The 52,109-nt window shown below is 74.7% G+C and carries 27 protein-coding genes and 2 pseudogenes; 22 read left to right on the top strand and 7 right to left on the bottom strand.

All coding sequences use genetic code 11. The features are described from left to right. From IEZ12_RS38200 to IEZ12_RS11210, 7 genes and pseudogenes are all read left to right on the top strand, one after another. Positions 1–475: pseudogene (locus IEZ12_RS38200) on the top strand (GNAT family N-acetyltransferase); the annotation flags it as partial. Continuing rightward, on the top strand, positions 462–917 hold the full coding sequence (locus IEZ12_RS11235; RefSeq protein WP_189271904.1) for a type II toxin-antitoxin system RatA family toxin: 456 nt from the start codon (positions 462–464) through the stop codon (positions 915–917). The pseudogene IEZ12_RS38200 and the gene IEZ12_RS11235, both read left to right, overlap by 14 nt. Further along, complete coding sequence (locus tag IEZ12_RS11230; RefSeq protein ID WP_189271903.1) at positions 914–2,164, top strand: aspartate aminotransferase family protein; 1,251 nt, start codon at positions 914–916, stop codon at positions 2,162–2,164. The genes IEZ12_RS11235 and IEZ12_RS11230 overlap by 4 nt, the downstream gene beginning before the upstream one ends. Before the next feature lie 51 nt (positions 2,165–2,215). Next, positions 2,216–2,470, top strand: coding sequence for an acyl carrier protein (locus IEZ12_RS11225; RefSeq protein ID WP_083462020.1), 255 nt, complete (start codon positions 2,216–2,218; stop codon positions 2,468–2,470). Continuing rightward, the gene (locus tag IEZ12_RS11220) at positions 2,467–3,714 is read left to right on the top strand and encodes a beta-ketoacyl-[acyl-carrier-protein] synthase family protein (protein ID WP_189271902.1); all 1,248 of its coding nucleotides are present in this window, start codon (positions 2,467–2,469) and stop codon (positions 3,712–3,714) included. The genes IEZ12_RS11225 and IEZ12_RS11220 overlap by 4 nt, the downstream gene beginning before the upstream one ends. 34 nt (positions 3,715–3,748) lie before the next feature. Further along, a complete protein-coding gene (locus IEZ12_RS11215) occupies positions 3,749–4,780 on the top strand; it encodes an SDR family oxidoreductase (RefSeq protein WP_189271901.1) in 1,032 nt (343 codons plus the stop codon). Between the two features lie 85 nt (positions 4,781–4,865). After that, complete coding sequence (locus IEZ12_RS11210; RefSeq protein ID WP_189271900.1) at positions 4,866–6,062, top strand: GyrI-like domain-containing protein; 1,197 nt, start codon at positions 4,866–4,868, stop codon at positions 6,060–6,062. Positions 6,063–6,065: 3 nt separating this feature from the next. Here the strand turns inward: IEZ12_RS11210 and IEZ12_RS11205 are convergent, their stop codons facing one another. Then, on the bottom strand, positions 6,066–6,632 hold the full coding sequence (locus IEZ12_RS11205) for a hypothetical protein (protein WP_189271899.1): 567 nt from the start codon (positions 6,630–6,632) through the stop codon (positions 6,066–6,068). Positions 6,633–6,743: 111 nt separating this feature from the next. Here IEZ12_RS11205 and IEZ12_RS11200 point away from each other — a divergent pair, with 111 nt between their 5' ends. From IEZ12_RS11200 to IEZ12_RS38190, 5 genes and pseudogenes are all read left to right on the top strand, one after another. Next, positions 6,744–7,895 carry a hypothetical protein gene (locus IEZ12_RS11200; protein ID WP_189271898.1) on the top strand — a complete coding sequence of 384 codons (1,152 nt, stop codon included), beginning with the start codon at positions 6,744–6,746 and terminating at the stop codon, positions 7,893–7,895. Positions 7,896–8,208: 313 nt separating this feature from the next. After that, entirely contained in the window at positions 8,209–8,868 is a 660-nt protein-coding gene (locus IEZ12_RS11195; RefSeq protein WP_189271897.1) for an SDR family NAD(P)-dependent oxidoreductase, read from the top strand. Between the two features lie 206 nt (positions 8,869–9,074). Then, the gene (locus tag IEZ12_RS11190) at positions 9,075–10,604 is read left to right on the top strand and encodes a M1 family metallopeptidase (RefSeq protein ID WP_189271896.1); all 1,530 of its coding nucleotides are present in this window, start codon (positions 9,075–9,077) and stop codon (positions 10,602–10,604) included. A 189-nt stretch (positions 10,605–10,793) separates the two neighbouring features. After that, positions 10,794–11,060 (top strand): hypothetical protein, encoded by a 267-nt coding sequence (locus tag IEZ12_RS38195; protein ID WP_229847437.1) that lies wholly within the window; start codon positions 10,794–10,796, stop codon positions 11,058–11,060. A 15-nt stretch (positions 11,061–11,075) separates the two neighbouring features. Next, positions 11,076–11,456, top strand: a pseudogene (locus IEZ12_RS38190) (Type 1 glutamine amidotransferase-like domain-containing protein); the annotation flags it as partial. A gap of 84 nt (positions 11,457–11,540) precedes the next feature. Here the strand turns inward: IEZ12_RS38190 and IEZ12_RS11180 are convergent. Then, complete coding sequence (locus IEZ12_RS11180; protein ID WP_189271895.1) at positions 11,541–12,455, bottom strand: DUF6039 family protein; 915 nt, start codon at positions 12,453–12,455, stop codon at positions 11,541–11,543. Between the two features lie 316 nt (positions 12,456–12,771). Between IEZ12_RS11180 and IEZ12_RS11175 the strand changes: the two genes are divergently transcribed. The 4 genes from IEZ12_RS11175 to IEZ12_RS11160 are packed head-to-tail and all read left to right on the top strand — an operon-like array spanning position 12,772 to position 17,721. Beyond that, positions 12,772–14,265, top strand: a complete 1,494-nt coding sequence (locus IEZ12_RS11175; RefSeq protein WP_229847435.1) for an ABC transporter substrate-binding protein — start codon at positions 12,772–12,774, stop codon at positions 14,263–14,265. Further along, entirely contained in the window at positions 14,262–15,236 is a 975-nt protein-coding gene (locus tag IEZ12_RS11170) for an ABC transporter permease (RefSeq protein ID WP_229847434.1), read from the top strand. Before IEZ12_RS11175 ends, IEZ12_RS11170 begins: the two co-directional genes overlap by 4 nt. Beyond that, a complete protein-coding gene (locus IEZ12_RS11165) occupies positions 15,233–16,093 on the top strand; it encodes an ABC transporter permease (protein WP_189271893.1) in 861 nt (286 codons plus the stop codon). Before IEZ12_RS11170 ends, IEZ12_RS11165 begins: the two co-directional genes overlap by 4 nt. Continuing rightward, positions 16,090–17,721, top strand: coding sequence for an ABC transporter ATP-binding protein (locus tag IEZ12_RS11160; RefSeq protein WP_189271892.1), 1,632 nt, complete (start codon positions 16,090–16,092; stop codon positions 17,719–17,721). Before IEZ12_RS11165 ends, IEZ12_RS11160 begins: the two co-directional genes overlap by 4 nt. A 103-nt stretch (positions 17,722–17,824) precedes the next feature. On the opposite strand, the gene IEZ12_RS11155 is transcribed toward IEZ12_RS11160, so the two are convergent. The 5 genes from IEZ12_RS11155 to IEZ12_RS11135 form a co-directional block, all read right to left on the bottom strand. Continuing rightward, positions 17,825–19,411, bottom strand: a complete 1,587-nt coding sequence (locus IEZ12_RS11155) for an AMP-binding protein (RefSeq protein WP_229847433.1) — start codon at positions 19,409–19,411, stop codon at positions 17,825–17,827. Then, positions 19,408–19,683, bottom strand: a complete 276-nt coding sequence (locus IEZ12_RS11150; RefSeq protein ID WP_189271891.1) for a phosphopantetheine-binding protein — start codon at positions 19,681–19,683, stop codon at positions 19,408–19,410. The genes IEZ12_RS11155 and IEZ12_RS11150 overlap by 4 nt, the downstream gene beginning before the upstream one ends. Before the next feature lie 95 nt (positions 19,684–19,778). Next, a complete protein-coding gene (locus IEZ12_RS11145) occupies positions 19,779–20,459 on the bottom strand; it encodes a Crp/Fnr family transcriptional regulator (protein ID WP_189271890.1) in 681 nt (226 codons plus the stop codon). A gap of 415 nt (positions 20,460–20,874) precedes the next feature. Continuing rightward, the gene (locus IEZ12_RS11140; RefSeq protein ID WP_189271889.1) at positions 20,875–21,105 is read right to left on the bottom strand and encodes a ferredoxin; all 231 of its coding nucleotides are present in this window, start codon (positions 21,103–21,105) and stop codon (positions 20,875–20,877) included. Positions 21,106–21,112: 7 nt separating this feature from the next. Continuing rightward, positions 21,113–22,312, bottom strand: a complete 1,200-nt coding sequence (locus IEZ12_RS11135) for a cytochrome P450 (protein WP_189271888.1) — start codon at positions 22,310–22,312, stop codon at positions 21,113–21,115. Between the two features lie 189 nt (positions 22,313–22,501). Here IEZ12_RS11135 and IEZ12_RS11130 point away from each other — a divergent pair, with 189 nt between their 5' ends. The 6 genes from IEZ12_RS11130 to IEZ12_RS11105 all read left to right on the top strand — a co-directional run. Next, positions 22,502–23,851, top strand: a complete 1,350-nt coding sequence (locus IEZ12_RS11130; RefSeq protein WP_189271887.1) for an alpha/beta fold hydrolase — start codon at positions 22,502–22,504, stop codon at positions 23,849–23,851. A gap of 193 nt (positions 23,852–24,044) precedes the next feature. Further along, positions 24,045–24,878 (top strand): enoyl-CoA hydratase-related protein, encoded by an 834-nt coding sequence (locus IEZ12_RS11125; protein ID WP_229847432.1) that lies wholly within the window; start codon positions 24,045–24,047, stop codon positions 24,876–24,878. Next, positions 24,875–27,172 carry an ACP S-malonyltransferase gene (fabD, locus tag IEZ12_RS11120; protein ID WP_189271886.1) on the top strand — a complete coding sequence of 766 codons (2,298 nt, stop codon included), beginning with the start codon at positions 24,875–24,877 and terminating at the stop codon, positions 27,170–27,172. Before IEZ12_RS11125 ends, fabD begins: the two co-directional genes overlap by 4 nt. A gap of 60 nt (positions 27,173–27,232) precedes the next feature. Further along, entirely contained in the window at positions 27,233–28,105 is an 873-nt protein-coding gene (locus IEZ12_RS11115) for a DUF6039 family protein (protein ID WP_189271885.1), read from the top strand. Positions 28,106–28,351: 246 nt separating this feature from the next. After that, positions 28,352–41,491, top strand: a complete 13,140-nt coding sequence (locus IEZ12_RS11110; protein WP_189271884.1) for a non-ribosomal peptide synthetase — start codon at positions 28,352–28,354, stop codon at positions 41,489–41,491. Beyond that, positions 41,488–52,109, top strand: a 10,622-nt coding sequence (locus IEZ12_RS11105; RefSeq protein WP_189271883.1) for an SDR family NAD(P)-dependent oxidoreductase, incomplete at its 3' end; no start/stop codon positions are given. The genes IEZ12_RS11110 and IEZ12_RS11105, both read left to right, overlap by 4 nt.

The following is a 52,109-nucleotide window of genomic DNA, read 5'->3' as shown; positions in this document are numbered from 1 at the left end:
GGACCGCGCCGACCAGACCCTCGACGTGCTCGACCACGCCTTCCTCACCGCCCTCGCCGGCGCCGACGACCCGAGCAGCCGCCTGGTGGTCTGCCTCGAAGGCGAACGCGCCGTCGGCTTCCTGCTCTGCCTGTTCGCCGGCACCGGCGCCACCGGCGCCCGGATCGGCCTCGACTACCGCCTCAACCACGACGCCGCGATCTACCACAACCTGCACTACGCGGCCGTCCGGCTGGCGATGGCCGCCGGCTGCCGGCACATCCGCTTCGCCCAGACCGCCTACGAACCCAAGGTGGAGATGGGCTGCGCACTCGTCGAGCAGTGGCACGCCATGACACACCTGCGCACCCTGCCCCGCGCCGTGCTCCGCCGTCTCCTCCCGGCCGCCCTGGCCGCCGCCCGCGCCGACGCGCTCGGCCCGCACCACCGCGCACCGAACCACCGCGAAAAGAGGTCGTCACATGCCGCGCGTTGACGTGGAGTTGCCCATCGCCGTGGCGCCCGAGGACGCCTGGCCGGTGGTGGTGGACGTGCTCGGCTACCCCGACTGCATGGAGAGCGTCGACTCCGTCGAGATCCTCGACCAGCCCGACGAGCGGCACCGCACCACCGCCTGGTCCGTCCGGCTCAAGGGCTCCGTCCTGCGCTGGACCGAGACCGAAGTCATCGACCACGCCGCCCGCCGCTTCGACTTCGAGCAACTCGACGGCGACCTCGGCGCGTTCGTCGGCCACTGGGCGGTCACCGCCGCACCCGGCGGCGGCAGCACCGTCGCCCTGCACGTCGACTTCGACATCGGCATCCCGCTGCTCGCCGACATGCTCAACCCCGTCGCCGCGGACGCCCTGCGGGAGAGCGCCGCCCAGATGCTCGCCGCCCTCGAACAGCGGCTGCTGCTCCGAGGAGCCGCCCGATGACCGCCGTCACCACCCCGGTCTTCGACCTGCTGCGCCGCCACTTCTCCCCGAAACTCGCGCTGTCCGGCGGCTTCGCCGGGCGCGGCGCCGTCGAAGTGGCCGCCGAGGGCTGCCGGGTGACGCTCTCCGACGGCCGCACCGCGCTCGACTTCGGCTCCTACGCCGTCACCCTGCTCGGTCACCGCCACCCCGCCGTGACCGCCGCCGTCCGGGCACAGCTCGACGCCATGCCGACCGCCACCCGCAGCCTCGCCAACCCCGTCGCCGCCGAGGCCGCCGCCGCCCTGAGCGGCTACCTCGGCGACGCGCTCCCGAAGGTCTACTTCGGCCTGAACGGCGCGGACGTGGTCGAGGTCGCCGTCAAACTCGCCCGGCTCGCCACCGGTCGCGGCCGGGTCCTGGCGGTGCGCGGCGGCTTCCACGGCAAGTCGCTCGGCGCCCTCGCCCTCACCCACAGCCCGCTCTACCGCACCGGCCTGCTCGGCTGCGCCGTGGACGTCCTGCACGTCGACCCCGACGACCCGCACGCCGTCGGACGCGAGGTGGCCGGCGGCGAGGTCGCCGCCCTCGTCCTCGAACCCGTGCAGGGCGAGAACGGCGCACTGCCGCTGCCCACCGAGACCCTGCGCCAGTGGTGCGAGGACGCCGCCCGGCACGGAACCCTGGTGATCGCCGACGAGATCCAGTGCGGACTGCGCCGCTGCGGCGAACGCTCCGTCGCCCTCGCCGACCGCCTGCCCGTCGACGCCGTCCTGCTCGGCAAACCGCTCGGCGGCGGCGTCGTCCCGCTCTCCGCGCTGCTGTGCACCGAGCGGATGTACCACCCGCTGGCCGCCGACCCGTTCCTGCACTCGGCGACCTTCGGCGGCCACCCGCTGAGCTGCGCCGCCGTCCCCGCCGCCCTCGCCGCCGTCGAACAACTCGCCGACCACGGACGCGAGTTGTCCGTGCAGCTGGACGCCGTGCTGGACGGGCTGCGGGCCCGGCACCCCGACGTGGTGCAGGCCGTCCGCGGCCGCGGACTGCTGCGCGGCATCGACTGCGTCTCGCCGTACGCCGCCGGCGCCACCCTGGTCGAACTGGCCGGCACCGGACTGCTGGTGTCCCCGTGCCTGAGCCGCCCCACCACCGTCCGGCTGCTGCCGCCGCTGATCAGCACGGCCGCCGACCTCGCCGAGGCCGCCGCCCTGCTCGACGCCGCGCTCACGACGACCGGACGAACCCTGCGGGGGACCACCGCCGGCTGACCACGGCCGGCGCCGAGGCCGCACACCGCGGCGGAAGGAACGGGAGCAGTTTTGCCCACACGCGAAGAACTGGCCGTCACGGTCAGGACGGTCATCTCCGACGTCCTCGGCACCGACCCGGCCGAACTGCAGGACCGCACCAGCCTGTTGGAGGAGTACGGCATCGACAGCCTGGAACTCATGGAGATCGGCGCCCGGCTGGAACGCGCCCTGCAGCTGCGCATCGACCCCGACGACCTGATCGCCGCCCGCGACGTCGGCCACGCCATCGACCTGCTGCGCACCCGGATGGACAGCCCCGTATGAGCACCCGGCACCCCTCGGGCGGACACCGGGTCGCCGTCACCGGAATCGGCGTCAAGTCCCCGGCCGGCAACACCCTCGAAGAGGTGTACACCGCCCTGCTGGCCGGCCGCTCCGCCGCCACCCGGCTCGACCGCCTGGTCGAGGCCGACCTGCCCGTCCACTTCGCCTGCCTGGCGCCGCCGTTCGACGTCACGGCCTACCTCAGCCCCCGCGAGGCCCGGCAGATCGACCGCCCCGCCCAACTGCTGCTCTGCGCCGCCGCCGACGCGCTCGCCGACGCCCGGCTGCCCGCCGACCGGTCGCCCGACCGGATCGGCGTGCAGATCGGCACCGGCATCGGCGGCCTCACCAGCATGGAGGACGCCACCACCGGCTACGCCACCCGGCCCCGCGACCTGCCCGTGCACACCGTCCCCCGCACCATGAGCAACTCGCCCGCCTGCCGGATCGCGCTGCGCCACGGCTTCCAGGGCGTCTGCACCACCTACTCCAGCGCCTGCGCCAGCGGCAGCACCGCGCTCGCCGAGGCCGCCCGCCGGATCCGGCACGGCGAACTGGACGTCGCGGTGGCCGGCGGCGTCGACTCCGCGGTCAGCACCGTGGTGATGGGCGCCTTCGCCCGGATGCGGGCGCTGTCCACCCGCAACGACGCCCCGGCGCTGGCCAGCCGCCCGTTCGACGCCGACCGGGACGGCTTCGTGATGGGGGAGGGGGCCGCCGTCCTGGTGCTCGAACGCCTGGACGAGGCCCGCGCCCGCGGCGCCGTCGTCCACGGCGAGATCGCCGGCTGGGCCGAGACCTGCGACGCCTTCCACATCGCCGCCCCGCACGAGTCCGGCGAAGTGGCCGGCCGGTGCATGCGGCAAGCCGTCGCCGACGCCGGACTGTCCGTCGCCGACATCGGCCACATCAGCGCCCACGGCACCTCCACGGTGCCCGGCGACCGCGCCGAGGCCCGGGCCGTCGACCGCTGCTTCGACGGCCAGTCGCCCCCCGTCACCGCCGTCAAGGGCGTCACCGGCCACCTGATCGGCGCCGCCGGCGCGCTGGAGGCCGCACTCGCCCTGGTCTGCGCGGCCCGCGGCACCGTCCCGCCGATCGCCAACCTGCACAGCAGCCCCGAGGCCAACTGGGTGGACCTGGTGCACGGCGCGCCGCGCAGGGTCGCCCCCGCCCCCGTGCTCTCCAACTCCTTCGGATTCGGCGGCCAGAACGCCTGCCTGGTGCTCGCGCCCCCGCCCTGACCCCCCATCGACAGCCCGATCAGCGGAGCCAAACATGCGAGTCCTTCTCACCGGGGCGACCGGAGTGGTCGGCACCGAGTTCGCGCACCGGCTGCGCGCCGCCGCCACCGCGCACGGCCGGCCCCTCGACCTGGTCCCGGTGGCACGGCGTGACGAGGCGGTGGTGCGCTGGCGGATGGGAGCCGAGCCGCCGCCCGCCGAATTGGCCGGCCACTGGGACGTCATCGTGCACGCCGCGGCCAGCACCCGCTGGACCCTCGGACGCGACGAGGCCGTCACCGCCAACCTCGAACCGCTGCGGGCCGTCCTCGCCCTCGCCGACCGCGACACCCACCTCGTCCAGGTCTCCACCGCGTACGTCGGCGGCGTCCGCAACCCCGAGGACCTGCGTGGCACCGAGTTCGAGGGCTACCGCAACGGCTACGAGTGGTCCAAGGCCACCTGCGAGGCGATCGCCCGGCAGGCCCACCCAGGCCCGCTGACCCTGATCCGCCCGCCGCTGGTGGTCGGCCGCCGCGGCACCGGCGAGATCGCCCGGTTCTCCGGCCCCTACACCCTCCTCCAGGCGCTGGTCTCCGGCACCGCCGCCGTGGTGGTCGGCGACCCCGCCGGCCACGCCGAGATCAGCCCCGTCGACGAAGTCGCCGCCGCGATGGTCGCCGCCGTCCTCGCCGACCCGCCCGACCGGCCCCGCACCGAGGTGATCGCCGCCGGCCCCGACAGCCTCTCCCTCGACCAACTCCTCGACGTCGTCTGCGGAACGCTCAACCGCTTCCGCACCGCGCACGGCGTCGCCCCGATCGAACGGCCCCCGCTGGTGTCCGTGGACAGCTGGAACCGCTTCTTCCTGCCGCTGGCCGACCAGTGGCTCTCGCCGATCCAGAGCCAGGCGGTGAAACTCCTCGCGATGTTCCAGAGCTACACCGGCATGCGCCGCCCCTTCGACCCGACCTGGAAGGTCGCCGACCCTGCCGCGGCCATGGCCGCCTCCGTCCACCACTGGGCCGAACGCCGCCCCCGGCTGGCCCTCGCCCGACCCGAGCCCTGGACGCTGCTCCAGCGCTGACGCTCCGTCATGTCCGTTGCCTGGAACGCGTGGTCGTGATCCCCGCGTGCTGTCGCGCCGATATTCTAGCGCTAGGATATGCGGCATGAGAGGCACAGACCCAGGCCTGACCGCCGCCGAACTGACCCTGCTCGGCCTCCTGGTCGAGCAGCCCCGGCACGGCTACGAGCTGGAAGCGGTGATCGCCGACCGCGGAATGCGCGAGTGGACGGAGGTCGGATTCAGCTCCATCTACTATCTGCTGACGAAGCTCCGGGAACGCGGCCTGATCGAACAGCTCGCCGGATCGGCCGCCGCGGGTGACAAGCGCCGCAAGGTGTTCGGCGCGACCGCCGAAGGGCGACTGGCCTGCGCGACCGGCGCCGAGCAGGCCGTCGCCGAGCTCCACCCGCTCTACCCACGCGTCCTGGTCGGCCTCGCCAACCAGCCCGCCGTCGACCATGACCGGCTGCTCGATGCCCTGGAACGGCGCGCCCGGGCACTCGCCGAACGGATCGAACAGGTGGCCCGGGCCGAGGCCGCCGGGCCGCCCGCGCCCGGTTTCGTGCACGCGATCTTCGACTACTCACTCGGTCAACTGCGCGCCGAACAGGCCTGGTTGGACCGCTACCGGGCATCGCTGAGCGGCGCCCGCCGACCCGGAGGAGAACCGACCATGGCGCCGTACGACATCAAGAAGGCCCTGAAGGAGTTCTACGCGCCCCGGAACACCGACTGGGCCGTCGTGGACGTCCCCCCGCAGCAGTTCCTCGCCGTCGACGGCACCGGCAACCCGAACACCGCACCCGCCCACAAGGCCGCGGTCGAGGCGCTCTACTCGGTCGCGTACACCCTCAAGTTCGCGACCAAGCACACCGAGGACGGGGACTTCGTGGTCGGCCCCCTGGAAGGCCTGTGGTGGGCCGACGACCCCGAGGCCTTCAGCAGCCGCGCCAAGGACACCTGGAACTGGACCATGCTGATCAGCCTCCCCCCGTGGATCACCGAGGAGATGATCGAGCAGGCCCGGCGGACCGCCCTGGCCAAGAAGAAGCACCCCACCATCGCCCAGGTCCGCCGCCTCGCCCTGCACGAGGGCCCCAGCGCCCAACTGCTGCACATCGGCTCCTACGACGACGAAGCACCCGCCCTGCACCGGCTCCACCACGAGTACCTCCCCGCCAACGGCCTGCGGCCCGCCGCCAAGCACCACGAGATCTACGTCGGCGACCCCCGCAGGACCGCCCCCGAGAAGCTCAGGACCGTCGTCCGCCAGCCGGTCGAGCCCGAACCGGCGAGCTGACGGTCAGCCGAACCGGCCGGCGGGCCGGACGTCGTGAGGGGCGGCGGCGTCCACGACGGCGGCCAGTTCGTCGGCGGACCCGGGGGTCAGGCGGTAGAAGCCCTGGAGGCTGATGGAGTGTTCGAGGCGGCCGTCCACCAGGTACTTCAGGCCGCGGGTCCGGCCCCGGCGGTTGCGCCAGGTGAGTCGGTGGAGCACGTCGCCGGGTATGCGGGTGTCGAAGGTGACGGGCGTGGCGTCGACGTGGACCGGCGTTGCGCCGCAGCCGCCCGCGCCGAGCATCCACCAGTCCTGGTGGCCGGGGAAGGCGGGGTCCCGCCACGTCGCGGGGGCGGCGCCGCAGCAGTCGCCCCGTTCGGTGTCGAGCACCCGCAGCCGGCTCACCACGAAGACCTCGCACCGGTTCACGTGCACCGCGTACACCTCGTCGCCGGGGCGGGCCCCCGACCAGGCCGGCAGCGAGGTGTGCACGCCGCCGAAGGCGACCGGGGGCCGCTCGCCGACCCGGCCCTCCTTGCGCAGCGCGCGGCAGGTGTCGTGGGTCCAGAGAACGGTGAAGGCATCGGGCATGCGGCGATCGTAGGAACCCGGACCGACAACGGGCCGGGACGCCGCGCGGGCCGGTCCGGTCGTCGGAATCGGCGTTGCCATCCGCCCGGCCAGCCGAGATGATCTCGACCCGTGACACATCTCCTGGTCCTGACGATCCCCATTCTGATCATCGTTCTGATACGCAACTTCCAGAGCAACCGCACCGCCGTCTCCTCGGCCAAGCGCAAGTCCACGCCCGCCTTCCGGGTGCCGGAGTCGTTCGACGCCGCGGCGTACGGGCTCGTCCCGCTCGCGTCGCTCGACCCGAGCCGGTTGGGCCCGCCGTCCTCGGAGCGGGACTGCCGGCAGTCGCAGGCCGTCGCGGACGCCGCGTGGGAGGGCGACTGGCGCGTCGCCGCGACGCACGTCGCGGCGCCCGGGAACGACTGGGACGAGCGCTGGTCCCGCTTCGAGCTGCTGCGCGAGATCGCCCGCCGGGACGACGGGTGGCTGAAGGCCTGGCGCGAGGCCGACCCGGACAACTGCGACGCAGCGGCCCTGGAGGCCGACCTGATGGTGCACCAGGCCTGGGCGATCCGGGGCGGCGGGTTCGCCAACGAGGTGCCGGCCGAGAACATGGCCCGCTTCCGCGCCCTGCTGCCCGCGGCGATCGAGGCCGCCCAGCGGGCCGCGCTGCTGGACCCGGAGAACCCGGCGCCGTGGGTGGTCATGGTGACGGCGGCGCGCGGCGCCCAGTACAAGCCCGACCGCTTCCGGCCGCTGTGGGAGGGCCTGGTCGCCCGTGCCCCGCACCACTACGAGGGCCACTGGCAGGGCATGCAGTACTGGTGCGCCAAGTGGTACGGCACCAACGGGCAGATGATGCAGTTCGCCGAGAAGGCGATGGACGGCGCCCCGCCGCACAGCCCGCTCCCGGGCATCTACCTGCACGCGCTGTCCGAGCTGGAAGGACGCGGCGCCGGACTCCCGGTCGGCAGCGCCGCGACCGCGCGACTGGCCGCCGTCGCCCGGGCACTCGCCTCGGTCCGGCCCGACGACGACCACGTCGCGGGCCTCCGGCACCTGCTGGCCCATTACATGGGCAAGGCCGGGATGCACGCGGAGGCGCTGGAGCAGTTCCGGCTCATCGGCCGCTGGTGCGGCGCCCAGGTGTGGGCGAAGCAGGGCAGCCCGGTCGAGGCGTTCCACGCGGCCCGCGCCGAGGCCGTGCTGAAGTCGAACGCCCAGCCGCTGCCGCCCGAGCAGTGGACGAAGAACACGGACATCGCCCTGCACTCCTGACCGGACGTCACCGCGATCCGGCGGGCCCGCCCTCGACGATCCACCGGGCCGGGGCCCCCGGACCGCGCCCGGCGCCCCGGACCGGGGGGCGAGGCCGTTGCGTCGGTCGGCGCCGGTGATGCCCGGTGCGACGGAGGAATACCCGTGTGGCCACTGCTCGTTGACGCCGTTGGGCCGCGTCGACGACGGTGGCCGGAACGGGCGTGGGGTGGCAGGGCGTTGTCGTTCGGGTGCGCCGACCTCCGTGTGCCGTACCGGTGTTCACGGGCTTCGCGGCCGGGGTGGCACGGGCAGGGGATAGAGGAGAGGCAGCATGTCGGGAGCAGTGATCATCGGAGCCGGACCGGGAATCGGGCAGGCGGTGGCCCGCCGGTTCGCACGGGAAGGGCTGCCGGTCGGGCTCGTCGCCCGCAGCGACGGCACGGTGAAGGCCGCCGTCGAAGCCGTCCGGGCGGCCGCCACGGGCGGCGCGGCCGTCGTGGGCCGCACGGCGGACAGCACCGACGAGACTTCCCTGCGGGCCGCCCTGGACGGCGTGGCACAGGAGTTGGGGCCGCCGGACGTCCTGGTCCACAACGCGGCGCTCGTCCGACCGGACGCCATCGGGGAGCTGTCCGCCCGGGAACACCTGGACGCCTGGGCGGTCAACGTGGTGGGCGCGCTGACCGCCGCCGCCCACGTCGCCCCCGGGATGGCGGCGCGCGGGCGGGGCACCGTCCTGGTGACCGGCGGAATGCCCGAGCCGAAGCCGGAGTACGTCAGCCTGTCCCTCGGCAAGGCCGGCGTCCGCACCCTCGTCACCCTGCTGGACCGGACGTACGGCGCCTCGGGCGTCCACGCGGCGAGCGTCACCGTGGCCGGCCCCGTCGCGCCGGGCACGGCCTTCGACCCCGACGTCATCGCCGAGCACTACTGGCGGCTGCACGTGCAGCCGCGCGACGCCTGGGAGCACGAGGTCGTGCACAGCGGCTGACGCCACCCGCGCGGCCGGATGAGCGGTCAACTCCCTTCGCAGCGGCCATATCTGACGGACAGTCCGATAATCGATCCGGCGGGTCCGCGCGGTCGTCGTGCGGACGTATTTTTCTCATGAAGTTCCCAGGACCGGGGAGTGGGCGAGGGGTTGCCGGGACAGGGATCGATCCGACCTGATCGTTCCGGTGATCCCTGGAGGACCACGTGCGCAAGAGGTTGATCGTTTCTGCTGCCAGTGCCCTGAGCCTGCTCCTGGCCGTCCCCGCCTCGGCTTCCGGCTTCCAACCGGGGGCGGACGGCCTGGGGGACCCGTACTACCCCACGCTCGGCAACGGCGGGTACGACGTCTCGCACTACGACATCCGGCTGAAGTACCAGCCCGCCACCGACGAACTGGAGGGCACCGCCACCATCCTGGCCACGGCCACCCAGGACCTCTCCCGGTTCAACCTCGACTTCGCGCTGAAGGTCTCCGAGATCCTGGTCAACGGGCGGCCCGCAACCTTCGCCACCAGCGGCGACCAGGAGTTGGAGATCACCCCGGCCCGGCCGCTGACCAAGGGGTCCCAGGCCACCGTGGTGGTCCGCTACAAGGACGTTCCGTCGACCGTCGAGAAGTACGGCGGCTACACCGCCTGGCGCCGCACCCCGGACGGCGCGGTGGTGGCCGGCGAGCCCGTGTCGGCCGGCTGGTGGTTCCCGAGCAACGACCACCCGAGCGACAAGGCGACCTTCGACGTCTCGGTGCTGGTGCCGAACGGCACCCAGGTGGTCAGCAACGGGGTGCTGACCGGCACCAGCTCGCAGGCGGGCTGGACCCGCTTCAGTTGGCGCGAGAACAAGCCGCAGGCCACCTACCTGGCGGCTCTCGCGATCGGGAAGTTCGACGTCACCCGGGACGTCACCGCCAAGGGGGTGCCGGTCTACAACGCCTACAGCAAGGACCTCGGGGACAACGCGGCCGCGGCCCGGGCGAGCGTAGAGCGCACCGGCGAGCTGGTGGACTGGCTGAGCGGCTACTTCGGCGAGTACCCGTTCAGCTCGGTCGGCGGCTTCGTCCCCAACCTCCAGGCCGGCGGCGCCCTGGAGACCCAGACCCGGGTCTTCTACGGACAGGGAATGTTCGCCCGGGGTTCCAACACCTCGGTCGTCGTCCATGAGTTGGCCCACCAGTGGTACGGCGACAGCGTCTCGCTCTCCCGCTGGAGCGACATCTGGCTGAACGAGGGCTTCGCCCAGTACGCGCAGTTCCTCTGGTCCGAGCACGAGAACGAGGGCACCGCGCAGGAACTGGCCGACTACATCTACGCCTCGCACCCGGCCGACGACCCGTTCTGGACCGTCAAGCCCGGCGACCCGGGCGACGAGAACCAGTTCGACATCGCGGTCTACCACCGCGGCGCGGTCGCCATCCAGGCGCTTCGCAACACCGTCGGCGACGACACGTTCTTCCGGATCCTGAAGGGCTGGCCCACCGAGCGCCGCTACGGCAACGCCACCATCCCGGAGTTCCAGGCGTACGCCGAGCGGATCTCCGGCCGGAGCCTCGGCGACCTGCTGAACACCTGGCTGTTCACCCCCGCCAAGCCGCCCGTCGGCCCGGTCCCGAACGGCGGCACGGCGTCGGCGGCCGCCGCTGCGACCGCGGACCGGAGCGCCGGGCAGCCGCCGGCGGAACCGAAGTCCTGGAAGAAGATCCAGGACGCCGCCTCCGTCCACGCGAACCTGAAGTGACCGGCCCGCGGTGAAGCACCGGCGGCCCCCGCGCACGGCAGGGGCCGCCGACCGCCCGTAACGCCGCACGAACCGTCAACTCCCGCGTGCCACACTGCTGGTGACCCGGACCGATCCCCGGCCGCCCGCCGCCGCGGCGGGCTCCAGCACCTCGTCCGCAGGGGCTGCCGCCCCTGCGCCGGAGGCATCGTGAAACTGCTCCTCACCTCCGCCGGAGTGAAGAACCCCAGCATCCGGCAGGCCCTGGTGGACCTCCTGGGCAAGCCCGTCGAGGAGGCCGACGCCCTGTGCATCCCCACCGCCGGCTACGGACACCCGATGGGGAGCCCGGCCGGGGCCTGGCGCTTCATCACCGGGCGGTCCACCACCCCGATGTGCGAGCTCGGTTGGAGGTCCATGGGCGTCCTGGAGCTCACCGCCCTGCCCAGCATCGGCGCGGAGCGCTGGCTGCCCTGAGTCCAGCAGGCCGACGTCCTGCTCGCGAACGGCGGTGACGCGCTGTACCTGTGCCACTGGATGCGCCGGTCCGGCCTGGCGGAGCTGCTCCCCTCCCTGCACGACAAGGTCTGGGTCGGGCTGAGCGCCGGCAGCATGGTGATGACGCCCCGCATCGGGCCGGACTTCGTCGAATGGACGTCGCCCACCGGCACCGACGAGACCCTGGGCCTCGTCGACTTCTCCCTCTTCCCGCACCTGGACCACCCGGCCCTGCCGGAGAACTCGATGGCCGACGCCGAACGCTGGGCCGCCGCCCTGCCGAACCCGGCCTACGCCATCGACGACGAGACCGCCGTCAAGGTCGCCGACGGAGTCGTCGAGATCGTCTCCGAGGGCCGCTGGCGACTTTTTTGAACGGCCGCGGAGAACCCTCCGCCCCCGATCCTGCCGTGCGCCGCACCCCGGGTGGGCTGCGGCGCACGGGTGGCGGGTGCGGCGTCAGAAACCGATGGGCGTGCCGCTGTGGAGGGGGGTGAGGACGGTGTCGTGGATGCCGGCGTCGACGAAGGTGCGCTCCCAGGTGCCGCCGCCCTTGCGGGCCGGGACGAACTCGGTGGTGAGCATCTTCTGGAAGGCGGCGTCCTTGTGCTTCAGTTCGAGCAGGCGCTGGTAGCTGTCCAGGCTGTCGAGGTGGAGCATCCAGTGGATGCGGTCCTGCTGGCCGAAGGTCTCCTCGAAGAGGTACGCGGTGACGTCGCCGGCGAGGGCGCGGTTGACGTGGCGGGCCCACTCGAAGGCGAACTCGCGGGCCTCGTTGCGGAATTCGAACTTGGTCTGGGCGGTGCGGATGATGGTCAGTCCGGTGTCGGCGGAGTGCCGCAGGCGGTCGGCGGGCAGACCGGTCTGGTGCATGGCCGGCGGGACGAAGGTGGCCGGGGCGTGGTCGTCCTGGCCGTCGTGGGACAGGCCGTGCTGGGGGACGTAGACGCGCTCCTGGAACGAGCCCTCGACGTACATGCGCTCCCAGTTGCCGCCGTCGCGGTCCGCGAGGCGGTCGGTCTCGGTGACCTCCTTGAAGGACTTGTCGTGGTCGGCGACGTGCAGGAAGCGGCTGTAGTCGTTGGGCATCCGCATGTGGATCATCCAGTGCAGGCGGTCCACCCGGCCGAGGATCTCCTCGTAGACGAGCACGCTGGCGACGTCCGCCACGGGCTTGTTGAGGGCGGACACCAGGTCGCTGGCGAACGCGCGGCCCTCGTTGCGGAACTCGTGCCGGAGCTGGCCGACGCGGTGGATGATCAGCCCGGCGTTGCCGGAGTGTAGCAGCTCGTGGCCGGTGTCCGGGAGGGCGGCCATGGCGGGGGTGAAAAGGCGGCTGGTCCCGGGCCGGTCCGAGGCCGAGGTCTGGGGCATGGCGGAGTCTCCTTCGGCGAGAGCCCTCCGGGGACGGTCGGCCTCCGGCCGCGGCCGGGTCGCTGTCGCACCGGGTCCCTCGCGTTCGCTCAGGTGCAGGTGCGCCCCACGGCAGGGGGCGCTCGATGTGCACATGTTTCCGCCCGGCCGCCCGCGCGCGGTGATCAGATTTGAGCAGACCGGTCGAGGAGTTTCGAGCAATCTCGGTCATCGCCAAGTGGGTTCTGCCTGCCCCACTCCGATCGACCATGTGGAGAAGAACGCGATGCCCACGAGTAACAGTCTCGGCCGACGCGGTGTCCTTCAGCTGGGGGCGGTGACCGGAGTCGCGCTGAGCGGCCTTGCGGCGCTGACCGGCTGCGGCGCCGAGGACAGCGCCAAGTCCGCTGCGGGCAAGGGCATTTCGACCGACCGGCTGCGGGTGGGCGCCGCGGACGCCTCGGGTTCCGTGAGCATCGACCCGCGGACCGCCGGGTTCGGCGCCAGCTACGTGATCCTCTACCACCTGTACGACTCGCTGATGTACCTGAAGGGCGGGGCGTACGAGCTGGGCCTGGCGGAGTCCGTCGAGGCCAACCGGGACGCCACCGAGTGGACGATCCGGATCCGCAAGCGGGCGACCTTCCACGACGGCCGGCCGGTGACCGCCCAGGACGTCGCGTACAGCCTGCGCACCCTCGCCGTCCCGCCCTCGAAGCGGGCGACCGTCTACGCCGACGTGGACGTGGACCGCATCAAGGTGCTCGACGCCACCACGCTCACCGTCCCGATGCGCCGCCCCCGGGGCGACTTCCGGGAGTCGGTGCTGGTGGTCTTCTCACCGGTGTTCCCCGAGGGGACGACCGACTTCTCCAAGGGCATCGGCTCGGGCCCGTACCGGCTCGCCGCGCAGGACGGCAAGAACGTCCGGATGACCGCCTACGAGGGCTACTGGGGCGGCCGTCCCGCGTTCGGGACGCTGGAGCTCGTCTCCATCGCCGACGCGGCCACCCGGATGAGCGCGCTCAAGAGCGGTCAGATCGACTACGCGATGGGCATCACCGCCACCGCGGCCAAGGCGGAGCGCGACAACCGGGCGATCGAGCTGCACCGCGGCGGCGTCGCCAACTCCAACGCGCTGTCCTTCGCGATGAACGAGCGGATCGCGCCGTTCGACGACCCGCGGGTCCGCCGGGCCGTCCGGCTCGCCGCCGACCGCGGGGCGCTGGCGGCGAACATGCTCGACGGGATGGGCGTCACCGGCGACGACGTGGTCGGCAAGGGCCTGCCGGGCTACGCGGGCCTGGCGGAGCGGCGGCGCGACGTCGCGGAGGCGAAGCGGCTGTTCGCCGAGGCGGGCGTCTCGAAGCTGACCCTCCACGCGGCGGACACGGTGGCCGGCTTCACCGGCGCGGCCCGCCTGCTGGGGCAGCAACTCGACGAGGCCGGCGTCAAGTTGACGGTCGACGTGGTGCCCGCCGACACCTACTACGCCGATCTGAAGGGCCTGTCGTCGATCCCCTTCCAGACCTTCTACTACACCAACCGGCCGGCCGCGGTGCACCTGTCGGCGCTCACCAACCGCGACGCCTTCTTCAACGTCACCGGTCTCGCGGACGAGCACTGGAAGCGGCTGGACGCGGCTCAGGCGACCGTCGACGACAAGGCGCGCGAGCAGCGCTTCGTCGAGATCCAGCGCGACCTGTACGAGCACGGCGGCGACCTGCTGTGGGGCTTCCAGGAAGTGGTGGACGCGTCGGTGGCCGGCGTGCGGGACGTGGTGTTCAGCCAGTCCATCCCGGTCTTCACCTGGGCCAAGGCGTCCTCGTGAGCGGCGGCCGCGCCCCGCTCCGGCTTCCGAGGCTGATGGCCCGCAGGCTGGCGGGCGCGGTCGGCACCCTGTTCACGGCCTCCGCCCTGCTGTTCCTGGCCGCGGAGGTGCTGCCCGGCGACGCCGCCGCCGCCTCGCTGGGCGGCGGGGCGGACGCCGGGCAGATCGCGCGGATGCGCGCCGAACTCGGCCTGGACCGGCCGCTGGTGCTCCGGTACCTGGACTGGGTGGGCTCCGCCCTGGACGGCGACCTCGGCACCAGCACCGTCAGCCACCGGCCCGTCGGCGAGCTGGTCACCGACCCGCTGCTCGACACGCTGCTGCTGGTGGCGCTGTCGGTGCTGGTGACGGTGGCCGTCGCCACCTCGGTGGGCGTCCTGGCCGGCCTGCGGCCCGGCAGCGCGCTGGACTGGCTGCTGTCGGCGGGCGCGGTGGCCCTGGTCTCGATCCCGCAGTTCGTGACCGCGAGCGTGCTGGTCCTGGTGTTCGCCTCGGCGCTGGGCGTGCTGCCCGCGGTGTCGCTGGTGCCGCTCGGCGGATCGCCGCTGGACGACCCGGCCGCGCTGGTCCTGCCGGTCGCGGCGCTGTCGCTGTTCTCCGCGGCCTGGGCGAGCCGGATGGTGCGGGCGTCCGTCGTCGAAGCCGGCCGGTCGCCGCACGTGGAGAGCGCCCGGCTGGCGGGACTCCCGGAGCACCGGGTGGTGTTCCGGCACCTGCTGCCGACCACGATCGGCCCGTGCCTGCAGGCCTTCGCCTGGCTGACCGGCGCACTGGTCGGCGGCACGGCCGTGGTGGAGCGGGTCTTCAACTACCCGGGGCTGTCCGCCCCGCTGGTGAGCGCCGTGGTCAACCACGACACGGCGGTGCTGGAGGGCATCGGACTGCTGCTCTCCGGCGCGGTGGTGGTCAGCCTGCTGCTGGCCGACCTGCTGGACCTGGTGGCCGATCCCCACGGGAGTGTGGCGCGATGACCGACACCGCGACCGAGGCCCCCGCCGCCGCGGTACGGCCGTCCGTCCCGAGGCCGCCGGGCCCGGGCCCGCTCCGCCGCGTCCTGACCGGCCTGCTCTGGCTGCCGGCCCTGGCCGTGGTGCTGCTGGCCGTGGCGGGCCCCTGGCTGGTGCCGGGCGACGCCGGCCGGATCGTCGGCGGCCCCTACTCGCCGCCGGGGCCCGGCCTGCCGCTCGGCACGGACGCCATCGGCCGGGACGTCTGGGACCGGTTCCTGGCCGGCGGGCGCCCGCTGGTGATCGTCCCGCTGGTGGCGACGGTCCTGACCACCGTGGTCGGCACGCTGCTCGGCGTGCTCGCCGGCTACCTGGGGGGACGGGTCGCGGCCGTGATGAGCTGGCTGGACTCGCTGCTGCTCGCGCTCCCGCCGATCGTCGTCCTGCTGGCGCTGCTGCACGGCCTGGGCTACAGCGCCGGGACGCTGCTGCTGGCCGTCGCGGCGACCGGGGTGCCGTTCGTCTCCCGCATCTCCCGGGCCGCGACGACCAGGGTGGTGCGCACCGGATACGTCGACCAGGCCGTGGCGCTCGGCGACGGGCCGCTGTCCGTGGTCGTCCGGGAGATCGTGCCGAACATCCTCCAGCCCGTCCTCGCCGACGCCGGCACCCGGCTCGCGGTCGCCATCGCGCTCACGGCGTCGGCCGACTTCCTCGGCTTCGGCCCCGGCACCCCCAGCTGGGCGGCGATGGTGAGCGAGAACATGGAGGGGGTCACCCTGGTGCCCTGGGGGGTCGCCGTTCCGGCGCTGGGCATCTCCGTCCTCACGGTCGCGGCGAACCTGCTGCTCGACCGGCTTGCCGCGAAGGGCGCGTCGTGATCGACATCGCAGAACTCACCGTCGTGGACCGCACGGGCCGGGCCGTCGTCGAGGACCTCACGCTGACCGTGGAACGCGGCGAGTCGCTCGGCATCGTCGGGGAGTCCGGCTCCGGCAAGACGACCCTGGCGCTCGCCCTGCTCGGAGCGCTGCGCCCCGGGCTGGCGGTGCGCTCCGGGTCGGTGCGCGTCGACGGCCACGACATGCTGGCGCTGAAGGGCTCCCGGCTGCGGGCGGTCCGCCGGCGGACCCTGACCTACCTCGCCCAGGACCCGGCCTCCGCGCTGACGCCCACCCTCAGGGTCGGCGGGCAGATCGCCGAACTCGCCCCGGACCGCTCCGCGGAGGGCGTCCGACGGCGGCTGGAGGCCATGGGGCTGCCCGGTGACGCCGAGTTCCGGCGCCGCTTCCCCCACCAGCTGTCGGGCGGCCAGCAGCAGCGGCTCGCCCTCGCCCGGGCGCTCGCCGGAGAGCCGGCGGTGGCCGTGCTCGACGAGCCCACCACCGGCCTCGACGTGCTCACCCGGCGCCTGGTGCTCGACGAGATCGACCGGCCGGCCCGCGAACGCGGCCTCACCCTGGTCTTCATCACCCACGACCTCCCGGCCGCGGCCCGGCTCTGCGACCGGCTCGTCGTCCTGCGGGCCGGCCGCCTCGTCGAACAGGGCCCCACCCTGCGGACGCTGTCGCGCCCGGCCGACCCCTACACCCGGGCGCTGGTCCGGGCCGTCCCCGACATCGCCGAGGCCGGTCGGCGGACGCCCGCACCGGAGCCGCCGCCCGGACCGGACGCCCCCGCGGACCCCGGCGGCGACCGGGCGCTGCTGGAGGTGCGCGGCCTGCGGGCCGGGCACGGCCGCGGCACCGGACGGGAGGCCCCGACGATGTCCGGGGTGTCGTTCCGGGTCGGCCGCGGCGAGTGCGTCGCGCTGCTCGGCGCCTCCGGCATCGGCAAGACGACGCTGGTCCGCTGCGTCAGCGGCCACCACCGGCCGGACGGCGGCGAGATCCTGCTGCACGGCGAGCCGATGCCGCCCGACCTGCGCCGCCGCACGCCGGCCCAGCGCCGCAGCGTGCAGCTGGTGCCGCAGGACGCGGTGGGCTCGCTGAACCCGCGCCGCCGGGTGGGGGAGGCCATCGCGAGGTCGGCCCGGGTGCTGCGCGGCCTGGACCGGGCGGCCGCCGCGGCCGAGACGGTGCGGCTGCTCGGACTGGTCGGGCTGCCCGCGGAGTGGGCGGGGCGGCTGCCCGGGGAGATGTCCGGCGGCCAGCGGCAGCGGGTCGCGATCGCCCGGGCGCTCGCGGCAGCGCCCGAGGTGCTGCTCTGCGACGAGGTCACCGCGAGCCTCGACGTCGGCATCCAGGTCGAGATCCTGGAGCTGCTGGAGAGCCTGCGGCGACAGCTCGGGCTCGGGGTCGTGCTGATCACCCACGACCTGGGCGTGGTCGCCAGGAGCGCCGATCGGGTGCTGGTGCTGGACGGCGGCGGAGTCTGCGAGGAGGGCGCGGTCGCCCAGGTGCTGGGCGCGCCCCGGCACGCCTGGACCCGGTCGGTGGTGGGGGCGATGACCTCGCTGCGCGACCTGACGGAGGGGCCCGCGCAGGCCGAGGTCGGCGCGGCCGACTGAGCGAAACGCCGGCGCCGGGTCCGGAACGCCGGCCCGAAGCACGACGAGGAAGGCCCGCCGAATCCGGCGGGCCTTCCTCGTCGTGCTTGCCGGAGCCGTCCGGTCAGGCCGGCCGGTGCGGGTCGGCCACCCGGCGGACCGCCTCCTCCCGCAGCGCCATCCGGTCGATCTTGCCGTTCGGGTTGAGCGGAGCGGCGGCGAGCGGCCACAGCTGCCCGGGCAGCATGTAGGGCGGCAGGAGCTCGGCCAGCTGCTTCAGGACGGCGGCGGCGTCGAGTTCGGCCCGGCCGATCACGAACCCCGCCAGCACCTCGCCGCCGGGGCCGGGGACGGCGAAGACCGCCGCGTCCAGCCCGGGCGCCGCCCGGCGGACGGCCCGCTCGACCTCGCCCACCTCGATCCGGTAGCCGCGCACCTTGACCTGGCCGTCCGTCCGGCCCAGGTGCACCAGGCCGTCGCCGTCCTGCCGCACCCGGTCCCCGGTGCGGTACCAGCGTTCGCCGTCGAGGTCGACGAACCGTCCGGCGTCGTTGGCCGGGTCGAGGTAGCCGTCGAAGCGCTGGGGGCCGGCGACGCAGAGCTCGCCGACCGTTCCGGACACCTCGCCGTCCTCCAGCAGCAGGTGGCGGACCCCGGGGAACGGCCGCCCGATGGGCACCGCCCGGTCCGGTCCGGCGGCGTCGGTCGGGTCCAGGCGGTGGCCGGTGCAGGCGACGGCCAGCTCGGTCGGGCCGTACAGGTTGTCGATCACCGCGTTCGGCGCGAGCGACGACCAGTGGCGGGCGGTCTCCACGGGCAGCGGCTCGCCGCAGAACATGGTGTACCGCAGGCCGGGCAGCGCCCCGGCGGGCAGCACGCCGCGGCTCTGCACGGCGGCCGCCAGGCTGGGGGTGGACGTCCAGAAGGTGATGCCCTGGCGGACGGCGACCCGTTCCGGCGCCAGGGCCTGGACGCGGTTGAGGACGGTCAGGCAGGCCCCGGACGCCCAGGCCGCCCAGACCTCGAACATCGACAGGTCGAAGGTCAGCTCGTACACCTGGCTGAACACGTCCCGCGGCCCGATCTCATAGCGGGGCAGCACGGCCGAGAGGAAGGCGCCGATGTTGCCGTGCCGGATCGGCACGCCCTTGGGCAGGCCGGTGGAGCCGGACGTGAACAGGATGTACGCGAGCCGGTCCACGCCGTCGTTCAGCGGTTCGGCGGGTGTGCTCCCGTCCGGGGTGACGACGGCGGCGCCGTCGAGCGCGGCGGACTCCCGCAGGGCGGCGGCGACCTCGGCGGAGCCGGTGAGGCAGACCCGGACGGGGGCGGCCGAGGCGAGGTCGGCGACCTGGGCCGCACCGGCGGGGTCGACCACGATCGCGTCCAGGCCGGCCGCCGCGGCGACGGCCCGGTTCCGTTCGACCGGGTACTCCGGGCCGAGCGGAACCGCCGTGGCCCCCGCGTAGAGGGCGGCCAGGAAGCCCAGGTACGCCTCCTCGGTCTTGGAGGCCAGGACGCCGACCCGCCGCGGACGTCCGCCGCAGCCCGCGATCAGCGCCCCGGCCCAGTCGCACGCCGCGCGGTGGAGTTCCGTGTACGTCCAGGCCCGGCCGTTCAGGCGCAGGGCGGGGCCGTCGGGGTTGACGGCCAGGCCGTCCAGGAACCACGCGTGCAGGGGCTTGACGCCCTCCTGCCGCGGGGCACTCACGCGGTCCCGCCGGCGGCCGCTTCCGGGCCGGTCGCGGGGATGAGGGGCCGGAGCGTGTCCCAGACCGTCCGGGCGGTGACGAAGTTGGCCGGTGTCACGGCCTCGTCGGGCAGGGTGAGGGCGTACTCGGATTCCAGCGCGGTGATCAGCCCGATCGTTCCCATGGAGTCGAGGCCGTGGGCCGCGAGCAGCAGATCGGGCTCCAGCGGAAGCTCTGGTCGCAGGTGCGGAAGATGGCCTCGGATGACCGACTCGAAACGTGCGTCCCACATGGCGTTGGGCTCCTGTTGACGTGAAATTGGGTTGACAGAGCCGAGGTGCGTGCCGTCGGGGCGGTCCGGCCGCCCGGACGGGGCGCGGTCGGCGGTCAGGCGTGCCGGGCGTTGAGGTACTCGGTGAGGCGCTGCCGGTTGATGATCAGGCGGGACGTCTGCGAGATGTCGATGAGGCCGTTACATCGAAAGGTCTTGAGGAAGAGCCCGACCCGGGACCGGGTCGTTCCGACCATTCTCGCCAACTCCTCGTGCGTGATGCGCTGTTCGATGCGCGGGTGGTGCGGATCGCCCTTTCCGAATTTGTCGGCGAGATCGAGGAGGATCGTGCCGAGGCGTTGTTCGCTGTCGACCGTCACCAGATTGGTGATCGCCTGCTGCTGTTCGAACAGCCGGTGCGAGAGATAGCCGACGAGATCGCCGACCAAACCCTCCTCGGTAATGGTGTTGAGGAATCTTGAGTACGGCACGCGGAGGATGACACTGTCCTGCATCGCGATGGTCGACTCCTCGCGGGCTATGCCGCAGCCGCTCTGCTCGCCGAACATTTCGCCCGGACAACATATGCGCAGCAGACACTCTTTCCCGCTGCGCGAGAACATGACGGTTTTGAGGCGCCCGCTCTCCAGGAAGTAGATGTTCTGGTCGGTGTCGCCGCAGCTGTACGCGTAGTCGTTCTTCTCCAGCACGATGCGCGTGCCGATCAGTGAACCGGTCGTGAGTATATTCCGCAGTCTGCCGGTGAAGCCGCCGGACGTCGGGACGGCATACGTCATGCTCACTGTTCATCCTCCTGGCGTGATTTCGGCGCGTGGGGGTGGCGGGGGGAAGGGGCGGACGCCGAGCGAAGGAGGTTGCGCGGGGAGTGTGCCGACGAATCGTCCGGCCGTGCTCCCCCTGTGCTCCCGTCTGGTTTTCGACAACGGCAGAAAACATGCGCCGGCGCAGGGCACATGCCGCCGTACCCCCCCTTGCGGCTGATCGTGGGGCGAGCCTACGCCAGGCGCGACCTGCTGTGTAGTGAGCAATGGGTGTTTATGTCAGCAGAACGTCAGCCGCATAACTCGTGTTGCCGCTTTGGAAAGTTCTCCGGGGCGGCAGAAGGCGCGCGAGGGCAGCATTTTCGGGCCCCGGACTTGCCATTTCGGCGATTCCGGGGCCTGGAAATGCTGGGGCGGTCTCGGGCGGCGGTCAGCTGGGGGCGAGGACCTCGCCGCTGTCGGCGTCGAGGATGCGCAGGGCTTCCATCGGGCAGGACTCGACCGCGTCGCGCAGTGTCTCGTCCGGGTGGGTCTCCGCGGCCGACAGGACGGTCCGGCCGTCGACCACCTGGAAGTGGTCGGGGGCGATGCCGGCGCAGATGCCGGTGCCGGCGCAGCTGTGGTGGTCGGCTTCCAGCCGCCAGCGGGTGGTGTCGGTCATCGCCGGCTCACCACGCGATCGGCAGCTGCTGGGGGCCGCGGAACAGCCCGCCCGACTTCCACACGACGTCCTCGGCCGGGACGGCGAGGCGCACGTCCGGGAACCGTTCGAGCAGTGATCCGATCGCCACTTGCAGCTCCATGCGTGCGAGTTGGGCCCCGAGGCAGAAGTGGGCGCCGTGGCCGAAGGCCAGGTGGGGGTTCTTCTCCCGGGTGATGTCCAGCCGGTCCGGGTCGGCGAAGACCCGGGGGTCGCGGTTGGCGTTGACCGCGGCGGCCAGCACGCCCTCGCCGGCCCGCACCGTGCCGCCGCTCAGCTCGACGTCCTCGGTGGCGACCCGGGCGTTGCCGATGCCGTTGCCCAGGGGGACGTAGCGCAGGAGCTCCTCCACCGCGCGGGGGAGCAGCTCCGGCCGCTCGCGGAGCAGCGCCAGCTGGTCCGGGTGGGTGAGCAGGGCGTAGACCATGTTGCCCAGCTGGTGGGCGGAGGTCTCGTGACCGGCCACCAGCAGGGTGACCCCGAAGGTGATCAGCTCGTCCTCGGAGAGCCGGTCGTCCTCGTCGCGGGCGGCCACCAGGACGCCGAGCAGGTCGTCGTGCGGTTCGGTGCGGCGCGCCGCCACGAGCTGCGCGAGGTAGCCGCGGATCGAGGCGTCGGCCTCGACCGCCTCCTCCCGGGTGTACGCCGTGGTGGACATGATCACCGCGGACCAGTGCTGGAACTTCTCGCGGTCCTCGTACGGCACGCCCAGCAGGCGGCAGATCACCGTGATGGTGAACGGCTCGGCCAGGTCCTTGGTGAGGTCGCACGGCGGGCCCTTGCGTGCCATGTCGTCCAGCAGGCCGGCGACGACCTCCTCCAGCCAGGACTGCATTTGACCGATCCGCCGCGCGGTGAACGCCTTGGACACCAGGCGGCGCAGGCGGGTGTGCTCCGGGGGGTCGAGGCTCAGGATGGCGTCGCCGCGGCGGGCCAGCGGCGTGGTGCGGGGAGTGTCCTCACCGATCGAGGCCCGGCTGAAGCGCGGGTCGGAGTTGGCGGTCTTCACGTCCTCGTGACGGGTGACCAGCCAGCCTTCGCCGCCGTACGGAAGCTTCACCCTGGCGAGCGGCTCCGTCTCGCGGAGCTCGGTGAACTTCGGGTGGATGTCCAATCCGCTTACCTGGCCCTCGAAGGGGTAGGTGTGGACCCGGTCGGAATTCGTCATGCCGTGGGTACTCCTTCACTCCTGCCTGCGACACGGGTGCCGCTGCCCCGTGAGGCTGGTTGCCATGAGCATGCCCAAAGGTAGCGCGTGAACATTCCGCTTGGGGAAGGGCACGTTCCGGGTCGAGCCCCTCGGGCTGCGGACCAGCACACCGCGCGGACGGCCCGGACCGCCGCTCAATTCTGAGCGGTGACGTACCGGGATGTACCGGAGGCTGAGGCGGCCGCGAACTGCTCGCCCACCGACAACCCCCGGGAACGGACCGCGTTGGACGCCACCGAACGACTCCTCGCGCTGCTCGACGCGGTGCACGACACGGCCGCCGAGGTGCGGGCCCGCTGCGCCGAGTACTTCGACCACCAGCCGCTGCGCCTGCGCCGGACGACCCTCGCGCGGTGCGCGCCGGACCCGGACGCACTGGCCGCCCGCATCGGCGCCGGCTACCGGCTGACCGTGCGCACGGTCGACGACGAGGCCGAACTCACCGCCGTCGACCGGCTGGCGGAGCACCGCGCCGCCGGCGCCGGGCGCACCCGCGCGGACGAGCTCGGGGCGGACGGCCGCCACGACGGCGCCGCCCTGGTCGACGCCGTGCGCCGGAGCCGGGACGAGGCCGACCGCAGGCTCCGCGAGGAGGCCGAGCGGTGCGCGCAGGCGCCGCCGCGGCGGGTCGGCGTGCTGGGCGGCGTCCTCGCCTACCGGGTCGCGGGGGAGCCGGACCCGCACCGGCCGCCGGTCGTCGTCCTCAACGCCCTGGGCATGGGGCTCGGGCCGTGGCACCGGCTGACCGCCCTGCTGGCCCGCCGCCACCGGGTGATCTCCTGGTCGCCGCGCGGGTGCGGGCCGCGCGAGCGCCCGCTGCGCCTGGCCGACCAGGTGGCCGACCTGAGGGCGGTGCTCAGCGCCGAGGGCGTGTCCGACTGCCACCTGCTCGCCTGGTGCACCGGGCCGAAGGTGGCCCTGGAGTTCCACCGGCGCGACCCCGGCGCGGTGCGCTCGATGGTCCTGCTCAACGGCTCGTTCCGGCTGCTGGACCGGCCGGACGACCCCGACACGGCCTACGAGCGGAACCTGGAGGCGATGTGTCGCGCCGTCACCGCCCGGCCGGTCCTGGCCGACGTGATGCGGCGGATGCTGGGCGGCGAACTCGGCGAGCGGCCGGACTTCACCGCCGAACCCGACCCGGGACGCTGGGCGGAACAGGTCCTGGCCCTGCCGGCCGAGGACCTCGCCGAGGACCTGCGCCGCCCCTTCGCCGACGGACCCACCCTCGTCGCGTACGCCCGGCAGCTGCTCGACTTCTGGTCCCGGGACCCGCTCGCGCACGCCGAGCGGGTGACCGTCCCCGTGCTGGCCGTCACCGGGGAGCTCGACCGGATCGCCGCGCCGGACCGGCTCGCCCGGGACATCGGCCGGTTCCCCGCCGGGCAGCACGTGCGCCTGCCGGGGGCGACGCACCACGCGCTCCACGACCGGCCGCACGAACTCGCGGCGCTGCTCACCGAGTTCCTCGACCGGGCCGGACCCCGCGCGGACTGACCGCCCGTCACCGGCCGTCCGCCACTGACTGCCCGTCACCGGCCGTCCGGCCGCCGGCCGAGCGCCCCGAACCGCCCGCCACCTGCTCAATTGTGAGCGGCGACGCCGGGCCCGCGCCGCCAAGGTGTGACCGGGAACGGCTCCGGTGCCGTCGGCGGCAGCGTTCGCACCCGTCCCCACGACAGGAGGACCCGTGGACACCGCCACCCCGCCCGCCGGCCCCCCGCCGGGCCGCCCGTACCTGGCCCTGCGGGTGACCCGCGAGTCCGCCGTGCTGCGCGTCACCCTGGCCCGCCCCGAACGGCAGAACAGCATCGACGGCACCGTCCTGGCCGAGCTCGGGCACGCGCTCGACGAGGCGGAGGCGGACCCGGCCTGCGTGGCGATGGTGCTGGAGGGATCGGGCGGGGTCTTCTGCACCGGCCTCGACTTCGGCGAGGCGGCGGCCGGCGGGCCGACGGGCGAGGCGGCCGGCGGGGAGGCGTTCATCGCGCTGATGCGCAGGTTCACCACCGCCCCGGTGGTGGTGATCTCCTGCGTGGACGGCCGGGTGGCCGGCGGCGGCGTCGGCCTGGCCGCCGCGAGCGACTTCGTCCTCGCGACCGAACGCGGCAGCTTCGCCCTGCCGGAGGCGCTGTGGGGTCTGCTGCCGTGCTGCGTGCTGCCCTTCGTGATCCGGCGCACCGGCCTGCAGAAGGCGTACACGATGGCGCTCGGCACCCTGCCGATGGCCGCCGCCGAGGCCGAACGGTGGGGGCTCGTCGACGAGTTGACCGACCGTCCGGACGAGGCGCTGCGGCGCCTGCTGGTCCGGCTGACCCGGATCGACCCGGTCACCGTGGCCGAGCTCAAGCGGTACGTCCGGTCCATGTGGTTCACCACCGAACAGACCGAGGAGTTCGCGCTGCGCGAGTTCACCCGGGTGATGGCCTCGCCGGTGGCCCGGCAGCGGATCGAGAGCCTCACCACCAACCGGGGGCTCCCGTGGGAGACCTCCGCCCAAGCAGGCAGGAGTCAGCACCGATGACGGCACTGGTCTTCCCGGGACAGGGGTCGCAGCGCGCGGGGATGGGGGCGGACCTCTTCGCGCGCTTCCCCGAGCTGACGGCGCAGGCGGACGCCGTCCTCGGCTACTCGATCGAGGAGCTGTGCCGCACGGGCGGCGCGGAGCTCACCCGGACCGAGTTCGCGCAGCCCGCCCTGTTCGTGGTGAACGCGCTGTCCTGGCTGGCCCGGGCCCCGGAACTCCCCGCGCCGAGGTTCCTGGCCGGGCACAGCCTCGGCGAGTACGACGCGCTGTTCGCCGCGGGCTGCTTCGACTTCGCCACCGGGGTCCGGCTGGTGCACCGCCGCGGCGCCCTGATGGGCCGGGCCGACGGGGGCGGCATGCTGGCCGTGCTGGGCGTGCCCGCCGAGCGGCTGCCGGAGCTGATGGCCGGTGCGGACCGCGGGCTGGTCGACCTGGCGAACGTCAACTCCGCCTCGCAGCTCGTGCTGTCGGGACCGACCGAGGTGCTGCGCGAGGTGTCGCGCGAGCTGTCGCGCCACGACGGCGTGCGCAGCGTCCCGCTGAAGGTCAGCGCCGCCTTCCACTCGCGGTACATGGCGGAGGCGGCGGCGGAGTTCGCCGGGTTCCTGCGCGGGTTCACCTTCGCGGCCCCCCGGGTGCCCGTGCTGTCCAACGTCACCGCCGCGCCCTACGGGCCGGGCCAGGTCGCCGAGTTGCTCGGGCGTCAGATCGACCACCCCGTCCGCTGGCACGAGATCACCCGCCACCTGCTCGACCACGGTGTCGGGACGGTCGAGGAGATCGGCCCGGGCCGGGTCCTCAGCGGGCTCTGGCAGTCGGCCCGGCGGGCCGCGGCGGAGGAGGACCGGACGGCCGCGGCGGCGGGGGAGGACCCGACGGCCGGGGCCGGCGCGACCGCGCCCGCCGCGACGGCCCCTGCGCAGACCGGAGCCGGGCTCCGGGCCGAGGACCTGGGCTGCCCGGAGTTCCGGCGCGAGTACGGCCTGCGCCTGGCGTACCTCGCCGGGGCGATGTTCCGCGGCATCGCCTCGTCCGACCTGGTGATCCGGCTCGGACAGCGGGGCCTGATGGGATTCTTCGGCGCCGGCGGCCTCGGCCTCGACCGGGTGGAGAAGGAACTGCTCCGCATCCAGGAGGCGCTGGGGGTGGACGGGTCCTACGGGATGAACCTGCTGCACTCCGTCGACGACCCCTCGTACGAGAACAGCGTGGTCGCCCTGTACCTGCGCCACGGGGTCCGCACCGTCGAGGCCGCGGGCTTCACCCAGCTGACCCCCGCCGTCGTCCGCTTCCGCTTCGCCGGCGCGCACCGCGACGCCGGGGGCGGGGCGGTGATCCCGCATCGGGTGCTCGCCAAGGTCTCCCGGCCCGAGGTCGCGGCCGCCTTCATGGGCCCGGCGCCCGCGGCGATCGTCGACCGCCTGGTCGGGGAGGGGCTGCTCACGGCCGAGGAGGGGCGCATCGCCGCCGAGGCCCCGGTGAGCGAGGACATCTGCGTGGAGGCCGACTCGGGCGGCCACACCGACGCGGGCGTGGCGCTGACGCTGCTGCCCGCGATGATGCGCCACCGCGACGCGGCGATGGCCCGCCACGGCTTCCGACGCCGCATCAGGATCGGTGCGGCGGGCGGCATCGGCGCACCCGAGGCGGTGGCCGCCGCGTTCGTCCTCGGCGCGGACTTCGTGCTCACCGGCAGCGTCAACCAGTGCTCCCCGGAGGCCGGGACGTCCGACACGGTCAAGGACATCCTCGCCGGGCTCGACGTGCAGGACACCGCGTACGCGCCCGCCGGCGACATGTTCGAGCTGGGCGCCAGGGTCCAGGTGGTGCGGAAGTCCACCATGTTCGCGGCCCGCGGCAACAAGCTGTACCAGCTGTACCGGCAGTACGACGGCTGGGAGTCCGTCGACGAGGCGACCCGGCGGCTGGTGGAGGAGACCTACTTCAAGCGCCCGTTCGCCGAGGCGTGGCAGGAGACCCGCGCCCACCACCTCGCGAAGGGCCGGGCGGCGGAGGTCGAGAAGGCCGAGCGGTCGCCCAAGCACCTGATGGCGCTGGTCTTCCGCTGGTACTTCGCCCGCACCGTCAGCTGGGCGCTGGACGGCGATCCGGCCCAGCGGGTGAACTTCCAGATCCAGTGCGGCCCGGCGATCGGCGCGTTCAACCACGTCGTCCGGGGGACGGCGCTGGAGGACTGGCGCGCCCGGCACGTCGACCTGATCGCCGACACCTTGATGACCGGCGCCGCCGACGTTTTGGGCCGGCGCCTCCCCGCTCCCGCGGCCCGCTAGGGCCTGGCGGGCACCGCACCCCACCGAAGAACCGTCCGAGAACCACCCTGAGGAGTACAGATGACGCTCGACCCGAACCCGTTCCTCGCCCGGCAGCAGACCTCGGTGGGCGCGGACCTGCTCCTGCACTCGACCAACGCCGGTGCGGTGGTGAAGCGCTCCGCCCAGCTCAAGCTGGCGCACCGCGACGAGGGCCGCCGGATCGCGCTGCTGCAGGCGGAGTACGTGAACACCAAGTACGCCGGCGACGCGACGGTGTTCGTCTTCGACGAGAAGTTCGGCCGGCGCGACCGCCTGCACTGGATGATCCACCTGCGGTCGCTGGGCGGGTACCGCGCCGTCACGGCCCTGCTCGACGGAAACGAGGGTCCCGCCGCGGGGACGGGCTGGCAGGAGATGTTCCTCGACGCGTCGTTCGACGAGACGGCGCTCATTCCGCAGGGCTGGGGGATGTACGGCACGGACGCGGTGCTGCCGGACGGCACGCCGATCGCCGAGGCCACCCCGGACCTGCTGGTGGCGCCCGCGCAGCACCAGACCGGCATCACCGCCGAGCAGACCGTGAACTCCTCGAACGCCGGACTGATCATCCACCGGGTGGCCCAGCCCAAGTACGCCTTCCGCGCCGAGGCCCGGATGTTCGCCCGCCGGATCACCGAGTCGATCAACACCCGGCTGCCGGGCATCGCCTCCTCCTTCCTCTACGAGGAGGCGTTCGGCCCCGCCGACCGTACGCACTGGCTGATCCACATGAAGTCGGAGACCGCGTACTACGACCTCATCGACATGCACATGCGCATGCACGACGACGTGCGGGCCATCTACCTCGACGAGATCATCGCGCCCGAGAAGGGCGGCGGCACCTGGAACCGGATCTTCGTCGAGGGCAGCATGGGCGACGTCTCCTTCGCCCCGCTCGCCGCCTCGATCTGAGACCCGCGCCGGCCCGTCCTCCGCCGACGGGGCATCAGGTCCGGCCCGGCCGCCGCTGACAAGGCATCAAGATCGGCCCGGCCGTCGCTGACGTGGCATCAAGACCGGCCCTAACCGCGGGAGTCGGCTCCCGGGCAGCCCGCACTTTGCTCACTTCTGAGCTGAAGTGCGGGTTTTGTCTTTCTAGGCTTCCGCATGTCGGAGAACGTCGGACACCATCTGGCATCGAACTGGGGAGCACGGCACATGGCGGTCGCATCCGGTCCCGATCCCCGGCAGCGCACGGGAATCGACACGCTGGCAGCGGACATCAGCGGGGCCCTCGCGCGCCTGCTCACCGAACTGCGGCCCGGCGAGGCCCCGGTGGCCCCGGACACGGAGCTGCGCACGGTCGGCCTCGATTCGATGACCGCGGCGCGGCTGTGGATCGCCACGCAGAGCGAGTTCGGCATCGACGTGCCGCTGACCCTGCTGGCGGACGCGCACAGCCTCGCCGACTTCGGGCGGCAGGCCGCCGAACTGGCGGCGGACCGGGCCCCGGTCGACGGCGCGGCCGCCGGTGCCGTGGTGGCGGACCCGGAGCGGGCGTTCGAGCCGTTTCCGCTCACCCCGCTCCAGGAGGCGTACCTCACCGCGAAGGAACCGGCCCTCACCGAGGACGCCGTCGGCTGCCACCTCTACCGCGAGTTCGAGGTGCGCGGCCTCGACGCCGAGCGGCTGCGGAACGCCTGGGAGCGGCTGGTCGCCCACCACGACATGCTGCGGGCCGTCGTCACCCCCGACGGCCGGCAGCGCATCCAGGCGCAGCCGCCGCAGTGGAGCATGCCGGTGTCCGAGCCCGTCGCCGGCCACCGTGACCAGGACTTCGAGGCACGCGCCGCCCGCACCCGGGCCCGGATGTCCCACCGCCGCTTCGAAGCCGGCGAATGGCCGCTGTTCGCCGTCGAGGTGACCCGCCGGGCCGACGGCCGCGCCCGGGTGCACCTCGGGATCGACGCCCTGGTGACCGACGGCGCCGGCCTCGACCTGCTCACCGCGCAGTGGAAGGCCCTGTACGACGACCCGGCCCGCACCCCGGCCACGCCCGAGCTCACCGCCCGGGACTGCCTGGTCGCGCTCGCGGCGCGCACCGACACCCCCGGCCACCGGCGCAGCCTCGACCACTGGGTGCACCGGCTGGCCGAGCTCCCCGGCGCCCCCGGCCCGGTCCGGGACACCGTCGCGACCCGCCCCGAGGACCTGCCGTGCCTGCGCCGCACCACCCGCACCGCCCGGCTGGCCGCCGAGGAGTGGCGGGCCGTCCGGGAGCGCGCCGCCGGCCTCGGCGTCACGGCCACCGCACTGGTCCTGACCCTGTTCACCGAGGTCCTGGCCCGCCACGGCGCCCACCGGCCGTTCTCGCTGACCGTCACCACCAGCCGGCGGGCCCTGCTGCCGGCGGCGGCCGACCAGGTCGTCGGACCGTTCACCGGCACCGTCGCGGTCGAGGCCGTGCTGCCGCACGACCGGACCTTCGAGGAGGCGGCGCGGCTCACCCACCAGGAGCTGTGGAAGGCGCTGGAGCACTCCGCGGTGTGCGGGGTCACCGCGCTGCGCGCGTCGCGGGCCCGCGGCGGCGCGGCCGAGGCCTCGCCCGTGGTGTTCACCAGCATGCTCGACGCCGCGGCCGCCGCCCGCGGCCGGGGCTTCGCGGACGACCTGGTGCACGCCACCAGCCAGACCAGCGGGGTCTGGCTCGACCACCAGATGTGGGAGCGGGACGGCGGCCTGGAACTGCGCTGGGACGTCGCCGACGCGATGTTCGAACCCGGCGTCCCCGACGCGGCGTTCGCCTCGCTCCACAACGGCCTGCGGGTGCTCGCCGGCTCCCGGGCGGAGCCCAAGCACCGCCCGCTCAACGAACTCCAGCAGGCCTACTTCGTCGCCCGCGCCGCCGCCGAGCCCCGGGAGTGGAGCTCCGGCCAGGTGTACCTGTCCTTCGAGACGGCCGGCCCCGTCGACCTGGTGCGCCTCGAAACGGCGCTGGTGCGGCTGATGAACGCGTACGAGGTGCTGCGCTCCGCGGTCACCGTGGACGGCCGGATCGCCGTCCGGCCGGAGGTCCCCGAGGAGTGGGCGATCCCGGTCACCGGGCACGACTCCGCCGAGCCGGTCCGCGAGGCGATGACGGCGAACCCCTTCCCGCTCGGCCGCTGGCCGCAGTTCGACCTCCGCGTCACCGAGGGGGAGGAACACGACACCGTCCACCTCTGCGTCGACCTCACCCTCGCCGACGCGCACAGCATCCACGCCGTCGGCCGCGAACTCATGCGGCTCTACGCCCGGCCCCGGGAGACCCCGCAGACCGGCGCGCCGCACGCCGAGCACGCCCGGGAGGTCCGGGACCGCGCCGCGGCGCCGGAACGGGACGCCTGGCGGGCGCACTGGCGCGACGCGCTGGCCGAGCTCCCGCCCGGCCCGCCGATCGGGGGCCGCACCCCCGGCGCCGGCCCCGCCCGCCGGATCCGGCTGGAGGGGAGCGTGCCCGGCCGGGACGCCCTCGCCGCCCGCGCCGCCCGGCACGGGCTGACCCTGGACGCCGTGCTGCTCACTGCCTTCCTGGACACCCTGTCGCTCCGTCACGAGGAGGACTTCGCCGTCCCGGTGGTGCGCTGGGACGGCCCGGACGGCAAGTACCGGCCCGGCGAGTTCACCGCGCTCAGCTGGGTGCCGCGGGCACCGCGCGGACTGTCCTTCACCGAGCGCGCCCGTACCCACCACCGGGCCCTCGAACAGGACGCGCCGGTGCCGACCAGCGGACTCGCCGAACTGCGCCGCCGGACGGCCGCGACCGGGGCGACCGGCCACCGGGTCGTCTACACCTCGGTCCTCGACCTGACCGACCGTCCGCTGCCCGCCACCGTACGGCAGGGCGAATGGCGCAGCTGCACCCCGGACGTGTCCCTGGACTGCATCACGACCGCGGACGACGACGGGGCCCTGCGGTACTGCTGGGACGCGGTGGCGGAGGACTTCGACGGCGAAACCCTCGCAGAGCTCTTCGCGGCCTACGGCCGGACGGTGACCCGCCTGGTCGACAGCGACGAACCGTGGGACGAGGTCGCCCCGGAGCCGGCCCCGGCCGCGCAGGGCCCGAGCGCCGCCGAACTGCACCGGATCCTGCACGAGTGGAACGACACCGCCCACCCCTTCGACGGCGAGCGGCTCATCCACACCGCCTTCGAGGAGCAGGCCCGGCTGGCCCCGGACGCCGTCGCCCTGCGGTGGCGCGGCGGCACCATGACGTACCGCGAGCTCAACCGACGGGCCAACCGCCTCGCGCGGGAGCTCCTCGCCGCGGGCACCGGGCCGGAGACCGTGGTGGCGGTCAGCGTCCCCCGCGGACTGCTGATGGTCGCGGCGGTGCTCGGCGTGCTCAAGGCCGGCGGCGTGTACCTCCCGATCGAGCCGCACCTGCCCGGCGACCGGGCGGCCGTGATCCTGGAGGAGGCGGACTGCGCCACCGTCGTCACCACCTCGGACCGCGCCGGGTGGGCCGTGCCGGACGGGGTCGCGGAGATCCGCGCGGACCGGCTGCCGCCGTCCGACCTCGACCCGGACGCCGACCCCGAGCCCACGGCCGAGCCGTACAACACCGCGTACATCATCTTCACCTCGGGCAGCACCGGGCGTCCCAAGGGCGTCGCGGTCGCGCACCGGCCGGTGCTCAACCTGCTGAACTGGTGCCGGCGCACCTTCGCCTTCGACGCCTCCGACCTCGGGCTGTGCGTCACCTCGCTCGGCTTCGACCTGTCCGTGTTCGACGTCTTCGGACTGCTCGGGTACGGCGCCGGGCTCTACATCGCCGACGCGGAACAGCAGCGCGACCCGGCCCTGCTGCTGGACGTCCTGCTCACCGAACCCGTCACGTTCTGGAACTCCGCGCCGACCACGCTCGCCCAGATCGGCCCGCTGCTCGCCGAGCACCGGGGCGCACCGGGCACCCGCGACCTGCGGCTGGTCTTCCTCAGCGGCGACTACACCCCGTTGTCGCTGCCCGACGAGGTGCGCGCCGTCTTCCCGGCGGCGGACCTGATCAGCCTCGGCGGGGCGACCGAGGCGACCGTGTGGTCGAACTGGTTCCGGATCGGCGAGATCGACCCGGAGTGGCGCAGCATCCCCTACGGCAAGCCCATCGACAACTGCCGCTACCACGTGCTCGACGAGAACCGGCGGCCGTGCCCGGTCGGCGTCGAGGGCGACCTCTACATCGGCGGCGAGTGCCTCGCCCTCGGATACGTCAACCAGCCGGAACTCACCAGCCGGCGGTTCATCCCCGACCCGCTGCACGACGACCCCGCGGAGCGGCTGTACTGCACCGGCGACCGGGCGTCCTACTTCCCCGACGGCAACCTCTGCTTCCACGGGCGGTCGGACGGCCAGGTGAAGATCCGCGGATTCCGCGTCGAACTGGGCGAGATCGAGCACCGGCTGCGGCTCCACCCGGGCGTCAAGGACGTCGTGGTCCTCGCCCGCGGGGACGCCGGCGAGCGCGTCCTGGTGGCCTACCTCGTCCCGGCCGGCGGCGCCGCGCCCACCGCGCGCGAGCTGCGGGCGCACGCGGCGGCCGCCCTGCCCGAGTACATGGTGCCCAACTTCTTCGGCTTCCTCGGGACCTTCCCGTCCACCGCGAACGGCAAGCTGGACCGCAATGCGCTGCCCTGGCCCGTGCCCGCGCGACCGGAACAGCCCGAGCAGCCGCAGCAGGCCGAGCAGCCCGAGCAGTTCGAGCCGCACGGGCGGTCGGCCGAGGAGCCGGCCGCGGTCGCCGACGGGCCGTCGTACGAGGAACTGCGGGAGGAGATCGCCGGCCTGTTCGCGTCCACCCTGGGCCTGCCGCAGGTGGACGCCGCGGCCGACCTGTGGGACCAGGGCGCGACCTCGTTCACCATGGTGCAGGTGTCCGGCGCGCTGCAGCGCCGGTACCGCCGGCGCATACCGGTGTCGGTGCTGCTCGACGAGCCCAAGGTCGAGGCGATCGCCCGTTGGGCGCACCGCGAGCTCACCGGCGCCCCGGCCGCTGCCGGGACGACGCCGGTCGTCGAGCGGACGCCGGCCGCACCGACCGAGCCGACCGCACTGGAGACCGCTGCACCGACCGCGCAGGCGACCGTCGAGCCGGCCGGGGCGGAGGGCCGGGGCCCGGGCGCGGTGGACTTCTTCTCCCCCGAGGACCGGGCCCGGTTCAAGGCCGGCCACTGGAACCTGCGCCCGGCCCGCCCGGAGGAGCCGGCCCTGCCGCTCATCCCGGTCGGCTTCGACGAGGAACTCCTCGCCTGGCGCGCCACCCGGCGCGACTTCCTCGACGCGCCGGTCCCGTACGAGTCCTTCTGCCGCCTGCTCAGCCTGCTCCGGGAGATCCCCACCGCCGCGGGCGTCCGCCGGCTGCACCCGTCGGCGGGCGACACCTACGCCGTCCAGACCTACCTCCACCTGGCCGCCGACGCGGTCGACGGGATCGCCGAGGGGCTCTACTACCACGACCCCGTCGAGCACGCCCTGCGCCGGATCGACCCGGTCCAGCGGGCCGGGCGCGGCGCCCACTTCGTCTACAACCGGGAGGTGTTCGACCGTTCGCGGTTCGGCATCTACCTGGTGGGCCGCCGCCCCGGCATCGAGCCGATGTACGGCGAGCAGAGCCTGCGCTACCTCACCCTGGAGGCCGGCAGCATCGGCCAGTTGCTGATGATGGGACAGGCGGCGGCCGGCGTCGGGCTCTGCCCGATCGGCGCACTCGCCTTCGACGACCTCGCCGCCCGGTTCGGCCTCGACGAGGGCCACGTGTTCCTCCAGGCGTTCCTCGGCGGCGCCGCCGCGCACCCCGCGGCCACCGCGGACGGCGTCGGCCCGGTGTTCGGCGCCCGGCCCGCCCCGGCGGCCCGCCCCGTCCCGCCCGCCGCCGACGCGGCGGGAACGGCGGAGCCGACGGCCGTGATCGGCATGGCGGGCCGCTTCCCCGGCGCGGACGACCTGGACGCCTTCTGGGACAACCTGGAGGCGGGCGCGACCGCGGTCGGGCCGCCCCCCTCCGCCCGCCGCGACATCGCGCCCGCGGACTCCGCCCCCGTGGGCGGTTTCCTCCGGGACGTGGACCGTTTCGAGAGCCTGCTGTTCCGGATCTCCCCCGAGGAGGCGCGGACGGTCGACCCGCAGGCGCGGCTGATGCTGCAGACCGTGTGGCAGTGCCTGGAGGACGCCGGGCACACCGCGGAGTCGCTGCGGCTGTCCGCCGGACGGGTCGGCGTCTTCATCGGCACCATGTGGCAGGACCACCGCCAGCAGGGCGCCGACCACTGGGCGGCCGGCGGCCCGGCCCGCACCCCGGCCACCGCGTCCGACATCGCCAACCGGGTCTCGCACTTCTTCGACTTCGGCGGCCCGAGCCTGGCCGTCGACACCTCCTGCTCGTCCTCGCTGACGGCCCTGCACCTCGCGGTGCAGAGCCTGCGCCGGGGCGAGTGCGGCGCGGCCGTCGTCGGCGCCGTCAACCTCCTCGCCCACCCCTACCACTGGGGCCTGCTCGAAGGCCTGGAGCTGGTGGCCCTGGACGGCACGCCGGAGGCCTTCTCCGCGGCCGGCTCGGGCTGGTACCCGGGCGAGGGCGTCGGCACGCTGCTGCTGCGCCCGGCGGGGGCCGCCGCCGAGGCGGGCGACCTCGTCCACGGAACCGTCGAGGAGACCCGCATCGCCCACGCCGGGCGCGCGCCCAGGTACGGTGCGCCGCGGGCCGAGAGCCTGGTCGACTCGCTGGCCCGGGCGCTGGCCGGGGCGGGCGTCACCCCCGACGACATCGACTACGTGGAGTGCGCGGCGGCCGGCGCCGGAATCGCGGACGCCGCCGAACTCGAAGCCCTGGGCGAGGTGTTCGCCCGGCCCGGCGACGCCCCGCGGCTCCCGGTGGGCACCGTGAAACCGAACATCGGGCACCTGGAGGCGGCCTCCGGCCTGTCCCAGGTGATCAAGGTGCTGCTGCAGATGCGGCACGGCCGGATCGCCCCGACCCGCACCGCCCGGCAGCGCAACGGCCTGGTGGACTGGCAGACCCTGCCGGTCGAGGTCGTCGAGCGCTCCCGGCCCTGGACCCCGGCGTCGGACGGGCGGGTCACGGCCCTGGTCAACGCCCTCGGCGCGACCGGCTCCTACGGACACGTGGTGCTGCGTTCCGCGCCCGGCGACCGGTCGGCCCCGGCGCCCGCGACGGCGACGGCAGGCCGCGCGGACGGCGGGTTCGACCCCGGGCGGGTGCTGCTGCTCTCCGCCGACGGCGCCGAGCAGCTCGGCGCCGCCGCGCGGCGGCTGGGCGCCCACCTCGCCGCCCACGCCGACACCGTGGAGCCCGACCGGGTCGCCTGGACCCTGCAGACCGGACGGGTGCACCTGTCGCACCGGCTGGCGCTGACCGCGGACACGGTGGCCGGGATGGTCGCCGGTCTGAACGCCTTCCTGGCCGGCCGGTCGCACCCCGGCCTGTCCACCGCCGTCGCGGACCCGGCCGCCGGACCCGCCCCGACCGACCGGCCCGCGTCGCACGCCGTGGACCTGTGGCTGCGGGGCCACCCGGTGGACTGGGCGCGGCTGTGGCCCGCGCCGGGCCGGCGCGTCACGCTGCCCGTGCACGCCTTCGCCGGCGACCGGCACGTGCTCGACGACCGGCACCTGCTCGACGACGCCTCCCCGGTGCTCGGCACGGCCGTCGCCGACGCGGTGTCCCCGGCGGCGCAGGAGAGCGCCGAGCGGTACCTGGCCGGGCTGTACGCCGAGGTCAGCGGGATCCCGGTGGAACGGCTGCACCCGAAGGTGCCGCTGGAGAACTACGGGCTGACCTCGATGCTGGTCTCCCGACTCAACACCGAACTCCGGGCCGCCGTCGGCCCGGTGTCGCAGACCGTGTTCTACGAGTACCCGGACCTCGCGGGCGTCGCCGCGCACCTGCTGCGCCTGCACGACGGACCGTGGCACGGCGGCCCCGCCGCGCCGGTGCCCGTTACTGAGAAGCCCGTTACTGAGAAGCCCGTCACCGAGAAGCCCGTCACCGAGAAGCCCGCTGCTGAGCCGATCGCCGCCGAGCCGATCGCCGTCGTGGGCATCGCCGGCCGCTACCCGCAGGCCGCGGACCTGGACCAGTTCTGGCGCAACCTCGAACAGGGCCGCGACAGCGTGACCGCGCTGCCCGCCGACCGGCCCGCCGTGTCCGGCGGGGCCGACCTGATGCGGGGCGGCTTCCTGGCGGGCGTCGACCGCTTCGACCCGCTGCTGTTCGGCATCACCCCCCGCGACGCGCGGCTGATGGACCCGCAGGAGCGGCTGTTCCTGGAGACCGCCTGGGAGACGCTGGAGGACGCCGGCTACACCCGGGCCCGGCTGCGGGAGCGGCACGGCGCGGGCGTCGGGGTCTTCGTCGGGACGATGTACAACGAGTACCCGTTCTTCGGCGTCGAGAGCTCGTTGTCCGGCGAACCGGCCGACAGCGGATCGGCCGTCGCGGGCATCGCCAACCGGGTCTCCTACTTCCTCGACGTGCACGGGCCGAGCATGGCGGTGGACACCATGTGCTCGTCCTCGCTGACCGCGCTGCACCTGGCCGTGCAGAGCCTGCGCCGCGGCGAGTGCGCGGCGGCCCTGGTGGGCGGGGTGAACCTGTCGCTGCACCCGCACAAATTCCGCCAGCAGGCGCGGCTGAGGATGACCTCCAGCGACCACCGCTGCCGCAGCTTCGGGGCGGGCGGTGACGGCTTCGCCCCCGCGGAGGGCGTCGGCGCGCTGCTGATCAAGCCGCTGAGCGCCGCCGTCGCCGACGGGGACCGGATCCACGCCGTGATCCGCGGCACCGCCGTCAACCACGGCGGCCGCACCAACGGCTACATGGTGCCCAACCCGGTGGCGCAGGGGGCACTGGTGCGCGCCGCGCTGGACGAGGCGGGCGTGGACCCGGCCGGGGTGGGCTACCTGGAGGCGCACGGCACCGGTACCTCGCTCGGCGATCCCATCGAGATCAACGGCCTGGCCCGGGCGTTCGCCGGGGCCGACCTGGCGCCCGGGTCCTGCGCCGTGGGATCGGTGAAGTCGAACATCGGGCACCCGGAGGCCGCGGCCGGCCTCGCCGGACTGACCAAGGTGGTGCTCCAGCTGCGCCACCGCCGGCTGGTCCCCTCGCTGCACTCCCGGGAGCTCAACCCCGCCGTGGACTGGGCGCAGTCGCCGTTCCGGGTGGTGCAGGAGCTGGAGCCGTGGGCCGCCCCGGTCGCGGCCGACGGGACGGTGCTGCCCCGGCGCGCGGGCGTCAGCTCCTTCGGCGCCGGCGGCTCGAACGCCCACGTGGTGGTGGAGGAGTACGTTCCGGCCGGGGCCGCGGCGCAGCCGTCGGACGAGCCCGGACCGGGGCCTGAGCTGATCGTGCTGTCGGCCTACAACGAGGAGCGGCTGCGGGCGGTGGCCGGACGTCTGGCCGACCGGCTCCGCGACGGCGCCGGAGCGCCGCCGCCCGCCCTCGCGGACGTCGCCCACACGCTCCTGGTCGGCCGGGAGGCCCTGCGCGAGCGGCTCGCGGTCGTCGTCGCCGACACCGGTGAACTGCTCGCCGCGCTGGACCGGTTCGCGGCCGGCCACCGCGACCCGGAGGTGCTGCACGGCCGCACCCCGGGGGACACCCCCCGCACCGGGACGCCTGTCGCCCCCGACCCGGGCCTGCCGCGCGCCGAGGCACTGCGCCGCCTGGCCGCCCGCTGGGTGGCCGGCGACACCGTCGACCGGGACGGGCCGGGCGCGGGACGCCTGGTGTCGCTGCCCTCCTATCCGTTCGCCGGGGAACGCCACTGGCTGCCGGAGGCCGCCGCGCCCACCGCGACGCGGCAGCCGGAACCCGCACCGGTGCCCGAACCGCCCGCGACGCCGCAGCCGGACCTCGTGCCGGCGTTCGAGCGGTCCGTGACGTGGCAGCCGGAGCCCGCACGGGCGTCCGAGCCGCCCGTGACGGGCCCGGCGGACGCCGTGGCGCTCTACACCCCGGTGTGGATGCCGACCGCCGCGGCCCCCGAGCCCGGCCCGGTGGACGGCCGCGTCGTCTGCGTCTTCACCGACCGGACCGCGGCGCTGGCGGACGCGCTCGCCGCACGGCTCGGCGCCGACCGGCTGCTGCTGGTGCGCCAGGGAGCGGATGCGGCAGCCGGGGCCGAGGCGCTCGTCGACGAGGCCGCGGCGGACCGCATCGCGGCCGACCTGGTGGGCCGTCACGAGGACATCGTCGGCCTGGTCGACCTCTGCGACGTGGCGGCCGGCGAGGGGACCGGGCGGTGGACCGACCGGCTGCGGCTGCTCCAGCGCCTGGTCCGCCTGCTCCGCGCCCGGGACCTGAGGGTCCTTCAGGTCACGGAGGGTCTGTACGGGCTGCCCGGGGCGGTGCCGGCGTGGTCCGGCGCCCGCCTCGCCGGGTTCGTGCGGATGCTGGCGGCCGAGCACCCCCGGGTCGCGGCCACCGTCGCCGACATCCAGGGCGCGGGCGGCGACCCGGCGGCCGCCGCCCGGCGGATCCACGCCGAACTGCTCGCCGCGGACGGCCTCACCGAGGTCTGCCTGCGCGGCGCCACCCGGCACCGGCGCGAGCTCACCGCGCTGTCCGGCGGCCCGGACCGCCCGCTGCGGCTCGACCCCGGCCGGGCCTACCTGGTCACCGGCGGCACCCGGGGCATCGGCGCCGCCGTCGCCCGGCTGCTGGTCCGCCGCGGCGCCCGCCTGCTCGCCCTGACCGGCCGGCGCCCACTCCCGCCGCGCACCGAGTGGCCGGCCCTCGACCCGGGCTCCCCGGAGGCGGAGACGGCCGCGCTCGTCGCCGAGCTGGAGGCCGTGGGCGCGCGGGTGCTGGTGCACACGGGCGAGCTCGGCCGGGAGGACCGGACCGCGGCCTTCCTGGCGGAGGTCCGCGGCGGGCTCGGCCCGCTCGGCGGCGTCGTGCACTGCGCGGGCCGCGGCCCGCTGGGCCGGCCGTCCTTCGCGGGCAAGTCCGTCGCCGACATCGAAGCGGTGCTGGAGCCCAAGGCCACCGGCCTGGAGACGCTGGCCCGGCTCTGCTCGGCCGACGACCTCGACTTCTTCGTGCTGTTCTCCTCGCTGTCCGCGATGGTTCCGGCGCTCGCCCGCGGGGTGTCGGACTACGCCGCCGCGAACGCCTTCCTCGACCAGTTCGCCGACCACCGGGCGGCGGCCGGCGAGCGCCGCTTCCGCTCGGTCGACTGGCCGACCTGGCACGAGACCGGAATGGGCGCGGCCCAGCCCGAGGGCTGCGCGGTGGCCGGCGTCGGATCGCTGGGGGAGGCGGAGGGCCTGCGGCTGCTGGAGCGGATCGTGGCCCTGCCGCCCGAGGTGGCGCGCGTCGTGGTCTGCCCGCCGCTGGACGGCGTCCCCGTCGCCCCCGACACGCTGCTCGGCAAGCCCCGGCCCACCGCCCCGCACCCCGCTTCGCACACCGCCCCGCCCACCGCTTCGCACCCCGTCGAGGAACCCCCCGTGGGCGCCTCCCCCCTACCACCTGTGGAGCCGACCGTGCCCGAGCCGACCGTCCGCGCGCTGGAATGGCTGGCCCCCCTGTTCTCCGACGCGCTGGCCATCCCGGCCGTCGACCTCGACCCGACCGCCTTCTTCGGCGACCTCGGCGTCGAATCGGTGATGCTCGGCGAGCTCGTCTTCCGCATCGAGGAACGCGCGGGCAGCCCCGTGGAGCCCACGGCCCTGCTCGAACACCCGACGCTGGAGCGACTCGCCGCGCACCTCGACGCCCTGGGGATCGGACCGCGCGAGGAGCCGGAAGCCGCGGCGCCGCAGCGCGCCGTCGCCGCGCCGCCGGTGCCGCCGTCCGGCCGGCCGGGGAGCGGACGGGTCGCCGTGATCGGCCTGGCCTGCCGGTTCCCGGGCGCCCCCGACGCCGAGGCGTTCTGGCGCAACCTGGTCGCCGGGGAATGCTCCGTCACGGAGGTCCCGGCCTCCCGCTGGGACGTCCGGCGGCTGTACAGCCCCGAGTACGCCCCCGGCCGCAGCATCAGCAAGTGGGGCGGGTTCGTCGACGGGATCGAGGACTTCGACCCGGAGTGGTTCGGGATGACGGAGGACGAGGCCACCTGCCTCGACCCGACCATCCGGCTCTTCCTGGAGTCCGCCGCCACCTGCCTGGCCGACGCCGGCTACCGCGAGGAGGAACTGGCCGGACGGGACGTGGGCGTCTTCGCCGGCGCCCGGCTGACCGGGTACGGGCGCCGGGCCCGCTCCCGCCCCGGCGGCGTGGGCATGGGCAGCGACCAGAACTTCATCGCGGCCCGGGTCGCGCACCGCTTCGACTTCCACGGGCCCAACCTGGTCGTCGACACCGCGTGCTCCTCGTCCCTGGTCGCCCTGCAGGCGGCCTGCCGCAGCCTGCTCGCGGGCGAGTCCGAACTGGCCGTGGTGGGCGGCGTGGACGTCCTGCTCGACGAGGAGCCGTACCTCGACTTCAGCGCCGCCCGCGCGCTGTCCCGCACCGGCCGCTGCGCGACCTTCGACGAACGGGCCGACGGGTTCGTCCCGGGCGAGGGCTGCGGGACGGTGCTGCTCAAGCCGCTGGAGCAGGCCCTGCGCGACGGCGACCGGGTCCACGCGGTGATCGAGGCGGTCGCCGTCAACAACGACGGGCGCACGATGGGCCTCACCACGCCGAACCCGGTGGCGCAGGCCAAGGTCATCCGGCGGGCGCTGGCCGACAGCGGCCTGAGTGCGGAGTCCGTCGGAATGATCGAGGCCCACGGCACCGGCACGATGATCGGCGACCCGATCGAGCTGCGGGCCCTCACCGACGCCTTCCGGCCGGACGGCGACCGGACCGGCTACTGCGCCGTCGGCTCGGTCAAGTCCAACGTCGGCCACCTGCTGAGCGCCGCGGGCATGGCCGGGTTCCTGAAGACCGTCCTGGCCCTGCGCGAGGGCGTGATCCCGCCCACGCTGTTCTGCGAACGCCCCAACCCGCGGTTCGACTTCGCCGCCTCGCCGTTCTTCCCGAACCGGACGGTCCGGACCTGGACCGGCGAGCCCGGCCGGCCCCGGTACGCGGCGGTCAGCGCCTTCGGCCTGGGCGGCACCAACGCCCACGTGATCGCCGGGTCCCTCGCCCCGGACGAGCGTCCCGCCGGAGCCGTCCGGCCCGCGCTGCCCGCGCCCGTCTTCCGCCGCCGCCGCCTCTGGCTGGACCCGGAACCCGCCGCGTCCGCCGGGGCGCCCGCGCCGCGGCCCTCCCTCACCACGTCCCTGCTGGCGGTCGACTTCGCCCGTCCGGCGTCCGCCGACCGCTCGTTCGCACCGGCGAACTCCCTGGAAGGAAAGCAGCGTTGAGCCCCACGCCCGGCCAGGACCCCGAGGTGGAGTGTCGCCTCGTCCTCCAGCACTCCGACTTCGTCATGCAGAACCACCGGGTGCACGGCGTGTCCGTGATGCCCGGGGTCACCTTCCTCGACATCGTGCTGCGCATCCTGCAGTCCCAGGGATTCGACGTCGCGCGCGCCGAACTGCGCAACGTGCTCTTCCACGAGGCCGTCGCCACCACCGAGGGCCACGACCGCGAGATCCGGGTGGTGGTCTCGCCGCCGGCCGACGGCCTGCGCCTGGTCACCGCCGAGAGCCGGTGGCGGCGGGACGGCGACCCGATCTCCCCGTACCGGCGCAACTTCCAGGCCGAACTGGTCTTCCGGGACGTGCCCGAGCCGCCCGCCGTCGACCTCGACGCGCTGCGGCGCTCCGCCGCCCGGACCACCGACATGGACGACATGTACGCCCGGGCCCGCGCCGAGCGGATCGTCCACGGGGACGCCATGCGCTGCTTCGGGCAGCTCCACCACGGCGCCGGGGAACTCCTCGCCGAGCTGGCCCTCGACGCGGAGTCCGCCGCGCTGGACGAGGCCTTCCTGCTGCACCCCGCGAAGATGGACTGCTCGACCATCGCCGCCTTCACCCAGGTCCCGATCGGCGACGACGACCCGTTCATCCCGGTCTTCATCGAGCGTTTCCGCGCCCCGCGGCCGATCCGCGGCGCCGTCCACGCCCACGTCCCGCAGCCGGAGACGCTGGCGGCCAGCGGTGACGTGATGCACAACAGCTACACGATCCGCGACGCCGACGGCCGGCTGCTGGCCGAGTTCACCAAGCTCACCTGCAAGCGCATCCGGCACCCCGAACTGATCGGCCGGCTGCTGGCCGACACCGTCGGCACCGCCGACCCCGAAGCCGCTGCCCCGGCGCCGGCCGCCGCCGAGGAGCCGGCGGACGGCCGGGCCACCGCCGACCACCTGCGCGCCATGGTCGCGGCCCGGCTCGGCCGACGGCCCGAGGACGTCGCCACCGGGTCCGGGTTCTACGACCTGGGCCTGGACTCCGGGCACATGCTGGAGATGAGCCGGGAGCTGGAGGACCTGGTCGGATCGCCGCTCTACCCGACGCTGCTCTTCGAGTTCTCCGACATCGACTCCCTCGCCGCGCACCTGGACCGGCGCCACCCCCCGGCCGACCGCCCGACCCCGGCCGCCGCCGGGCCGGCGCAGCAGACCCTCCCGGCCGAGGCCCCCGCGCTGCACTGCTACCGCCCCGTCTGGTCCGCCGCGCCCGCCGCGGCGGACCACGGCGACCGGGGAGCCCTGGTCCTGATCGGCGCGGACGCCGCGCTCGCCGCCGAGGTCGGACGGCTCGCCGGCGGCCGCCGTACAGTGCGCGTCGAGCGCGCCGACCGCTTCGCCCGGGTGTCCGCCGGGCACTACCGCCTCGACCCGGCCGACCGGGGCCAACTCGACATGCTGTGCGCCGAGTTGACGGCCAACGGTGAAGCGCCGGCCGGGTACGTCCGGTTCGCCGGGCCGGCCGCCGACGACGACCGGGACGCCGTCCCGACCGCCCACCGCGAATGCTCGGCGCTGGCCACCGCCGTCATCGGCACCCGCCCCACCGAACCCGTCGCCCTGCTCCTCCTGCACGAGGCCGCCCCGGACGGGACGGCCCGCCCGGAGGAGGCCGCGATCGCGGCCTTCGCCCGGACCGTCACCGCCGAGGCGGCCGCGCTGCGCTGCCGAGCCGTGGGATACGACCGCGGGCTCGGCGCGGACCGGCTCGCGGAGATCGTGCTGGCCGAGGCCCGGACGCGCTCCGACGAGTCCGAGGTCCGCCACCGCGGGGCCGTCCGGGAGGCCGTCCGCCACGAGCAGCGCCTGCTGCCCGCCGCCGGCCCGGCGCCCGCCCCGCTGCGCGAGCGCGGCGTCTACCTGATCACCGGCGGGGCCGGCGGCCTCGGCGGCCTGCTCGCCGACCGCCTGGCCCGGGACCTCCGCGCGCGCCTGGTGCTCACCGGCCGCAGCGCGCCGAGCGCCGCCCTCGCCGAACGGATCCGCGGCTGGCGCGCCCTGGGCGCCGAGGTCGAGTACCTGCCCGGCGACATCGCCCGCCCGGCGGACGCCGCCGCGGTGACCGCCGCCGCCCGGGCCCGGTTCGGCCGGATCGACGGCGTGTTCCACTGCGCCGGCACCGTCCGGGACGGCATGTTCTTCCGCAAGGACGAGACGGACGTCGCCGAGGTGCTCGCCGCGAAGGTCCGCGGAACGCGCAACCTCGACGCCGCCACCGCGCAGGACGAACTGGACTTCTTCGCCCTGTTCTCCTCGGTGTCGGCGACCCTGCCCAACCCCGGGCAGAGCGACTACGCCTACGCCAACGCCCACCTGGAGCACTTCGCCGAACGGCGCTCCGCGCGCCGCGACCGCCCGGGCGTCACCGTCGCTCTGGGCTGGCCGTACTGGGCCGACGGCGGGATGCGGGTCGCGGACGACGCGCTGCGCCGCGCCGCCGCCGACACCGGCCTCCACCCGCTCCCCACCGAACTCGGCCTGGACGCCCTGCTGGGCGCGCTCGCCGGCGGGGACGCCAGGCTGGTGCTGCCGTACGGCGAACCCGGCCGGGTCGCCGCACTGTTCCGGGCGCCGGCCCCCGCGTCCGCACCGGCCCGCGAGGCCGACCGCCCGCAGCCCGCCGACGAACCCGTGGCGATCATCGGCGTGGCCGGGCGCTACCCCGGCGCCGAGGACCTGGACGCGTTCTGGCGCAACCTCGCCGAGGGCCGCGACTGCGTCACCGAGGTACCCGCCGACCGCTGGGACCACGAGGCGTTCTTCGCCGAGGAGAAGGGCGCGGCGGGCCGCACCTACAGCCGCTGGGGCGGCTTCCTGGACGGCGTCGACCGCTTCGACGCGGCCTTCTTCGGGATCTCCCGCCGGGAGGCCGAGCGGATGGACCCCCAGGAGCGGCTGTTCCTCACCACCAGCTGGCGGGCCGTCGAGGACGCCGGCTACCGGCCGGACACGCTGGCCGGCGGCCGGGTCGGCGTCTTCGCCGGCGTCATGTGGAGCCACTACCAGCTGCTCACCGACCCGCGCAGCGGCGTGAACCCGACCGCGCTGCACTGCTCGGTGGCCAACCGGGTCTCGTACTGCCTCGACTTCAAGGGCCCGAGCATGGCCGTCGACACGGCCTGCTCCTCCTCGCTGACGGCGATCCACCTGGCCGTCGAGAGCCTGCGCCGCGGCGAGTGCGCCGCCGCCGTGGCGGGCGGCGTCAACGTCGCCGTGCATCCGCAGAAGTACCTCCAGCTCGCCGAGGGCCGGTTCCTCTCCGAGGACGGCCGCTGCCGCAGCTTCGGCGCGGACGGCACCGGATACGTGCCCGGCGAGGGCGTCGGCGCGGTGGTCCTCAAGCCGCTGTCCCGGGCCCTCGCCGACGGCGACTTCGTGTACGCCGTCATCCGCGGGTCCTCGCTCAACCACTCCGGCCGCACCAGCGGCTTCACCGTCCCCAGCCCCGCCGCGCAGGCCGCGCTGATCCGGGACGCCGTGGACGGCTCCGGCCTCGACCCGGCGACCATCGGCTGCATCGAGGCGCACGGCACCGGCACCAGCCTGGGCGACCCGATCGAGATCGAGGGGCTGCGCAGCGCCTTCGCCGACGCCGGACTCGCCCCCGGCAGCTGCGCGGTCGGCTCGGTGAAGTCCGCCATCGGCCACCTGGAGAGCGCCGCCGGCATCGCCGCCGTCACCAAGGTGCTGCTGCAGATGAAGCACCGCCGGCTGGCCCCCTCGCTCCACGCCGAGCGGCTCAACCCGCACATCGACTTCTCCGACACCCCCTTCCACGTCCAGCAGACGGCCGCGCCGTGGACGCCCACCCCCGGCTGCGACGTGCTGCGGGCCGGCGTCTCCGCGTTCGGCGCGGGCGGCGCCAACGCCCACCTGCTGCTGGAGAGCGCACCGCCCGCCGACGCCCCCGGGCCGGGCGGCGAGCGGCCGCAGGTCTTCGTGTTCTCCGCACGGGACGAGGAGACCCTGCGGGCCACCCTGCGCCGGCACCTGAGCCACCTGGAGGGCGCGCCGGACAGCGGCGCCGACAGCGGGGCGACCGCCCTGGTCACCGCCGAGGTGGCCCGGATCCTCGGCGTCCCGGACAGCGCGATCGACCCGCGGGAGACCCTGGTCGACCTCGGGGTGGACCGCGTCGGCCTGGCCGGGCTGACCCGGAGCCTCGGGGACCGGCTGCCCGCCGCGGCCACCCCCTTCACGGGCGACGCCACGATCGTCGACATCGCCGCGGACCTCGGGCCGCGTGCCGGCGGTACGCGGGGACTGCCCCCGGCCGCGGACGTCGCCTTCACCCTGCAGACCGGCCGGGTGGCGCTGCCGGTGCGGCTCGCCGTCGTGGCCACCGGCCTGGACGGGCTGCGGCGCGAGCTGGCCGACCACCTCGACGGCCACGGCACCGGCCGGAACCGCTTCACCGGCGACGGGGAACGGCGCACCGACCGCCCGGCCCCCGGGTCCGACCGGCTGGTCGAGCTCCACCGCGCGGGCGACCTGCACGAGGTGGCCCGGAACTGGGCCGCCGGCGCCGACCTGCCGTGGGAGGCCTGCCACGACACCGCGGCGGTCCGCCGGCCCCGGCGGGTCCCGCTGCCCGGGCAGCCGTTCAACGAGCAGCGGTACTGGCTGGGCGAGTGGCAGCAGGAGCAGCAGCGGCCGACCGATCCGGCGCCCGCCCGCCCGGCGGCCGCCGTCGTGCCTGCCGCCGCGCCCGTCGTCGTGCCTGCCGCCGTGCCTGCCGTCGAGCCGCGGCCGGCCCCGCTCCCCGGACTCGACCGCGACGAGGTGGTGCGGGCCGTCGAGGACGCCCTCTGCGCCGAGCTCTACCTGGAGCGGCACGAGATCGACGCCCGGCAGAGCTTCCACGAGATGGGCCTGGAGTCGGTCGGCGCGGTCCGGATGACCCAGCGGCTGGGCGAACGCTTCGGGCTGAGCATCGACCCGGTCGCGCTCTTCGACCACCCGACGGTGCCGCGCCTGGCCGAGCACCTCCTCACCGCGGACCGGACCGCTCCGGCGCCCGCCCCCGCCGAGGAACCGGCGCCGTCGCCGTCGCGCGACGACATCGCCGTCATCGGCATGTCGGGCCGCTTCCCCGGCGCCGAGAACCTCGACGAGTTCTGGGCGAACATCGTGGCCGGCCGCCACAGCTTCGCCGAAGTCCCGCGCGGGCGCTGGGCCGTCGACCCGGTCTACGACCCCGACCGGCGGGTTCCCGGCCGGACGTACACCAAGGCCGCGGCGATGCTGCCCGACGTCGACCGCTTCGACGCCGCGCTGTTCAACATCTCGCCGGTCGAGGCCGAGGTGATGGACCCGCAGCAGCGGCTGTTCCTCCAGCAGGCCTGGGCGGCGCTGGACGACGCCGGCCACGCCGTCCACTCCGCGGAACGCACCCGCTGCGGCGTGTTCGTCGGCTGTGCGCCCGGCGACTACAGCCTGCTGCTCGCCGAGGCCGGGCAGGCGGACAGCGGACACGCGTTCCTCGGGACGACCAGCTCGATCATGCCCGCGCGGATCGGCTACCTGCTGAACCTCGTCGGGCCCACCATGGCCGTCGACACCGCCTGCTCCTCCTCGCTGGTGGCCGTCCACCTCGCCGCCGAGAGCATCCGGCGCGGCGAGTGCTCGATGGCGGTGGCCGGCGGCGTGGCCCTGATGGTGACCCCGCAACTGCACATCCGCGCCAGCAAGGTCGGCATGCTCTCGCCGCTCGGGCAGTGCCTGCCCTTCGACGCGGCGGCCGACGGAACGGTGCTGGGCGAGGGCGTCGGCTGCGTCGTCCTCAAGCGCCTCGACCGGGCGATCGCCGACGGCGACCACATCCACGGCGTCATCCGGGCGACCGGCATCAACGGCGACGGCCGGACCAACGGCATCACCGCGCCCAGCGCGCTGTCGCAGGCCGCGCTGATCGCCGACGTCCACGAACGCGCCGGAGTGACCGCCGAGGACATCGGCTACGTCGAGGCCCACGGCACCGGCACGCCCCTCGGCGACCCCATCGAGGTCAAGGCGCTGACCGAGGTCTTCCGGCGCACCACCGACCGGGTCGGCTACTGCGCCCTCGGCACGGTCAAGGCCAACATCGGGCACACCACCATGGCCGCGGGCGTCGCCGGGCTGCTCAAGGTCCTGCTCGCGCTGCGCCACGGCGAGCTCCCGCCCGCGCCGGCCTTCGACGCCCCCAACCCCAAGACGGGGCTGGAGAGCAGCCCCTTCTTCGTGGTGCCCGAGCGCCGGCCCTGGCAGCCGGGCGCGCAGGGCGTGCGGATGGCGACCGTCAGCAGCTTCGGCTTCAGCGGCACCAACGCGCACGCGGTGATCGCCGAGGCGCCCCGCCTTCCGGCGCCGCCGCAGCAGCCGGACGGCGAGCACCTGGTCGTAGTGTCGGCCCGCGACGAGGCCGCCCTGGGCCGGGCCCTGGCCCGGCTGTCCGCGGCGCTCACCGGCGACCTGTCGCTGCGGGACGTCGCGTTCACCCTCGCCGTCGGCCGCAGCCACTGGCCGGTCCGGATCGCCTTCGTCGCCGACGACCTCGCCGCACTGGGGCAGCGGCTGGCCGAGGCCGCGGGCGGCGGCCTGCCCGCCGGCTGCTTCCGGGGCGGTGCGGCCGGTGCGGAGCCGGCCCCGGGCGGGTCCGGGCGCCGGGCGGAGCTGGAACGGCTGGCCCGGGCGTACGTCTCCGGGCAGGACCCCGACTGGTCCGGGCTGTTCGAAGGCACCGGCGCCCGCCGGGTGCCGCTGCCCGCCTACCCGTTCGCCGACGACCGGCACTGGGTCGAGCTGCCGCAGGCCCCGGCCGACGACCGGCACCCGTTCGTCGGCGCGCCCGTCGGCAGCCCCGGCACCGGCGCGGGCGCGCTGTTCGAGGTCGGCGTCCCGGCGGACCACTGGCTGCTGGACCACCACCGGGTGGGCGGCGGGCCGGTCCTCCCCGGCGCCGCGAGCCTCGACCTGGCGGCCGCGTCGGCGCGGGCCTGCGGACTGTCGGGGCCGCTCGAACTGACCGGTGTGCGCTGGCTGCGGCTGGTCGACCCGGCGGCGGCCGCGGACCTCAAGGTCCGGATCACTGCCACCGAGGACGGACACGGGTTCCAGATCGGCGCCGGCGACTCGCCGGAGCCGTACGTCCGCGGCGGCCTGTCCGTGCCGACCGGGGCCGACCGGGACGAGGTCCTCGACCTGGCCGCGATCGCCGGGCGCTGCCCGGGCGAGGTGCCCGCCGAACGCTTCTACCAGGACTTCCGCTCCGCCGGCATCGAGTACGGCGCTTCCTTCCGTGTCCTGGCGAGGATCACCTTCAACGGGAACGAGGCACTGGGCCGCTTCACCGGGGCCCCGGTCCGGCCCGGCTTCCTGCTCGACCCGTCCCTGCTCGACGGCGCCCAGCAACTGGTCGCCGTACTGGAGGCCGGCAACGACGCGATCCTCGTGCCGTTCGCCGTCGACACCGTCACCGTCCTGGCACCCGGCGCCGTGCCGGTCTGGGGCCACGTCGAACGGGCCGGCCGGCAGCGCTACCGGGTGCGGCTCGCCGACGCCTCGGGGCGGGTGTGCGTGCGCTACGAAGGACTCTCGCTGCGGGCCCGGAACAACCCGGCCGACGAGATGATGTACCGCCCGGTCTGGCGCGAGGCGGCCCCGGCCGACCGGGCCGCCGTCGAGGCCCCGGGGCGGCGCGTCGCCGTGGTGCACACCGCCGACGCGGCGGACCTCGCCGACGCCCTCGCGGCCCGCACCGGCGCCGCCGTCACCGTGGCGCTCCCCGACGCGGGCGAGGCCGACCTCGCCCCGCTCGACGCCCCGCTGGACGCGATCCACTTCGTCGCCCGGACCGGGACGCCCGGCGTCGACCCCGAGCGGGACGGCACCGCGCTCGCCCTGTTCCGGCTGGTCAAGCGCCTCATCGCGGCCGGCCGCACCCGGGACCGGCTGGAACTGCGGATCGTCACCGCGGGCGCCGTCCCGGCCGACGCGGACGACCCGATCGTGCCGCACGCCGCCGGACTGCTCGGCATCGCCCGGGCGGTCGCGTCCGAGTGCCCGCGCTGGCGGGTCTCCTGCGTCGACGTCGGCGCCGGCCACCGCGACCCGGCCCGGACCGCCGACCGGATCGCGGCGGAGCCCGGCACGGAACCGCTGGTGCTGCTGCGCGGCGACCGGCGGCTGGAACGCACCTTCGACCCGGTGCGACTGCCCGCGCCCGAGGGCGCCGCGCCGTTCCGGCAGCAGGGCGTGTACGTGATCGCGGGCGGCGCGGGCGGCATCGGCTTCGCGCTCAGCCGCCTGCTGGCCCGGATCGCGCAGGCCCGGCTGGTCTGGCTCGGCCGCAGCCCGCAGGGGCCGGACCACGACGCCAAGGCCGCGGAGATCGCCGCGCTCGGCGGCCGGGCCCTGTACCTGCAGGCGGACGTCGCCGACGAGGCCGCCCTGCGGCGCGCCACGGCCCGGGCCGAGGCGGAGTTCGGCGCCGTCCACGGCGCGATCCACGCCGCCCTGGACCTCCAGGACCGCACGATCGCCAACATGGACGAGGCCGCGTTCACCGCGGGCCTCGCCCCCAAGGTCGCCGGGATCACCGCCTTCGCCCGGGTCCTCGGCGACCGGCCGCTGGACTTCATGCTGGTCTTCTCCTCGGCCGTCTCCTTCGTCGAGGCGGGCGGGCAGGCCAACTACGCCGCCGCGAGCACCTTCGAGGACGCCTACGTCCAGTGGCTGGACCGGCAGCGCCCGTACCCCGTCTCGGTCGTCAACTGGGGCTTCTGGGGAAGCGTCGGCGCCGTCGCCAACCAGCGGATGCGCGAGGCGTTCGCGAAGCTGGGCATCGGTTCGATCGAGCCCGCCGAAGGCATGGCGGTGCTGCGCCGGGTCATCGGCGCGCGGCTGCCGCAGACCCTGGCGATGAAGGCCGACCGCGCCGCACTGCCCGCCATGGGCATCCACGTGACCGGCGACGCGAGCCGGATCCGGACCGAGGCCGTGCAGCCCGCCGCGTCCGAGGCCCCGTCGGCCGCTCCTGCTGCTGCGGGCGGCGTTGCGGTGGCGGCGGTGCGGGGGTATGTGGCGGGGGTGTTCTCGGAGGTGTTGAAGACGCCGGTGGCGGGTCTGGAGCCGTCGGCGACGTTCGAGAACTTCGGGGTCGACTCGTTGGTGAGTCTGAACATCATCGACCGGTTCGAGCAGGACCTGGGCGATCTGCCCGCGACGCTGCTGTTCGAGCACATGACGATCGATCAGCTCGCCGCGCACCTCCTGGCGGAGCACGGCGAACGGCTGACAGCGCTGCTCGCGCCCGCCGCCGCCGCGGCCCCGACGGCCCCCGCGGTCCGGCCACTGCCCGTCGAGGCCCCCGCCCCCAGGCCGGCCGGCGCCGAACCCGCGATCCTGAACCGCGCGCGGGAGGCGTTCGCCGAGGTCGAGGCGTACAGCCGCGACCTGCTGCGCACCGTGCTGCACCGGATGGCGGGCCGACCCGCCGCCGGCACCCGGGTACCGGTCGCCGAACTGGCGGCGCGGATCGGCGTGGTGGAGCGGCACCGGAGGCTGCTGGACGCGGTGCTCGACATCGCCCGCGCCGACGGCGCCGTCCGGCTGCACGGCGCGACCGTCGAGTTCACGGCCGAGGCCGGCCGACCCGGCCCGGACGGTGCGGGCGCCGAACTGGCCCTGCGCCACCCGGAGATGGCCGGGCACGTCCACCTGGTCGGGCGCTGCTGCGAGGCCCTCCCCGAGGTCCTCGCGGGGCGGCGCAACCCCATGGACGTGCTGTTTCCCAAGGGCTCGGTCGCGCTCGTCGAACCGATCTACAAGGGCCAGCCCATCGCCGACCACTTCAACCGGACGCTGGCCGCGGAGGTCGTCGCCGCCGCCCGCCGGGCGTACGAACGCACCGGCCGCCCGGCACGGGTGCTGGAGATCGGCGCGGGCACGGGATCGAGTTCCGCGACCGTGCTCCCCGCCTGCGGCGAACTCGGCGGCGACGGCGTCCACTACGTCTACACGGACATCTCCCCGGCGTTCCTGCGGCACGGCGAGCGGGAGTTCGAGCGCGCACACCCCTTCATGTCGTTCCGGACCCTGGACATCTCCAAGGACCCGCTCGCCCAGGGCTTCGAGGCCGCCGACTTCGACGTCGTGTTCGGCACGCACGTCCTGCACGCCACCCCCGACATCGAGCGGACGATGGCGAACATCGGCACGCTGCTGCGTCCCGGCGGGATCGCCCTGGTCAACGAGATCACCCGGTTCTCCGACTTCCTCACCCTCACCTTCGGCCTCACCACCGGCTGGTGGATGTACGAGGACGGCGAGCGCCGACTGCCGCACTCGCCGCTGCTGAGCCCGGAGCAGTGGGCGCGGACCGCCGAATCCGCGGACCTCGCGACGGTGCGCACGCACGGCGTCCCGGGAGCGGCGGCGGGCGAGTCGGCCCAGTCCCTGATCGTGGTCGCGAAGCCCGAGGCGGCTCCTGCTGCTGCGGGGGGCGACGTGGCGGCGGTGCGGGGGTATGTGGCGGGGGTGTTCTCGGAGGTGTTGAAGACGCCGGTGGCGGGTCTGGAGCCGTC

The sequence above is a fragment of the Kitasatospora griseola genome (genome assembly GCF_014648555.1).
Taxonomy (GTDB): domain Bacteria; phylum Actinomycetota; class Actinomycetes; order Streptomycetales; family Streptomycetaceae; genus Kitasatospora; species Kitasatospora griseola.
The sequence above is the reverse complement of the archived record's forward strand: the minus strand, read 5'-3'. Positions and strand labels throughout refer to the sequence as shown.

What these genes read in the sequence shown, in the direction of transcription:
- IEZ12_RS11235 (WP_189271904.1), top strand. Translation starts at nt 462, where the DNA reads ATGCCGCGCGTTGACGTGGAGTTGCCCATCGCCGTGGCGCCCGAGGAC.
- IEZ12_RS11230 (WP_189271903.1), top strand. Translation starts at nt 914, where the DNA reads ATGACCGCCGTCACCACCCCGGTCTTCGACCTGCTGCGCCGCCACTTC.
- IEZ12_RS11220 (WP_189271902.1), top strand. Translation starts at nt 2,467, where the DNA reads ATGAGCACCCGGCACCCCTCGGGCGGACACCGGGTCGCCGTCACCGGA.
- IEZ12_RS11215 (WP_189271901.1), top strand. Translation starts at nt 3,749, where the DNA reads ATGCGAGTCCTTCTCACCGGGGCGACCGGAGTGGTCGGCACCGAGTTC.
- IEZ12_RS11210 (WP_189271900.1), top strand. Translation starts at nt 4,866, where the DNA reads ATGAGAGGCACAGACCCAGGCCTGACCGCCGCCGAACTGACCCTGCTC.
- IEZ12_RS11205 (WP_189271899.1), bottom strand. Translation starts at nt 6,632, where the DNA reads ATGCCCGATGCCTTCACCGTTCTCTGGACCCACGACACCTGCCGCGCG.
- IEZ12_RS11195 (WP_189271897.1), top strand. Translation starts at nt 8,209, where the DNA reads ATGTCGGGAGCAGTGATCATCGGAGCCGGACCGGGAATCGGGCAGGCG.
- IEZ12_RS11180 (WP_189271895.1), bottom strand. Translation starts at nt 12,455, where the DNA reads ATGCCCCAGACCTCGGCCTCGGACCGGCCCGGGACCAGCCGCCTTTTC.
- IEZ12_RS11165 (WP_189271893.1), top strand. Translation starts at nt 15,233, where the DNA reads ATGACCGACACCGCGACCGAGGCCCCCGCCGCCGCGGTACGGCCGTCC.
- IEZ12_RS11150 (WP_189271891.1), bottom strand. Translation starts at nt 19,683, where the DNA reads ATGTGGGACGCACGTTTCGAGTCGGTCATCCGAGGCCATCTTCCGCAC.
- IEZ12_RS11145 (WP_189271890.1), bottom strand. Translation starts at nt 20,459, where the DNA reads ATGACGTATGCCGTCCCGACGTCCGGCGGCTTCACCGGCAGACTGCGG.
- IEZ12_RS11140 (WP_189271889.1), bottom strand. Translation starts at nt 21,105, where the DNA reads ATGACCGACACCACCCGCTGGCGGCTGGAAGCCGACCACCACAGCTGC.
- IEZ12_RS11135 (WP_189271888.1), bottom strand. Translation starts at nt 22,312, where the DNA reads ATGACGAATTCCGACCGGGTCCACACCTACCCCTTCGAGGGCCAGGTA.
- fabD (WP_189271886.1), top strand. Translation starts at nt 24,875, where the DNA reads ATGACGGCACTGGTCTTCCCGGGACAGGGGTCGCAGCGCGCGGGGATG.
- IEZ12_RS11115 (WP_189271885.1), top strand. Translation starts at nt 27,233, where the DNA reads ATGACGCTCGACCCGAACCCGTTCCTCGCCCGGCAGCAGACCTCGGTG.
- IEZ12_RS11110 (WP_189271884.1), top strand. Translation starts at nt 28,352, where the DNA reads ATGGCGGTCGCATCCGGTCCCGATCCCCGGCAGCGCACGGGAATCGAC.